This is a genomic window from Martelella endophytica (assembly GCF_000960975.1).
GTDB classification, from domain to species: Bacteria; Pseudomonadota; Alphaproteobacteria; order Rhizobiales; family Rhizobiaceae; genus Martelella; species Martelella endophytica.
Window position 1 is genome coordinate 455541 of sequence record NZ_CP010803.1, and the last position, 57064, is coordinate 512604.

Sequence of the window (57064 nt, forward strand, 5' to 3'; positions counted from 1 at the left end):
TCCTCGACAGGCTCGGCGGCGAACAGGTGCGCAACATGGGCACGATCGGCGGCAATGTCGCCAATGGTTCCCCGATCGGCGATACGCCACCGGCGCTGATCGCGCTTGGTGCAACGCTGACGCTGCAATCGGCGGAAGGCCATCGCTCGATCTCGCTTCAGGATTACTTCCTTGATTACGGCAAGCAGGACCGGCGGCCGGGCGAATTCGTGCTCTCCATCACCGTGCCGAAGCTCTCCGAAGGCAGCCGCTACGAGGTCTACAAGATTTCCAAGCGTCGCGAGGAGGATATTTCCGCCGTCTGTGGCGCCTTCTTCCTGAAGCTTGCCGATGACGGCACGGCCGGGACCATCCGCATTGCCTTTGGCGGCATGGCCGGTATTCCGAAGCGGGCCTCCCGTGTCGAAGCCGCACTTGCCGGAAAGCCATGGACGATGGAGACGATCGAGGCCGCCCGCGCCGCCTTCGAAAGCGATTTCACGCCGATGACCGACATGCGCGCGACGGCAGAATACCGGATGCTTTCGGCGAAGAACCTCTTGACGCGCTTCTTTCTCGAAACCGGCGGCGAGCGGCACCAGCTTTCCCGTTTCGAAACCGAGGAGGCGTGAGCATGGACAAGCAGAACGATACCCTGCTGAAGGCCGAAATATCCGGCGGCATGCATAAGCCTCGCGTTCACGATTCCGCCCACAAGCATGTGGCCGGCACCGCCGAATATATCGATGACATTCCCGAACCCGCCGGCCTGCTGCATGTCGGCCTCGGCCTTTCTGCGCGCCCGCATGCAAAGATCGTGGCAATGGACCTGGAAGCCGTTCGCGCCGCCCCCGGCGTGGTGGCGGTGCTGACCGCGGAGGACGTGCCCGGCGTCAACGACATCTCGTCCGGGGGCCATCACGACGAGCCGCTCTTTGCCCATGACGTGGTCGAATATCACGGCCAGATCATCTTCGCTGTCATCGCCGAAACCCGGCAGCAGGCCCGGTCTGCGGCGCACCTCGCCGAAATCACCTATGAAGACCTGCCGTTCTGGACCAGCGTGCGCGAGGCAATCGCCAATAACGCGCCGAACGTCATCACCCCGATGACGCTCCAACGCGGCGACGCGACAGCCGCACTGACTGCTGCGCCGAAGCGCATTCAGGGCGAAATGGAAATCGGCGGCCAGGAGCACTTCTATCTCGAGGGCCAGATCTCGCTCGCCATTCCCGGCGAAGACGATGAGGTCGCGGTCTGGGCCTCGACCCAGCATCCGAGCGAGATCCAGCACATCGTCGGCCATGTGCTGGCCATCCCCTCGAACGCCGTCACCGTCTACCAGCGCCGCATGGGCGGCGGCTTCGGCGGCAAGGAAACGCAGGGCAATGGCTTTGCCGCGATCGCCGCGCTTGCCGCCAAGAAGCTGAACCGCGCCATCAAGGTCCGTCCCGACCGGGACGAGGACATGATGATCACCGGCAAGCGCCACGATTTCGTGGCCTTCTACGATGTCGGTTTCAGCGATGAGGGCGTCATCGATGCCGTCGACATGACGCTTGCCGCCCGCTGCGGCTTTTCATCCGACCTTTCGGGCCCGGTGACCGACCGGACGCTGTTTCACGCCGACAGCTCCTACTACTATCCGAATGTCCACCTCGTCTCGCGTCCGCTGAAGACCCATACCTGCTCGAACACCGCCTATCGCGGTTTCGGCGGGCCGCAGGGCATGCTTGCCGGCGAACGGATGATCGAGGAAATCGCCTACGCGCTCGGCAAGGACCCGCTCGATATCCGCAAGGCCAATTTCTACGGCGACAATGCTTCCGGCCGCGATGTAACGCCCTACCATCAGACGGTGGAGGACAACATCATCCTGCCGCTGGTCGAGGAACTCGAGACAAGCGCCGACTATCGCGCCCGCCGGCAGGCGATCATCGATTTCAACAAGAAGAGCCCGGTCATCAAAAAGGGCATCGCGCTGACGCCGGTGAAGTTCGGCATCTCGTTCACCATGACCGCCTTCAACCAGGCGGGCGCCCTCGTCCACGTCTATCAGGACGGCTCGGTGCAGCTCAATCATGGCGGCACGGAGATGGGCCAGGGGCTCTACATCAAGGTCGCGCAGGTCGTCGCCGACGTCTTCAAGATCGACCTCGAAAAGATAAAGATCACCGCGACGACGACCGGCAAGGTGCCGAACACCTCGGCCACGGCCGCCTCCTCCGGCTCCGACCTCAACGGCATGGCGGCCTATAACGGCGCGATGCAGATCCGCGACCGGCTGGCAGCCTTTGCCGCCGAGCACTGGCAGGTTTCACCCGAAGACATCGCGTTCCTGCCGAACCGCGTGCGCATCGGCACCGAGGAAATCCCCTTCCCGGATCTCGTCAAGAAGGCCTATTTCGCCCGCGTCCAGCTTTCGGCGGCCGGTTTCTACAAGACCCCGAAGATCCACTGGGACCGCGCCGCCGGCAAGGGCCGGCCGTTCTACTATTTCGCCTATGGCGCGGCCTGCACAGAAGTGTCGATCGACACGCTGACCGGCGAATACATGTTCGACCGCACCGACATCCTCCACGATGCCGGCCGCTCGCTGAACCCGACGATCGACATCGGCCAGATCGAGGGCGGCTTCGTGCAGGGCATGGGCTGGCTGACGACCGAAGAACTCTGGTGGGACGACAAGGGGCGGCTCAGAACCCATGCGCCCTCCACCTACAAGATCCCGCTCGCCTCCGACCGGCCGAAGATCTTCAACGTCAAGCTTGCGGATTTCGGCGAAAACCGCGAGCCGACGATCGGCCGCTCCAAGGCCGTCGGCGAACCGCCCTTCATGCTGGCGATCTCCGCACTGGAGGCGATCTCCATGGCTGTCGCAAGCGTTGCAGACTACCGCATCTGCCCGAAACTCGATGCACCGGCCACACCGGAGCGCGTACTGATGGCGGTGGAGCGGATGAAGAAGGCCTGAGCCATGCAGGAAGCCGCCATTTTTCGGCAGTTCCTGGCCGAAAACCCGGATGCCGTGATCGTCACGGTGGCCAGCGTCAAAGGCTCGACCCCACGCGAGGCAGGCGCCGTGATGGTCGTGTCGGCCACTTCGGCCTGCGGCACGATCGGCGGCGGGCAGCTTGAATATATGGCCATCGATCACGCACGGGCTATGCTTGCCGGACGGCCGATGGAGCGGCAGCTCGATATCGCGCTCGGCCCGGAAATCGGCCAGTGCTGCGGTGGCCGCACCCTGATTTCCTTCGCCTCCGCAGATGAACAGACGACGGAAGCGTTGCTTGCGGCAATGGATGCGAAAGAAGCCCGCCAGCCCGCCGTCTTCATCTTCGGTGGTGGCCATGTCGGCGATGCTCTGGCCACCGCCCTCATGCCGCTTCCCTTCCATGTGACCATGGTCGAGACGCGGGCCGAAATGTTGGAAAACCTGCCCGACGGCATCGCCCGGCGACTTTCGCCGATGCCCGAGGCAGAAGTGGCGAATATTCCTGCCGGTGGCGCGGCCGTCATCCTCACCCACGACCATGCGCTGGATTTCCTGATCGCCAACGAGGCGCTGAGGCGGGACGACCTTGCCTATTGCGGCATGATCGGATCGAAAACCAAGCGGGCGACCTATCTCAGCCATGCCCGCAGCGAAAGCCTGAGCGAACACGAACTTGCCCGCCTCACCATGCCCGTCGGTGGCCGCACCATTGCCGACAAAAGACCGGCCGTGATTGCCGCACTGGTTGCATCTGAACTAATTTACGCCATCGCTGCCGTAAAAGCGGGCAGCCTGCCTGCCTGAAAGGCAACCACACCACAAAGCCCTATCTCTTTGCGTTTCTTTGCAAAACAGAGCTTTTTTTTCGCGCCGGAATTGCGCATCATTCTTCACGTAAAGGTTATTGGGGGCACAATTCATGTTTGAACTCGCCATCGTTTGGGAATGGGCGCAATTTGCCGTGCGCTGGCTCCACGTGGTCACCGCGATCGCCTGGATCGGATCTTCCTTCTATTTCGTCGCGCTCGATCTCGGGCTGGTGAAGCGGCCGGGACTGCCCGAGGGGGTTTCGGGCGAGGAATGGCAGGTCCATGGTGGCGGCTTCTATCACCTGCAGAAATACATGGTGGCCCCCGCCAACATGCCGGAGCACCTCGTCTGGTTCAAATGGGAATCCTACATGACCTGGGTTTCCGGCTTCCTGATGCTGGTCCTGGTCTATTACGGTGGCGCCGACCTGTTCCTGGTCAATCGCAGCGTGCTTGATGTCTCGGCCCCGATCGCCATCCTGATATCGCTGGCATCATTGTCGATCGGCTGGTTGTTCTATCACTACCTCTGCAAATCGCCGCTCGGAAAGCACACCGTGCTGCTGATGCTGCTGCTCTACGTGCTGCTGATCTTCATGGCCTGGGGTTATACCCACCTCTTCACCGGCCGCGCCGCCTTCCTGCACATGGGCGCCTTCACCGCGACGATCATGACGGCGAACGTGTTCTTCGTCATCATCCCCAACCAGAAGATCGTGGTGGCGGATCTGAAGGCCGGACGAACGCCGGACCCGAGGCTCGGCAAGGAGGCCAAGCAGCGCTCGACCCACAACAACTACCTGACCCTGCCGGTCATCTTCTTCATGCTGTCGAACCACTATCCGCTGGCCTTCGCCACCACCTTCAACTGGGTGATAGCGGCGCTGGTGTTCCTGATGGGCGTCACGATCCGCCACTATTTCAACACCGTGCATGCCCGCAAGGGTGAGCCGAACTGGACCTGGCTGCTGACGGCAATCATCTTCATCGTGATCATGTGGCTTTCGACTTCGCCGCGGATGCTGACATCGGAAAATCCCGACACCGCCGTCGCCCCGGCCTTCGAAAAATTCGCCGGCGACCCCCATTTCGACGCGGCAAAGCAGATCGTTTCGACCCGCTGTTCCATGTGCCATGCCGCAGAGCCCGTCTATGAGGGCATTCACCGCCCGCCGCTCGATGTCCGCTTCGAGACCGATTCCGAAATCGCCTCGCGGGCCAACCAGATCTACTTGCAGGCCGGCCGCAGCCATGCCATGCCTCCCGGAAACGTCACCGGCATGACGCCGGACGAACGGGAAACGCTCGTCGCCTGGTATCGCTCGAGCGTCAGCGGAAAGAAGAACGAATGACGCATATCATCAGGGGGCGCCTCCTCTCGTTTCATCGTCGGCCGGAGAGCCTCTCCGATGCGGCGAGCTATCAATACGAGGAGGATGGCGGCCTGCTGATTGTCGATGGCAAGATCGCGGCCTCGGGTCCGTTCGAAACCGTGAAGGCCGAAGCGCCGGAAGGCATCGCCGTCACAGACCACCGACCGCACTTGATCCTGCCCGGCTTGATCGACACGCACCTGCATTTCCCGCAGATGCAGGTGGTCGGCTCCTACGCCGCGAACCTGCTCGAATGGCTGAACACCTACACCTTCGTCGAGGAACAACGCTTCGCCGATCCCGCCCATGGCGCCCGCATCGCCGTCTCCTTCTTCGACGAAATGATCCGTCAGGGCACGACCACGGCGACAGCCTATTGCTCGGTCCACAAGGCCTCCGCCGATGCCTATTTCGCCGAGGCGCAGCGCCGCAACATGCTGATGCTCGGCGGCAAGGTGATGATGGATTGCCATGCGCCGGAAGCGCTGACCGACACCCCGCAATCTTCCTATGACGACACCAAGGCGGTGATTGCCGAATGGCATGGCAAGGGCCGTAACCACGTGGTCATCTCGCCGCGCTTCGCGCTGACATCATCGCACGAGCAGATGGAGATGGCCGGCGCCCTGGCGAGCGAATTCCCCGACCTTCACATCCAGACGCATCTTTCCGAAAACCGCGCCGAGATCGAGCGGGCGCTCGAACTCTACCCCGAGGCAAAGGATTACACCGACATTTATGCCCGCTACGGGCTCGTCGGAAACAAGACGCTGTTCGGCCACGCCATTCACCTCTCCGAACGCGAGCGCGACCTCCTGTCGGAAACCGGCGCCGTCGCCGTCCACTGCCCGACCTCGAACCTCTTCCTCGGCTCCGGCCTCTTTGCGCTCAAGGACTACGAGCGGCGTGAGAAGCCCGTCCGCGTCGCGGTTGCCACCGACATCGGCGGCGGCACCAGCTATTCGATGCTGAAGACCATGGACGAGGCCTACAAGATCCAGCAGCTGTGCGGCGAGCGCCTCAATCCGCTCGACAGCTTCTTCTACATGACCCGCGGCAATGCCGAGGCGCTCGGTCTCGAAGACAGGATCGGCACGCTGGAGACGGGAACCGATGCCGATATCGTGGTGCTCGACGCCCGCGCAACGCCGGCCATGGCCCTGAAGATGGAGGCGGTCTCCACGCTGGCCGAGGAACTGTTTTTGCTGCAGACACTCGGCGACGATCGAGCGATTGCCGAAACCTATGTCGCGGGAAGCCCGGCCAAATCGGCAATATGAAAGCGGAGCGGCTTGGCAGATAATCACTCATATGTGATAAGATCATTTATATTTGATGCGGGAGGAATTCATGTTTTCAGAACCCTTGACCATTGCCGACCTGAAGCGCAGGGCCAAATGGCGCGTTCCTAAGATGTTCTACGATTATGCCGACTCGGGTGCCTGGACGGAGGGCACTTATCGCGCCAACGAGGCCGACTTCGCCAAGGTCAAGCTGCGCCAGCGCGTCCTCGTCGACATGACCGACAGGTCGCTCGCAACGACCATGATCGGCGAGAAGGTCGCGATGCCGGTAGCGCTGGCGCCGACCGGGCTCTGCGGCATGCAACATGCCGATGGCGAAATCCTCGCCGCCCAGGCAGCCGAAGAGTTTGGTGTCCCCTTCACGCTGTCGACCATGAGCGTCTGCTCCATCGAGGACGTCGCCGAGAACACGACGAAGCCGTTCTGGTTCCAGCTCTATGTGATGAAGGATCGCGACTTCGTCAAAAGCCTGATCGGCCGCGCCAAGGCGGCGGGCTGCAGCGCGCTGGTGCTAACGCTTGACCTGCAGATCCTCGGCCAGCGCCACAAGGATCTCGTCAACGGCCTCTCGACCCCGCCGAAATTCACCCCCAAGCATGTCTGGCAGGTCGGCACCCGCCCGTTCTGGGCGCTTGAGATGCTGCAAACCAAACGCCGCACCTTCCGCAACATCGTCGGCCATGCGCCGGCCTCCTCCGATCTCTCCTCGCTCGCCTCGTGGACGGCCGAGCAGTTTGACCCGAAGCTTTCATGGGCCGATGTCGAATGGATCCGTGAGCAATGGGGCGGCAAGCTGATCCTGAAGGGGGTTCTCGACGCCGAGGACGCAAGGATGGCGGCCAAGACCGGCGCCGATGCCATCATCGTCTCCAACCATGGCGGCCGACAGCTCGATGGCGCCCGCTCCTCGATCTCGGTGCTTCCGGAAATCGTCGAGGCGGTCGGCGGCGATATCGAAATCCACATGGATGGCGGCATCCGCTCCGGCCAGGACGTGCTGAAGGCGCGCGCACTCGGCGCCCAGGGCGTCTTCATCGGCCGCCCCTACCTCTACGGCCTCGGCGCCATGGGCAAGAAAGGCGTCACCCGCACCCTCGACATCATCCGCAAGGAACTCGACATCACCATGGCGCTGTGCGGCAAGCGCAACATCGAGGACATCGACCGGGACATCATTGCGAAGGTGGATTTCTAAACCCACCCCGTACTCACCGCCCGCGCCCAATCGTCATAGCCGCGTTCCGTTGCGAGCGCGGCCATGCGGCGCGGATCGTAGCGGAGTTGGCGGAAGGTCGGTTGCCAGCCGGCTTCGGTCTTTTCGATGAGGGCGTAGCTGGCGAAAGGTGCTCCGGTTTCGAGGCGATGGTCGAAGGGTTCGTCGTCGAGGAAGGCGGGGCAGCCGACGGAACCGGGATTGACGATCAGCCGGCCATCCGTGAGCATCACCGAACGGGCGACATGGGAATGGCCGCAGAGGATCAGGGATTGGTCGATGCCCGTCGCAATGGCTTCCATCCGGGCGCGCGAACGCAGCGAGAAGCGGCCGGTGTCGAGAAGCTCTTCCATCCACATGACGTTGTCGTTTTCAGGCGTGGCGTGGCACATGTAGATTTCGCCCTCCAACACCAGGGTCATCGGCAGCGACCGGATCCAGTCCAGATGCGGTTCGGATATTTCAGCGAAGGCCGGGCGCTCCCAGCTTCCCATCTTTTCCGCCGGGCGATCGATCAGGGCGCGATCATGATTGCCGCGCACGGTTGGAAGATCGAGCGCCATCAGCCGGTCGGCCGTCGCGCGGGCGGCGAGCGGGCCGGAGAGACAGTCGCCGAGATTGACGATCAGGTCAGGCTTCTCGCCTGCGATATCGGCGAGCACCGCCTCGAGCGCATCGATATTCCCGTGAATATCGGCGATCGCGGCGACCCTCATCAGTCAGCTGCCGCGATAGGTGGAATAGGCGTGGGCCGAAAGCAGCAGCGGCACGTGGTAATGCGCGGTCACGTCGGCTATGGCGAAGCGCAGGGGGATGTCTTCGAGGAAGGCCGGCTCGCTGACGGTGGCGCCGATGCGCCGCAGATAGTCGCCGGCATGGAAGACGAGTTCATACTGGCCGGCTTCCAGATCGTCCGAAGTGACGATCGCGCCGCCATCGACCCGGCCGTCATCATTGGTGAAGACCGTCTTGATGAAGATCCGGTCGCGGCCCTTCAGCCGGTAGAGATCGATCTTGAGGTCGCTCGCGGGCTGGCCGAGTGCGGTATCGAGTACATGGGTCGTCAGGCCGGTCATGGTGTCGCCTCCTCAATCACAAAAAGGGCCGGATAGCTGTATTCTTCCAGATTGTTGCCCGGTCCGTCCCGGTCGACAACCAGAAAATCGGTTTCCTCACCAAGTGCCATCAAAGGATGGTGCCAGACGTTCGGCCGATAGTTGACGCCCTGACCGCCCTCGGCCCGGAAAACCCGTGGCGTTGCCGGCGTGCCGCCATGGTCCTCGGCGACCACGACCAGAAACGGGTGATGGCCGAGGGGTGAAAAACTCTGGCTGCCGAGCGGATGCCGCTCCATCATGTCGACCTGATAGGGAAAACGGCGCGGCTTGCCGCGAAACAGGCTGATGATCACCTTCGCGTCCGGCCCCAGAGCCTCGGCCTCGGCGAGCGCGTGAAACCGCGTCGTCGACCCGCCATTGATCATGCGCACGGTCGAAGGATCGGGCGCGATCACCGTGCCGAAAGGCCGGAAGGCCTCCGGCGTCAGCGGTTCGACGGCGAGCCTGATGCTCATCCCTTCACTCCATAAAGCCTGAGGCGGCTCACCCCGCCATCCGGGTAGATCGCCAGCCGCACATGCGTCACCGGGCCGATATTGTGAACCGCTCCGCTGCCGAATTCATGGATATGATCGGCCTGGAGCTTGGTCTGATCGAGGATCGGCTCCCAGTTTTCCGAAGCCCCCAGTTCCTCGACGCTGAAGATGTCCTTCTGGTCCGGCAGGTTGGCGCCACGCAGCATGCAGGTGTCGGGATAATTGCCCTTGAAATGGGCGGTATCGACGACGATGCGGCGGATGATGCCGGGATGGCCGAGCTTGAAGATCACCCAGTCATGACCGGGCCCGCGCCGGCGCGCCGTTTCCCAGCCATCGCCCATGTTGACGCCGCGACCGGGTGCGAGCATGCGGTCCGGGTGGCCGTAATGGGCATCCGACCAGTGCAACGCATGGGTCCCGCCGAAGATATAGGCGAGATCGATCTCCTCGCCCTCGCCGACCTTGTCCCAGTTGAAATAGGCAGAGCCATAGACCCGCAACCGGGCGATGCCGCCATCGGGATAGATGTGCAGGCGCAAATGGGTGAACACCTGCTGGCGCGCATCCTGGTCGAGTTCGAAATAGTGGTGGCTGTTGGGGCCGAGGTCGGAGACGGGCAGGATCGGCTGCCAGTCGGCGTTCTCGTCCGCCTCGCCCTTCTCCATGAAGCAGCCCTCGATCGAACACTGCGGCGGATAATTGCCGGTGAAATGCGAGGTATCGACATCGAAGCCGCGAATGCGGCCGGGCATGGCAAGGCGAATGATCGCCCAGTCGTGGCCGGGCGTGCGCTTGCGGCGGCTTTCCCAGCCATCCATCCACTTGCCGTGTTCGTCATATTCGCCGGGCAGGAAGACGGCCGCATCATCCTTCAGCATGCGCGAAAGCGGCGCGAAGAACTGATCGGTGGCAGACAGCGCGCGGGCACCGAGACGGGCGGAGGCGAGATTGATCGCACCAACCGCAAAATCGGGCAGGGCAACGCTCGTTTCTTGTTCTGGCATGTATTACTCCGAAAGAAGGGCCTTGAGCCGGAAGCCCGCGATCTTCTCCACCTCTGCAGAAGCTGTCGAAAGCTCCTCGGCTGCCGCATTTTCAACGCGGCGCCTGAAGGCGGCAAGAATATCGTCCTTATTGAGCCCGGCGACCGCAATAATGAAGGGAAAACCGAACCTGTCTATATAGGCGGAATTGAGCCGCGTAAACTCTGCGTGCTCGTCCGGCGTCAGCCGGTCGAGACCGGCCCCCGCCTGCTCGCGCTTGCTGTCCTCGGTGAGGCCGCCGGCAATCGCAAGCTTTCCGGCAAGATCGGGGTGGGCGCGCAGAACGCCGAGCCGCTCCTCTTCGCTTGCCGCCCGGAAGACGGTGCTGAGCGCCTGATGGACGCCAGAGGCGGTCAAAGGTTCATCAATCTTGCCCTGGTCCCAGGCCCTTTCCGCAATGAAAGGCGAATGCTCATAGACCCCGCCGAAACGGCTGACGAATTCATCCCTGCTGATCATTCCGTGGTCTCCGACGGCAGATGATGCTCATACCAGTGACGGGCGATCTCGATCCGCTTCGGGATCCAGACCCTGTCGTGGTTCTGCACATATTCGAGGAAGCGCTTGAGCGCCGCAACCCGACCCGGCTTGCCGACGAGACGGCAGTGGAGGCCGACCGACATCATCTTCGGGCTGCCATCGAGCCCTTCCTGGTAAAGCGTATCGAAGGCGTCCTTCAGATAGTTGAAGAACTGGTCGCCGGCATTGAAGCCCTGCGGCGTGGCAAAGCGCATATCGTTATTGTCGAGCGTATAGGGAATGCGCAGGAAGGGCTTGCCCTCCGGCGTGCGCACCCAATAGGGAAGGTCATCGCAATAGCTGTCGGATGAATAGAGAAAACCACCCTCTTCCATCACCAGAGCCAGCGTATTGTCCGAAGGCTTGCCCTGGTAAAGGCCATAGGGCCGCTCGCCGGTCACTTCGGTGTGCAGGCGCACGGCCTCGCGGATATGGGCGCGCTCGGTCTCGATGTCGAAATCCTTGTATTCCAGCCATCTGAGGCCGTGGCTGGCGATTTCCCAGCCGGCTTCCTTCATCGCCGCGACGGCTTCCGGATTGCGCGCCATGGCGAGCGTCACGCCATAAACGGTGACCGGGATATCCATACCGGTGAACAGCCGCCACAGCCGCCAGAAGCCCGCGCGAGAACCGTACTCGTAAAGCGATTCCATGTTGAGATTGCGCTGGCCGGGCCAGGCATCGGCACCAACAATTTCCGACAGCAGGCATTCCGATTGCGGGTCTCCGTCGAGAATGCAGGATTCGCCACCTTCCTCGTAGTTGACAACAAACTGCACCGCGATGCGGGCATCGCCCGGCCATTTCGGATCTGGGGCATTGCGCCCGTAGCCCACGAGATCGCGCGGATAATCACTTTTCTCGGCGTACATCATTCCCTCAATTCTGTTTTCAGCGACGTTAGCCGACAGGCGGGGTCGCCGGAAGAGGTAAGGCGAAGAACGCCGCTCGAATCAAGGGGAAAAGCGCGATGATGGAGCCTAGGCAGAGCGCCGTGCCGGAAGGGCACCCATCGGATGCAGGGAGTGGACGAGGAAGGGGGCGCCGGGCTCCTCTTCGATGAAGAGAGCGATGTTGTCGACCTCGACCGGTTCGGCAAGGATCGGCCCGAAGAACTCATCGAGCGCCCGTTCGAACCGCTCCGTGTCCGAGGAGGAAAGCGGCCCGCTGAGCGGCATATGGAACGAAAAGGCCGCCATCACGTCGGGCTCGCCCCAGCGATGCAGGTTGGCGAACTGGATCGGGGTGAGGTCGCCGCTATCGCGCCGCTCGAGTTCATCTTCGCCGAGGCGCGCGCGAAAATGGTCGAACTCATCGACGACGGCAGCCGCAAGCGCATCCATGGCGGGGACGGGCAGCACGGGCGCGAAGGCCAGCGCCTCTCTCCGTCGCACCACCTTCATGCGCGGCAGGGTGAAGGGGTGCACCAGGGTGGCAAAGCGCATCATCTCGTTGAGCAGCATCGCCTCGCTCATACCATCGGCCAGATGGAACGGCCCCTTCAGCGGCGCCTGAAACCCGTAACGGCGTGGCACCGCGGTGTGATAGGCGATTTCGGCGAGATACAGGCCGCCAATCATCGGCGGATCAATGGAAGCACCGGAGAAGGCATTGCGGCCGATCCAGTTCGCGCCGACGATGGCAAGCGCATCACCGGGGGCGGGCGTAAAGGAAATGGCGTAGCGCTTCTGGTCCGGGGACATCACGAGGATCACTGCAAACGGGATTGAATTGGCCCCGCGATACGCGATTCAAGTGACACTGATACGACAGACTTACCGGTTATACTGATTATTTCGGACTTTTATTGGCGCGCTGCAAATAAAACCGCAGGTCATATATATCCGGAAGCCCCTCGCCTGCAGGGGTGACACCGCTGGCAAGGCCGATGGCATGGCCGGCAAGCCGTCGGGCGATGCCGAAGCTCGTCTTGAACCCGCCGCCAAGCGCGATGATGTCGGGAAAGGCCTCGATCGCGCCGACCATCGGCTCGCGGTGGACACCGCGGGGACGCAGGCCCGCCCAGCGCTCGACCACCGTCGCATCGGCGAGCGCCGGCACGGCGCGGCGCGCCGCCGCGATCAGCGCATCGAGCTTACCGTCGGTCTCGTGCGGTTTCTCGAACGTGTCCTCGCTGGTCGAACCGATGGCAACGCGGCCGCCCGGATGGGCGATGACATAGAGACCGTTGTCGAAAAAGATCGGCAGGCCGGGGTCGCATTCTGCCGCCAGCAGCGCCGCCTGCCCCTTGACCGGCCGGCCGAGCGGCAGCCCGGTTGGCGCCCAGAGCGGCTGCAGCAGTGGAAAGGCGCCGACACCGGCCGAGACGATGGCCTTGGCAAAGCCGATCGACGATCCATCGGCGAGCCGGAGCGTGTTTTCCGCCGCTTCGATGCCGGCGACGGTAGCATCGATCCGGCGCACGTGACGGGCATTGGCGAGAAACGTCTGAAGCGCCGCCATGACGGCGCGCGGGAACACATGGGCGGCGAAGGTCTCGTGGACATAGGCGAGCGCTGCGCCGTCGCTGACGGGCCAATCCGGAACCGGCGGCGTCTCGACCACCGCCCAGCGGGCACCCGCCGCGCGCCAGTTGACGTCGGCGGCATCCGCCCGCAGGCGTGCGGTCGCCACCTGCTGGTCGGTGTAAAGCGGCATCACCCGGCCGGAACGGCGATATCCGGTCGAAAGGCCGGTCTCCTCCTCCAGCAGCCGAAGTTCGCCCTCAAGCCCGGTCAACGCCTTGAACTGGAACGCTTTCTTGCCGTCCCACTGGTCGGGCATATAGGCCATCAGCGCGCCGAGTAGACCCTGACTGGTCGTCGGGCCGCCATTGTCGATCAGAAGCGTGTCGACCCCGGCCTTTTCGGCCAGATAGGCCGCCCACAGCCCCATGATGCCGCCGCCAACGATGGCAAGGTCGACATTGAGCATTTGACGAGAGGGGGCGGGCGCGTCATTCATGCCCGGCGATGGACCACAATCGGCGGACGGATGCAAGAAAAACAGGCGCTCAGTTGGCGGGATGACGACCGGCCCTATTCCGAGACCTTCGGCGACCACTTCTTCTCGGAAACAGACGGCCGTGCCGAATGCGGCCACGTCTTCGTCGGCGCCAACCGGCTTGCCGAGCGCTGGCAGGATGGCGGCACGTTCCGCATCGGCGAACTCGGCTTCGGCACCGGGCTGAATTTCTGCGAGACCTTCCGGCAATGGAAAGAGCTACGCACATCCGGTGGCAGGCTTGAATTCTTCTCATTCGAACTGTTCCCGATGACCGCTGCCGAGATCGCCCGCGCGCTCAGGCACTGGCCGGAGATTGCGCGCGAAAGCGATCTCCTTGCCGCGCACTGGCCGGACGCGCCCTCCGGCACGATCAGCCTCGAACTCGATGAGCAGACGCAGCTCACCGTCATCTGCGGCGATGCTCTCGCCAGCCTCGCCGCCCTGCCTCTCGCCTTCAATGCCTGGTATCTCGATGGTTTCGCACCATCGCGCAATCCCGAAATGTGGTCCGCGCCCCTGATGCAGGCGGTGTTCGATCACACCGTGCCCGGCGGCACATTCGGAACCTATGCCGCCGCCGGCTTTGTCCGCCGCAACCTGCAGACGGCGGGTTTTGTCGTCGAAAGGCGACCCGGTTTTGCCGGAAAGCGGGAAATGCTGGCCGGCCAGCGCCCCTGTAACAAACTTGTCGCTTGACTTTTGGCAGTCCTGCCGCCATTTAGCGGTCAGGCTTTCCACCTGTTCGCATGCCGCGTGAGCATGCCTGTCGCGAAAAACCTCTGATGGTTGCGGCAAGTCCAGGTCAAGCGCATCAAAAAAGTCCGGATGTCGCATCCGGCGCGCGGAAGGCATTTTCCACCCACGAGTTCCCACTTCACGCGGGGTTCTTGAAACCGAAGTCACCGGCGTCTGCCATGAGCGGCAAACGCCTGGGTGATGCTTTCGGCATGCCTTGAAAGGCGCATTGAATTTGACAGATTTTTCGACCCTCGGTCTCTCCGGCCCGCTCGTCGCCCGTATCGCAAACGAAGGCTATGAAAAGCCGACCCCGATCCAGGAAAAGGCGATCCCGCTGGTGCTGGAAGGCCGCGACCTGATGGGCCTGGCCCAGACGGGCACCGGCAAGACGGCCGCCTTCGGCCTGCCGATCATCGACATGCTGCTTGCCAATTCCGGCAAGCCGACGCCGAAGAGCGTCAAGACGCTGATTCTCGCCCCCACCCGCGAACTGGTGAACCAGATTGCGGAAAACCTTCGCATCTTCGCACGCAAGACGCCGCTGCGCGTCTCGATCGTCGTTGGCGGCGCCTCCATCAACCGTCAGCAGCAGCAGCTTGCCGGCGGCACCGACATTCTGGTCGCCACTCCCGGCCGCCTGCTCGACCTGCTCGACCGTCGCGCGCTCTACCTCGACAAGGTGCGTTACCTCGTCCTCGACGAGGCCGACCAGATGCTCGACCTCGGCTTCATCCACGACCTGAAGAAGATCGCTTCGCTCGTCCCGGATGATCGCCAGACCATGCTGTTTTCGGCAACCATGCCGAAATCGATCGCCGACCTGTCGCATCGCTTCCTCAGCAATCCGGAACGCGTCGAGGTGACGCCGCCCGGCAAGACGGCCGACAAGGTGGACCAGGCCGTACACTTCGTTGCCGGCAAGGGCGACAAGGTCGAGATCCTGCGTCGCGAGCTTTCCGATAATCCCGATGGCCGCGCTATCGTGTTCCTGCGCACCAAGCACGGCGCCGAGAAGCTGATGAAGCATCTCGAAAGCCGCGGCTTCGCCACCGCCTCGATCCATGGCAACAAGAGCCAGGGTCAACGCGAGCGGGCGCTGAAGGCGTTCAAGACCGGCGAGATCAACGTGCTTGTCGCCACCGACGTTGCCGCTCGCGGCATCGACGTCCCCGGCGTCACCCACGTCTACAACTACGACCTGCCGGAAGTCGCCGACGCCTATGTGCACCGCATCGGCCGTACCGCCCGCGCCGGCAAAGACGGCAAGGCGATCGCCTTCTGCACGCCGGAAGAAGCCGGCCTGCTGCGCGATATCCAGAAGCTCACCGGCATCGAGATCGCGATTGCGTCCGGCGAACCGCATGCGATGGCCGATCGGCCATCGCGCGGTCGTGGCCAGAACCGCGGCGGCCAGAACCGCGGTCGCGGCAATGGCAACGGCAACGGCGGCAAGCCCGCGCGCCGCGCCCGGCCGCAAGGCGGTGGCGACGGCCGCCATGGCGAGGCCCGCAACGACGGCGGCCGCCCGGCCGGCGCCAAGGGCCGTCCGCAGCGCCGCCAGCGCAACCGTCAGGGCGACCGCCGCCAGAGCGCGTGATCGCCTCGACGCACGTCAAGCGAACCGAACCCGCCGCATCGCCGGCGGGTTTTTCATTTTGGGAAGTATGCAGCTTCGCGAAAGCTGACCCCTGAGGCGCGTTCCCCTGCCCCTCCAAGCAACATCCCGCCGCTTTCTTCAGGTTGCATTCATCGCTGCACATTTATTCGGCGTTCGGCCACGGAACTGCCCGTTTTTCAGCGCGTTTTAAAACAAACAACCTGCAAAATTCGATGCAGCGCAACAAGGCATGGTCCTTGCATTACGTTTGATGTTGTATTGATATGCAATGATAAACACCGGGGGAAGAAGGCTTTGGCATTCGACGAGATGATGACCGCGGACGGCGCGCCGCGCGAGCCCTACAAAGACTATTACGACTGGTACAGCCAGCAGGATCCTTCACTTCTCATCGCCAAATCCCGTGATGCGGAAAACATCTTCAGAAAGACCGGCATCACCTTCGCCGTCTACGGCCACGCCGACAGTTCCGAAAAGCTGATCCCCTTCGACATCGTTCCGCGCGTGATTTCGGGCGGGGAGTGGCGCAAGCTTGCGGCCGGCATCGAACAGCGGGTTCTGGCGCTCAACGCATTCCTGAAGGATATCTACCACAAGCAGGAGATCGTGAAGGCCGGGCGTGTTCCGCGTCGGCTGATCGAGGAAAACGACGCCTTCCTGCCGCAGATGATGGGTTTCGAGCCGCCCGGCGGGGTCTACACCCACATCGTCGGCACCGACATCGTGCGCACCGGCGAAGACCAGTTTTACGTGCTGGAAGACAACGCTCGCACACCCTCCGGCGTCAGCTACATGCTGGAAAACCGGGAAACCATGATGCAGATGTTTCCCGAGCTGTTCTACAAGAACCGGGTACGCCGCGTCGAAGACTATCCGCAGCTTCTGCGCCAGAGCCTTGCTACACTGGCCCCGCCCGGATTTTCCGGCACCCGCCCGCGCGTGGCGGTGCTGACCCCCGGTATCTACAATTCCGCCTACTATGAGCACTCCTTCCTCGCCGACATGATGGGCGTCGAACTGGTCGAGGGCTCGGATCTGCGGGTCATCGATGGCAAGGTGAAGATGCGCACGACGCGCGGTTACGAGGCGATCGACGTGCTCTATCGCCGTGTCGACGACGACTTCCTCGACCCCCTCACCTTCCGTCCGGATTCGGCACTTGGCGTTCCCGGCATCATGGATGTCTACCGCGCCGGCGGCATCACCATCGCCAACGCGCCGGGCACCGGCATTTCCGACGACAAGGCGATCTATTCCTACATGCCTGAAATCGTCGAATTCTATACCGGCCAGAAACCGCTTCTGGAAAACGTGCCGACCTGGCGCTGTTCCGAGCCGGAGAGCCTCGCCTACGTGCTCGACAACATCGCCGATCTCGTGGTCAAGGAAGTCCACGGCTCCGGCGGTTACGGCATGCTGGTTGGCCCGACGGCAAGCAAGAAGGAACTTGAGGATTTTACCGCCAAGCTTCGCGCCCGGCCGGCGAACTACATCGCCCAGCCGACGCTGTCGCTCTCGACCGTACCGATCCTGGTCAAGAAGGGCATCGCGCCGCGTCATGTCGATCTTCGTCCCTATGTTCTCGTTTCCGATCGCGTCCGCATCATGCCCGGCGGACTGACGCGCGTGGCGCTGAAGGAAGGCTCGCTGGTGGTCAACTCCAGCCAGGGCGGCGGAACCAAGGATACATGGGTGCTGGAGGACTGATGATGCTCGGAAAAACCGCAAACGGCCTCTACTGGATGTTCCGCTACATCGAACGCGCGGAAAACATCGCCCGCCTGATCGATGCCGGCCAGCGCGTGTCGCTGACCCGCTCCAAGGGCGCCGACGACTGGGACGGCATCCTGCAGAGCGCCGGCGTTCACGAGGCCTTCTACGAAATCTACAGCAAGCTGACGGCTGACAGCGCCATCGACTTTTTGCTGCGCGACCGCCGCAATCCGTCAAGCGTGATGTCCTGCATCGAATCCGGCCGCAACAATGCCCGCCTGGTGCGCACGGCACTGACGCGCGAGACCTGGGAGGCGACGAACGAGTGCTGGATCGAGGCCCGCGCCATGCTGGCCGCGAAGCTGAAGCCAGCGGACCTCCCCAAGGCCATCGACTCGGTCAAGCGCTGCACGGCGCTCATCCGCGGCACTTTCCACGGTTCGATGCTCCGGAACGAGATCTACAATTTCGCCCATATCGGCACCTTCGTGGAACGCGCCGACAATACCAGCCGCATTCTCGACGTGAAATACTACGTGCTGCTGCCTTCGGTGCATCATGTCGGCACGTCGCTCGACAATCTGCAGTGGGAATCGATCCTGCGTTCGGTCTCTGCCCACCGCGCCTATGGCTGGGTGCACAACGGCGAATACAAACCGAGCCAGATCGCCGACTTCCTGATCCTCGACGTGCAGCTACCGCGCTCGCTCGCCTATTCCTACGAGAAGATCGTCCTCAATCTCGACTATCTCGCCGCTGATTATGGCGAACGGCTTGAGGCCCACGAGACGGCGCATGCGATCCGCAACACGCTCCGCAGCCAGAAGATCAAGACCATCATGGACAACGGCCTGCACCAGTTCCTCGAGGACTTCGTCAGCCGCAACAACCAGCTCAGCCAGCAGATCAGCGAGGGTTACCGCTTCTACGCGTGAGAAGCGGTCAGAGGGAAAAGCACGATGCTCCTGAACATCCACCATGTGACTGAATACAGCTATGACGAGCCGGTCTCGTTCTCGCTGCAACGCCTGAGACTGACGCCGCTCGACAGCAATGGCCAGACCGTGCGCGACTGGACGGTAACGATCGAGGGCGCCAAGAGCGAGGTCAGCTACACCGACCACTTCCACAACCTCGTCCGCCTCGTTTCGGTCGAAGGCGAACACAAGACCGTTCGACTGATTGCCGCCGGCACTGTGGAAACCCGCGACACTGACGGCATCTACGGCCCGGCAGCACCGGATATTCCGCTCTGGCTGTTCCTGCGCACGACGCCGCTGACCACGCCGGGCGAAGCAATCACCGCCCTGGTCGCAAAGCTCGAAGGCGACTCGGAGCTGGCGAAACTGCACCACCTGATGGAGGTGCTGCACAAGACGATGACGTTCAAGCCCGGCGCGACCTCGATTGCGACGACTGCCGACGATGCGCTGACGGCCGAATCCGGCGTGTGCCAGGACTATGCCCACATCGTCATCGCCTGCGCGCGCGCCATGAAGGTGCCGGCGCGCTATGTCTCCGGCTATCTCTACATGGAAGAGGCCGAGGCCCAGACGGCGAGCCACGCCTGGGCGGAGTGCTATCTCGAAGGCCTGGGCTGGGTCGGCTTCGACGCCGCCAACAAGGTCTGCCCGGATGAGCGCTATGTCCGCGTCGCTTCCGGCCTCGACTACAAGGACGCCGCCCCCGTCTCCGGCATGACCATCGGCGGCGGCAAGGAAAGCCTCGAGGTCAAGCTCAAGGTGGCCGGCCAGAGCCAGTCGCAGAGCCAGAGCTGAACATCGTGCTTATGCGCGGGAAGCGCTGTCAACAACCGGCAGTCCGAGGGCCGCGCGCCAACGGTCAATCGTCCGGGCGTTGAGAATACTGTCCTCAGGCGTCATCGCGGGAGAGATAGCGCACTTGCGACCTTCGAGCAGGGCACGCGTTGCGACCTCCACCTCGAACGCGAAAAGCTGACGCGGGTCGTACAGCCATTCCTCTCGCTTTCCGTTTGCTGTTTCGATGACGATGCAGGCATCGGACGGACCGGCATTGCGACCGGGCCTCCAGGGATTGGGCAGAACGATCTGACCTTCACTGCCGCTGATGACGAGCGTGTCGTCCATCGCCATGCGCAGAGCACAGCCAATGCTCGCGGTCAGGCCATTGCCGAAATCCATTTCAGCATAAGCGATTTCGTCGACCCCGGTGGGACCGATCTCTCCCGAAGCCGTCAGCGCAACCGGCTCTGCAAAGGCACGCCCCTGTGCCGCGCCAGCAATCAGCTGGACGGTGGAGACGGGATAGCAGCCGATGTCGAAAATGCCACCACCGCCGAGCGCGGGATCGAACAGCCGGGATTGCGGGTCCCGTTCGACCATGCCGCCATTGCGGGCTTCGATGTGCTGGATGGCGCCGATCGCACCTTCGCGGATCAATTCGACAAGCCTCGCCGTCTGCGGATGACAGCGGCATTTGTAGGCTTCCATGAAAAACACGTCGGCCCGCTTGGCCGCTTCGACAAGCTGCTCGACGTCGCGCGCGGCAAGAGCCGCCGGTTTTTCAACCATCAGTCCCTTACCGGCGCTGATGGCAAGAAGGCCATGCTCAAGATGGAATGCGTGTGGGGTCGCGACGTAGATCACGTCAAGGTCAGGATCAGCAACGAGCGCTTCGTATGTATCATAGAGACGCTCGACTCCATGCTTCCGGCCGAAGACCGAAAGCCGCTCCGGCGTGCGGCCACCCGCCGCCAGAAGCATTGCCGAGGGCGTCTGGCGGACACCCTCGGCAAAGTTGTTGGCAATGGTGCCCGGGCCAAGAATGCCCCAGGCAACCTGTCTTTCAGCCGCGGCGCTCACATGCTGCCCGGATAGTTCGGGCTTTCGCGGGTGATGGTCACGTCGTGGGCGTGGCTTTCGCGCAGACCCGCATTGGAGATCTGGACGAAGGTCGCCCTTTCCTGGAAATCGGTGATGTCCTTGCCACCGACATAGCCCATGGCGGCGCGCAGTCCACCGGCAAGCTGGTGAAGGACGGCACCGGCAGCGCCCTTGTAGGGGACCTGACCTTCGATGCCCTCGGGAACCAGCTTCAGCGTATCGCGCACTTCCGCCTGGAAATAGCGGTCGGCAGAACCGCGGGCCATGGCACCGACGGAGCCCATGCCGCGATAGGCCTTGAACGAGCGACCCTGATAGAGGAACACTTCGCCCGGGCTTTCATCGGTGCCGGCGAGCAGCGAACCGATCATGACAGCGGAGGCGCCGGCAGCGATTGCCTTGGCCATGTCGCCGGAGAACTTGATGCCGCCGTCGGCAATCACCGGAATGCCGGCATCACGGGCGGCATCCGCGGCCGCCATGACGGCCGCAAGCTGCGGCACGCCGACGCCTGCGACGATGCGGGTGGTGCAGATCGAACCGGGACCGATGCCGACCTTGACGGCGTCCGCGCCCGCATCGATCAGCGCCTTGGTGCCATCGGCGGTCGCGACATTGCCGGCCATGATGCGGACCGAGTTGGAAAGCTTCTTCACCCGGCCGACGACATCCAGAACCTTCTGCGAATGGCCATGGGCGGTGTCGATGACGATCATGTCGACGCCGGCGTCCATCAGCAGTTCGGCGCGGCGGAAACCGTCATCGCCGACAGAGATCGCGGCAGCAGCGCGAAGCCGGCCCTGCGCATCCTTGGAGGCGTTCGGGTTCAGCTGCGACTTTTCCATGTCCTTGACGGTAATGAGACCGACGCAGTGGCCGCGGTCGTCGACAACCAGAAGCTTTTCGATACGGTGATGATGCAGCAGACGCTTGGCTTCCTGCTGCTCGACCGTCTCGCGCACGGTGACGAGGTTTTCCCGTGTCATCAGTTCATAGATGCGCTGCTCGGGATTGGAGGCGAAGCGGACGTCACGATTGGTGAGGATGCCGACGAGCCGGCCGGCAGAAGTACCGTCGCTGGTACCCTGCTCGACCACCGGAATGCCGGAAATCTTGTGCGTCTTCATCAGCGCCAGCGCTTCGGCAAGGGTGGCATCCGGGCCGATCGTGACCGGGTTTACGACCATGCCGCTTTCGAACTTCTTGACCTGACGGACCTGCTCTGCCTGTTCGTGCGGGGTGAGATTGCGGTGGATGACACCGATGCCGCCGGCCTGCGCCATGGCGATGGCAAGCCGTGCCTCGGTGACGGTGTCCATTGCAGAGGAGAGGATCGGGAGGTTGAGGTGGATGTCCTGGGCGATCGTGGTCGACACATCGACCTCACCCGGCATGACCTCTGAATGTCCCGGCTGCAGCAGCACATCATCGAAGGTGAGTGCCTGCAATCCGGTTGCGGCCTGTATGATTTGAGCCATGGCCAATTTCCTTTTCAAATACGAAATGGCCCGGGCGGTTCATCCCCGTCCGGTCCCTTGCAGATAAGTCTGGAAGTTGGCGAGTGCTCGTAACACGAAGATGACGGGTTGGGAATAGCCAATCCGCGATGAAGCGCGCGGATTGACCTGGTTTCCCCAAACCGTTTGTGCAGTGCAGTAGAGCTAGACCCGGAACTGGTAGGTTTTCGGGGTGAACACGTAGCCTTCATCGGTCTTTTCGACAAAGCCGACAGCCGGAAACGGCATGTGGTAACCAAGGAAAGGGATCTTTTCGGCAGCCACCATGTCAAACACCTTGCGGCGCGATGCGGCGGCCATTTCCTTGTCCATGTCGAAACGGACATGCCAGTCCGGGCGTTGCAGCGACAGCACGTAGTGATTCGCGGTGTCAGCCGTCAGAAGCAGTTTTTCACCGCCCGATTCCAGCATGAACACCAGATGGCCGGGCGTATGGCCGAAGGCCTCCATGACGGTGATGCCGGGCGCGACTTCGCTGCCTTCCTTGACGAAGGTGGCATTGTCGGCGAGCGGCACGATCAGCTTCTTGACGCTCTCATGTCCGCCTTCGGCCGGGGTGCCCATGCGGGCATCATCGCTCCAGAAGGCATATTCTGTCTCGCCGAAGACATAGCGCGCATTCGGAAAGGCGGGCCCGTCTTCTTCCATCAACCCCATGATGTGGTCGCCATGCATGTGGGTGATGACGACGACATCGACATCACCGGGCTGGACGCCATTTGCAATCAACCCGGCACGCAATTGCCCTGCGCCCCAGGAACGGCCGGCCGGCCCCATGCCGGTATCGAACAGGATCTTTTCCGAGCCGGTATCGACCAGCACAGGATTAAACCCGTTGAGCGACTTGTCGGTGGGAAGGAAATTTTCCTCGAGAAGCGCTGCGACCGTCTCCGGATCCTGGCCTGTCCCGAAAGTCTCTCCGGGGTTTTCCATCATGCGGGTGCCATCCTCGATGACGAGGAGTTTGAAATCGCCGAGCGTGAAGCTGTCGCTCGAGGGCTTTTCGGCCATCTGCATCGTGTCTCCTTCCGCCGCCCCGGCTGCGCGTGCGAGAACCAGGGGCGCGGCGAGCGCCGAAATGCCGGCGCCGGCCATCAGGCTGCGGCGGTGAATGCCATGTGTCATCATCGTCCTCCTTGAAACGGAATTCTCATCTGTGAACTTGGCGAGAATGCCTGCGTTTCAAGTCGGTGTTTCGAAATCGCCGGTTCCGGCGCGTCACGATTGCGTGAGGCGTCTCGCCGGAAATGACCATTGGCATTTATCCCGTTCGGGGTTAAAGAAACATGCCTTTGTCATGTTTTTTTGAAGAAGCCGTTCATGAATCCCGTTGTTCCCCTCATAATGGCTGTCGCCTTGTTCATGGAGAACATGGATTCCACGGTGATTTCCACAGCGCTGCCGGCCATCGCCGCCGACCTCAATGTCGGCCCGATCACGCTGAAGCTGGCACTGACCACATACATGGTGGCGCTCGCGATCTTCATTCCTGTCTCCGGCTGGATGGCGGACCGTTTCGGCGCCAAGCGGGTGTTCCGCGCCGCCATTCTGGTTTTTCTGCTCGGCTCGGTATTCTGCGCCTTCTCAGGCAACCTGGTCGAATTCGTGCTGTCGCGCTTCCTGCAGGGCATGGGTGGCGCGATGATGACGCCGGTCGGCCGCCTCGTCATCCTGCGCACCACCGATCGCTCTCAGTTGGTGCGCGCCATGGCGCTGCTGACCATCCCCGCGCTTGTCGGGCCGATGGCTGGCCCACCGCTCGGCGGTTTCATCACCACCTATTTCACCTGGCACTGGATCTTTCTCATCAATGTGCCGATCGGCATCATCGGCTACGTGATGTCCGGAATCTTCTTGCCGGTGATCAAGGACGAGCCGCCCGCAAACCTCGACTGGATGGGCTTCTTCCTGGTGGCGACAGCCGCTTCCGGCATCGTCTTCGGCCTATCCGTCGTTTCGCTTCCCGCCCTGCCGCCAGCCACCGGCATTGTCACCACCGCGATCGGCATCGCCGCCGCGCTCTGGTATCTGCACCATGCGAAACGACGGGAAAATCCGCTCCTGAACCTGAAGCTGTTCAGGACGGAAACCTTCCGCTACGCCATCTCGGCATCGATCTTCTTCCGAATGGCGACCGGCGCCTTTCCCTTCCTCATGCCGCTGATGCTGCAGCTCGGCTTCGGCCTCAATCCGTTCGAGTCCGGCATGATCACCTTTGTCGGGGCGATCGGAGCGCTGGCGACGAAATTCATGGCGCCGCGCGTTTACACCGCATTCGGCTTCCGCCGGGTGCTCATCAGCGCTTCGCTCGGCGCAGCGGCGCTCACCGTGACCTTCGTCTTCTTCGAGGCGACGACGCCACATCTCATCATCATCGCCATCCTATTCGTCACCGGGCTCTGCCGCTCGTTCTTCTTCACCGGTGTCAACGCCCTCGGCTATGCGGACATCGAAACCCGACAGGCGAGCCAGGCGACCGCAACGACCTCGATGTTCCAGCAGGTGAGCCTGGCGCTTGGCGTCGCCTTCGCCGCGACCATTCTCGAGCTGACGGGCTGGATCACCGGCGGCAGCCTGACGGTCCAGCATTTCCACATCGCCTTCCTCGTGGTGGCCGGCATCTCGATCGTCTCGATCATACCGCTGCTGCGGCTGAAGCCCGACGCCGGCGCCGCCGTCTCCGGCCACATGCAACCGACGCCGACCGTCGTGCAGGAAAGGTCGGAACCGGCGGAATGACAAAGGGCGCGCCACATGGCACGCCCTTCGGTTTTCGAGCAGCAGGGAAAGAGCCTATTTCAGCTGCGCGTCCAGCCAGTCAAAGGCGGCCTTCTGCCGGTCTTCGGTGAAGATATGCCCACCCGGCCAGATCTCCGTGACGAGCTTGTCATCGGCATCATAGGCCGACCAGACAGCATGCATCTTCGCATAGGCATCCTCGACCGAAGCCTTCGGGAACAGGCTATCCTCTTCGCCTGCGAAGAAATACATCGCCTTCGGGGCGGCAAGGGCAGCGACGTCCGGATAGTCCATCAACTTCGCCAGGCCAGGATGGCTCATATACCAGGCAGACTGGCCCTTGAGCTGGTTGTTGCCGGGCACCATCAGCCCGTCATAGGTCGCCATCCAGCAATCGACGACAGTGGCCTTGACCACCGGCGACAGGGCAGCGAGCTGCCAGGCGCGGTATGCGCCCATGGAAAAGCCGACGACGCCGACGCTGTCGGGGTCGACCTCATCGAGGCTCGCAACGAATTCCGAGGCACGGAGATCTTCCTGCGCCATGATCCCCGCCAGCGACGAACCTAGATTGACGAGGTTGGACGCCAGCGCCTGCTGCGCCTCATAACCGTTGCCGGCACGATCGCCCCAGCCAAGCGCATCGGTGGCGACGACGACATAGCCGCGTTTGGCGAGCTCCTCACCCGGAAACAGTCCGGTGAAATACTTCTCGGACCATTGCTTGGCCGATTCCAGACGCGCCTCGTCATACCAGGGACGGATCCACTTTTCCTTGCCGATGTCGAAGCGGGCACCGTGATCGTGCAGCATCAGCACGCCCGGAAACGGCCCCTCGCCCTTCGGCACCAGCACGATGGCCGCGATGCGACTTTCATCGGTGACATTGAAGGCGACGCGCTTGGCGATGAAGTCGCCGCGGTCGATCTCGTCGATGACGGTCGGCGCGAAGTCGATGGTATCGACGGACGGCAGCATCAGCGCCTCGGCAGTGGGCAATGCTTTTTCGCGCCATGCCGCCGGATCGCCGCCGTCATAGGCCAGCGGATAGGTCATCTTCGCCTTCAGTTCGGAGAAGAAGGTCGGCATGTTGCCGTCGGTGATCGGATGGGTTTCGAAGAACGTTCCGGTTTTCGGCTCGAGCGGCGTTTCGGCAGACTGGGAATAGCAGGTTGAGACCATGGTTACCCCGATGAGTGCGGTCAGGACAGCGAGTTTCATTCCGTTTCCTCCACGACAAGATGATTGTAATGCAGCCAGTCGGCAAGGAGCGCGGGCCAGCCGGCGACGGGCATGCCCTGATCGGCCGCGCCCTTGATGCCGAAGCCATGACGGCCGTCACTGAAGATGTGCATTTCGGCCGGCACCCCGGCCTCGTGCAGCGCCAGATAGAAGTTCACCGCGTTCTGGGCGGGTACCGATGGGTCGTTATCGGCCAGAACCATGAAGGTCTGTGGCGTTTCTGCCGTGACGTGCTTTTCCGGCGAATAGAGCGCTTCCTGTTCCGGTGTCGGCATCTCGCCGAGAAGCGCCTCGCGCGAGCCCGTGTGCACGAAGGGGTCTTCCATCGTCACGACGGGGTAAACCAGGACGTTGAAATCTGGGCGCGCCGAAAGACTGTCTGCATCATCGATCGGCTCGTAGGCCTCGCGGTCGTAAGCCGTTGCCACGGAAGCCGCGAGATGGCCTGCCGCCGAAAAGCCGAGAATGCCGATCTTGTCGGGATCGAGCCCCCATTCCGCCGCATGCGCACGCACAAGCCGCACAGCGCGCTGGCCATCGGCAAGCGTGACATCCGGGCCGGCCTCGTGACCTTCGCCCGGCAGGCGATAGGCGAGAAGGAACGTCGTCACGCCCTCGGGCGCCAGCGCCTTGGCGATCTCTATGCCCTCCTTGTCGAGAACGACGCGCCGGTAGGAACCGCCGGGCGCCACGATGATCGATGTGCCGTTCGGATTTTCCGGCAGCAGGACGGTGAGCGAGGGATCGGCAATGCCCATCAGCGCGCGATCTGCCCGAAACAGATCCTTGCTGCGCTCGACGACATAGGGTTCGAGGCTTTCCGGCGTACCGGCCGGCCGGCCGTTCCAGAGCGAGATGACCTGCTCGTTGGTCAATCCCGGTCCTGTGGCCGGCTCCTCGGCCTGAGCAAGGCCGGCGCCAAGCGCGATAAGAGATGCCGCAAATACGGGAGCGGCGACCCGCAATGCGCGGGCACGAAAATCGATTGTCATGTGGACCTCCCAGTCAGGACGCCCCAAATGCGCCCTAACTAGCATACTAGAGGATTTGCATAGCAGTTCAATATTAAATTCAAATTTGAATATAGAGATCAGTCATTTAACAGTTGTCAGCTACGCCGCCGGTCGTCTGGCAAGCGAAGTGGCGACGCATCCGTATGGCGATCATCCTCGAAAACGAATAATTCCGAAAATAAATTTGACAAAACGAATATTTTCGCGCACTTCTGGCGACCAACGAGCGTGGAGACAGCAATGACCGGCGAGACCCCGAAAGCGCCTGTGGACCTCTTCGTCATCGGCGGTGGCGTCAATGGCGTCGGAGTGGCACGCGATGCCGTCGGCCGCGGGCTTTCGGTGACGCTGGCCGAAATGCACGATCTGGCTTCCGCCACGTCTTCAGCTTCCACCAAGCTCTATCATGGCGGCCTGCGCTACCTCGAATATTACGAGTTCCGGCTGGTGCGCGAGGCGCTGATCGAGCGCGAGGTGCTGCTAAAGGCGATGCCGCATATTTCTTGGCCGATGCGCTTCGTGCTGCCGCACCACAAGGGGCTGAGGCCATGGTGGCTTCTAAGGCTGGGCCTGTTCCTCTACGACCATCTCGGCGGCCGCAAGATCCTGCCGGCAACGAGGTCGCTGGATCTTGCACGAGACGTTGCCGGCACGCCGCTGAAGAGCGAATACCGCCGCGCCTTCGAATATTCCGATTGCTGGGTGCAGGACGCACGCCTCGTCAGCCTGATGGCGCGCGATGCGAGCGAGCGCGGCGCCACCATCATGACCCGCACCAGGGTGACGGGCGCCGAGCAAGTCAGCGCCGAAGATGGCAACACCCTCTGGAAAATCTCGCTTGAGGACGAGACCGGGCCGCGTGCCCCCGTCTTCGCTCGTGCGCTGGTCAATGCCGGTGGCCCCTGGGTCGCCGATCTGCTGAAGGGCACGCTCGGCATCGAAACGAAGGAAAAGGTCCGCCTCGTTCGCGGCAGCCACATCGTCACAAAGAAACTCTACGACCACGACCGCTGCTATTTCTTCCAGGGCACGGACGGCCGGATCATCTTCGCAATTCCCTATGAACAGGATTTCACCCTGATCGGCACCACCGATCAGGACCATCACAGCTCGAGCGAGCATGTGGAATGCACACCGGAGGAAGCAGACTATCTCTGCCGCTTCGCCTCCGACTATTTCCGCCAGCCCGTCACTCGCGATGACATCGTGTGGACCTATTCAGGGGTGCGCCCGCTTTATGATGACGGCGCCTCGTCGGCGACGGCAGCGACGCGCGATTACGTGCTTTCGCTGAGGGAAGACGGCGCGCCGCTGCTCAGCGTTTTCGGCGGAAAGATCACCACCCACCGCAAACTTGCGGAAGCGGTTTTCCACAAGTTGTCCCATCATTTTCCACAGGCCGGCGCTGACTGGACGGCGGGCTCGACGCTGCCGGGTGGTGACTTTCCGGTGACAGATGCGGCAAGGCTTCCGGAGAAGCTGAAGGCAGATTACCCCTTCCTCGATTTTGCCATGGCCTTGCGTCTCTTCCGCACCTATGGCAGCGAGTGCTGGACGCTTCTTGGCGACGCCCGCGCGCTTGCGGATCTCGGCCGCGACTTCGGCGGCGGCCTTACCGAGCGCGAGGTGTGCTGGCTCGTCGAGAAGGAATTCGCCCGCTCTGCGGAGGATATCGTCTTCCGCCGCACCAAGCTCGGCCTCAGGATGAGCCCGGAGGAAATCGCCGCGCTCGACGACTGGCTTCAAAACGCCGGCTGACCGGCATCTCTGGGAGGAGAAAACATGGCGCATATTCTGGCAATCGACCAGGGCACGACATCGAGCCGCGCGATCGTCTTCGACGACAGGATGCGCCTCGTCGCCACCGCGCAGGAAGAGTTCCGCCAGATCTATCCCGCTTCCGGCCATGTCGAACACGATCCGGCCGACATCTGGTCGACGGTCGCCGCCACCTGCCGCGAGGGGATCGAGCGGGCGGAAATTCCCGCCGCCGACATCGCCGCCATCGGCATCGCCAACCAGCGCGAGACCGTGATCATCTGGGATCGGGACACCGGCCGCCCGATCCACAATGCCATCGTCTGGCAGGACCGGCGCACGGCGGAGCTTTGCGGCAAACTGCGCGAAGACGGCCACGAGGCCTTCATCACCTCGGCCACCGGCCTCCTGCTCGACCCCTACTTTTCCGCCACCAAGATCGCCTGGCTGCTGGACAATGTGGAGGGTGCCCGCCAGAAGGCCCGCGATGGCCGCCTCGCCTTCGGCACGGTGGACACCTATCTGATCTGGCGGCTGACCGGCGGCAAGGCCCATGTGACCGACGCCACCAATGCGGCACGCACCATGCTCTACAACATCCACAAGGGTGACTGGGACGCCGATATCTGCGAGCTGCTGAATATCCCGCTTGCGATCCTGCCCGAGGTGAAGGATTGCGCCGCCGATTTCGGCATGACCCGCGCTGATCTCTTCGGCCGACCGGTTCCGATCTTTGGCGTCGCCGGCGACCAGCAGGCGGCAACTGTCGGTCAGGCCTGCTTCGAGCCGGGCATGATGAAGTCGACCTATGGCACCGGCTGTTTCGCCCTGCTCAACACCGGCGACAAACCGGTTCGCAGCGAAAGCCGGATGCTGACCACGCTCGCCTATCAGCTCGACGGCAAGCGGACCTATGCGCTGGAGGGATCGATCTTCATCGCCGGCGCCGTGGTCCAGTGGCTGCGCGACGGGCTGAAGGTGATCCGTCATGCCCGCGAGACCAATGCGCTGGCGAACGCCGCAGACAAGGAACAGACGCTCTACATGGTGCCGGCCTTTACCGGCCTCGGGGCGCCCTACTGGGATGCCGAAAGTCGCGGCGCGATCTTCGGCCTCACCCGCAATTCCGGCCCCGCCGAATTCGCCCGCGCGGCACTGCAGAGCGTCGGCTACCAGACCCGTGACCTCCTGGAGGCGATGCAGGCCGACTGGGGCAGTTCCGACAGCGCCAATATCCTGCGTGTCGATGGCGGCATGAGCGCCAATGACTGGACCATGCAGTTTCTCGCCGACATTCTCGGCGTGCCGGTCGACCGGCCGAAAGTGGTGGAAACGACGGCGCTGGGGGCGGCCTGGCTTGCCGGCATGTGCGCCGGCCTCTATCCGGGCCAGGCGGAATTTGCCGAGAGCTGGGCGCTCGAGCGCCAGTTCAAGCCGGAAATGCCGGAGGCACGGCGCGAGAAGCTCTACAAGGGCTGGAAGAACGCCGTCAGCCGAACGCTCGGTCCGATCTGATCAAGAGCGCAAGAGGCTCAAGGGCGCAAGCGTCAGTTGTGGAAGACGCTGCGGACGACGCGATAGACGAGGTGCAACACCAGGAGCGTGCCGCCGACGACGAGCACGATATGGGTGAGCGGAACGAGCAGGCTCTCCTGGATGGTGCCCGCGACATCGCCTCTTTCAAGAAGACAGACATGTATGGTCCAGGTGGCAAAACCGATGACCACCAGCACAAGGCCGGCAATTTTCATATTTCCGATCTCCCGCTGGAATGCATGAGTTCGAGAACGGTCCTTCGGCAGACGGGCAAAAGCCCGCAAATTTGGCCGTGGAGAAGACCGTACGACGGCCGATGACACCGGTCGATACCATCGGCATTTCATAATGTTTAGAACTGTTTTGTGGCAATTTGAGGCCGCAAGGTGCACGGCAGAGCGGACAGAAAACTGCGAAATGCGTTGACACCGCCGGGCTTTTCTCGCTTCAACTGCCACAGTGCCGGAATCACGGGCCCTGTCCCGTGTTTTCGTTTATCGTGAATATCTACAAGAACACGCGGGTCAGTCGATAAAAACTGGCAGGGTCCCCGACCCTCATGCGGAGAAACACCATGCTAATCGCTATCGTCATCGTCGCCGCATTGTTCGGCTTGCTCTTCGGTTTTGACCAGGGCGTCATCTCGGGTGCGCTGCCCTTCATCAAGCAGACCTTCACCATCTCGACCTTCATGGAAGGCGTGATCACCTCGGCCGTGCCGCTCGGCGCGGTGGCGGGCACCATCCTCGCCATGGTGACCACCGACCGCTACGGCCGCAAGCCGATGCTCATCCTCGGCGCGATGATCTTCCTGGTCGGCTCGCTGATTTCGGCGCTCGCCTTCAACCAGTACGTCCTGACGCTTGCCCGCCTCATCATCGGTGTCGGCATCGGCGCCTCGGCCATGACCGCGCCGATGTTCCTGGCCGAAGTCGCGCCGGCCCGTATCCGCGGCACGATCGTCTCCGCCTTCCAGCTGATGATCACCATCGGCATCCTCGTATCCTACATGTCGGACGCAGCCTTTGGCGGCTCGGGCGACTGGCGCTGGATGATCGGCGTCGGCGTCTTCCCGTCGCTGATCGCCCTTGTCGGCATCCTGCTTTCGCCGGAAACGCCGCGCTGGCTGACGCTGAATTCCAACGCCGACAAGGCCCGCGACATCATCGCCCACCTGCAGCCGGAATCGAGCCCGGCCGATATCGACAGGATCATCACCGAGATCAAGGAAAGCGCCGGCGATGTCGGCGCCGACCCTGCCTGGAGTACTTTTCTCAAGAAAAGCATCCTGCCGGCAACCAGCTTTGCCATGCTCGCCTTCGTGCTTCAGCAGCTCTCCGGCATCAACGCGATCATCTATTACGCGCCCGAAATCTTCAAGAATGCCGGCTTCTCCGGCACCACGACCGAGCTTCTGGCCACCGTCGGCATCGGCGTCATCAACGTCGCGCTGACGATCGTGGCGATGTATCTGGTGGAATCGATCGGCCGACGCAAGTTGCTGATCACGGGCTTCATCGGCACCTCGGCATCCATGGCTCTTGTAACGATCGCCACAATGCTCGATATCGCGGCGACGCCCTATCTCGCGCTGATCGGCATCTTCACCTTCATCGCCTTCTTTGCCGTCAGCCTCGGTCCGCTCCCCTGGCTCTACATGTCGGAACTGTTCCCGCTCAGGCTGCGTCCGCGCGGCATGGCGCTCGCCTCTGTCGCCAACTGGTTCTTCAACTTCGTTGTGGCGCTGCTCTTCCCTGTGGCCCTCGGCAGCATTGGCATCGTCGGCACCTTTGCCATCTTCACCGGCTTCTGCGTTATCGGTATCGTCTATGCGATCGCGGCCGCGCCGGAAACGAAGGGCGTGACACTCGAGGAAATCGAACACCGCACGATGGGTATCTGAACACTTTCGTCATGCACCAAAAATCAGAGCCGGCCCGCATTGTCGAATGCGGGCCGGCTTTGTCTTGTCCGGGGGCAGTGTTGCCGGCTCAGGCGCCACTGAGGGCCAGGCCGTGCTTCTCGGCAAAACCGCGGACGGTCTCCGGCAGCCCGACGGGCGGCAGGTTTGACACCGGATGCGTGACGCCGAAGGCCGCGGTGGCGAGAAAATGCTCGCCGGGCGGCAATTCGCCGAAGAGACGCGGAAACAGCGTCGCCGGAAAGCGGATATTGGTGTTCGGCGCCGGGCGGATGATCTCGCCGGCACGCTCGCCGAGAAGATCGACGATCGCCGAGGTATGGCTCGGCGTGGTGATCACGGCGCGGCCGGTCTCCTTCAACAGGCCCTTGGCAAAGGCAGGATCACGCTCGCCGGTGCGATCTACCGAAAAGCCGCCTTCGGCAAAGAACAGCCGGTCGGCGGTCGTCACCTTGTGCAGGCGGACATGCCAGCCCTCGGCCGCGAAATCGAGCCAGGTCTCGATCTTCAGCCGGTCGTCGGGCGTCCACACGCCCCAGATCATGTCGCTGTCGACACCTTCCTCGGTGATCGCCGCCCGCGACATGAAGGAGCGCCCGTCGCGCGAGACGGCGATGCCGCAATCAACCGCACTCTGCTCGGGTTTCTCCGGCACGGTGGTGTCGCTCTTGACCGAGAAGCAGAAGGCCGAGGAATAGACGAAGCGGGAATATTTGGCATCGAAATGACGATGCTCGCTGCCGTTCTGGCCGCCGGTCAGCATCACCGCATCGCCCGTAGCGCGACGCATGGCGAAGCCCGCCGCCGGCGCAAACACGCGACCGCCCGGCAGCGCTTCCGGAGCTTCCTCCTCGGCCATCCAGAACGGATGATCGTCGGGAAGCGCCAGCACAAGGAATATCTTCAGCGCCCAATAGGGTGAACCCGGCGCATTGTAGGATTCCGACATCAGCAGGTTCGGATAGCTGTAACCGATCGACAGCACGCCGTCGCGACCGGCGATCGGCATGGTCGACCACCAGCGCAGGTGCCGCAGCAACAGGCCCTTGATGCGTCCCCACGGCAGCACTTCCTCGTCGGCATAGGCGCAGCCGGCCCAGAACGCACCTTCGGCAAACCGGTAGGTCAGCGACCGGCCATAGGGGATTGCAGCGCCGTCATCGGCGAACCAGTGCTGGAAATCCTCGGCAAACAGGCGGGCGCGCTCGCGATAGCGCGTGGCGTGGTCCGGATAGAGGTCGGCTGCGACCTTGGCCACGACAAGCCCGTAGAAATGGAGCGCCATAGGCGAATAGTAGTCGCGATGGCGCCAGACGCCGTCGCGGTAATAGCCGTCGCCGAGATAGAAGGTCTCGATCCGCTCGAGCGCCTTGGTGACCGCCTCTTCCGACCACTGACGTCCGACATTGCGCAGGCCGAGATTGACCAGCACGCGGAAGAACAGCCAGTTATTGTCCGGCACGTCCAGCTCGTTGATGGTCAACAGGAAACGCTCGGCCTTGTCCTTGGCCGGCTCCGACATCGGACGCCAGAAGACGTCGGGCGCGAGCAGCAGCGTGAGGCCGATGCCCGCCATTTCGACCAGCCGCTGATCGAACGGCCGGGGCTTGCCCCAGTATTCCTCGTGGTTCGGGTCCATGCCATGGGAGAAGCCGTCGACATAGCGCCGGGCATCCTCGAAGCTTGCACCGCCGGCGACCAGCGGCACGATGCCCCACAGCGGACGAACGAAGGCCTCCATTTCGGCGGCCCGGTCATCATAATGCGCGCCGCCCGCCGAAAGCCTGAGCGCCGCGCCGCCTTCCGAAAACCAGGGCGCAAGCGGGGCGTAAAAGCTCGTCACCGCGTCCTGAAGGTCGGCTTTCGTTTTCAGCGGATTGCCGGCCATCGGATTGCAGGCCGTCATCTGGCGGATCAACGGCTGCCGATCCCATGCTGAATACGAAGGTCCTGATGTCATCCCGATAAACTCCCCGTGTCGGCGCCGGATATCCGGCCTTGCCTCCATGTATGAGCTTTACCGCGCTGCAATTGATATGAAAAGGGAATCCAAAGCGTAAGTCAGATTTAACGCCCAAAAAACTGGAGGTCGCGTCCGGATCGAGCTCGCCTGCGCCGCCTGCGCGGATATACGGGCGGCAGGGAAGGCCGACTCAGGCGAGTACATCCCAGTGAAGCGGGAATTTGGGGTCGAAGACGGTGACCGGCCCGGCGCCGGTTTCAATCCGTGCCGGATAGGCGATCGGTTCGTCGCGCTTGACGAGGGTGATGGTCTCTTCGTTCGGCTGAAGGCCATACCATGCCGGACCGTTCAGCGAGGCGAAGGTCTCGAGCCGGTCGAGCGCGCCTTCGTTCTCGAAGACATGGGCAAGGCAGCTCATCGTGTTCGGCGCGGTGTAGATGCCGGCGCAGCCGCAGCCGCATTCCTTGGCGGGGTCGACATGCGGGGCCGAGTCCGTTCCGAGGAAGAAGCGGAGATCGCCGGAGATCGCCGCCGCAACCAGCGCCTTGCGGTGCTCCTCGCGCTTGGCGACGGGCAGGCAGTAATAATGCGGGCGGATGCCGCCGACGAGAATGTCGTTGCGGTTGATGATCAGGTGATGGGTGGTCAGCGAGCCGGCGAGGTTCTTGTCCGCGCTTTTGATGTAGTCGACGCCATCCCTGGTCGTCACGTGCTCCATCGTCACCTTGAGTTCGGGCAGGCGGCGGCGCAGCGGATCGAGCACGGTCTCGATGAACACCGCCTCGCGGTCGAAGATGTCGACATCCTTGGCCGTGACCTCGCCGTGGACGCAGAGATTGAGGCCGATCTCGGCCATCTTCTCCAGCGCCGGCATGGCGTTGTCGAAATTGCGCACGCCGCTTGCCGAGTTCGTCGTCGCGCCGGCCGGATAGAGCTTCACCGCCGTGATCAGTTCGCTTTCGTAGGCGCGGGCCATGTCCTGCGGATCGGTCGTCTCGGTGAGGTAAAGCGTCATCAGCGGCGTGAAGCGCGCCCCGGCCGGCAGCGCCGCCATGATACGCGACCGATAGGCCTCAGCATCTGCGGCAGTGACCACCGGCGGCACCAGGTTCGGCATGATGATCGCCCGGGCGAAGTGGCGCGCGGTATCGCCGACGACTCCTTCGAGCATGGCACCATCGCGCAGGTGCAGGTGCCAGTCATCGGGGCGGCGGATCGTCAGGCTGTTCATCGGCGTTCTCCTTCGGCGCTTCCAGCCAATAGAGTTTTTCGCCCGCAATGAAAAGCCGGCGCGGCGGTTTAAGCCCTATCCCCCATGTGGAGGCCACATGGAAGCCATGCGCATATTGCATGGCTTAGCGTCGAAAAGCCATTGTGGGGCCTTTCCACGACCCGCTAAAATGACGGATAACCATGAAACGGGTCTACGGGAGGTGACGTCATGACGCGTCCGCATATCGACATCAACTGCGACATGGGCGAAAGCTTCGGCGCCTGGGAAAAGGGCGAAGACGCAGCGATGCTGAAAGTCGTCTCTTCCGCCAACGTCGCCTGCGGCTTCCACGCCGGCGACCCGAACATCATGGCGCAGACCTTTGCCATGGCCCGCGAACGCAATGTCGCGGTCGGCGCGCATCCGGGTTTTCCGGACCTGATGGGTTTCGGCCGCCGCCACATACCCTATTCCGCTGGCGAGGTGGAGCGGCTGGTCGCCTACCAGATCGGCGCCGCACAGGCGATCTCCCAGACCATCGGTCATCCGATCACCCACGTGAAGGCGCATGGCGCGCTCGGCAACCTCGCCCAGCAGGACGAGACGATGGCGCGCGCCATCTGCAACGCCATCAAGGCCGTGGACGCCTCGCTCATCTGCCTCGCCATCGCGCTTGGCCAACAGCACCGCATCGCCGAGGAAATGGGCCTGACCGTGGTGTCGGAGATCTTCGCCGACCGCGCCTATACCGACGAAGGCTTCCTGGTTCCGCGCGGACAGAAGGGCGCCGTCATCCACGATCCGGATGTCGCGGCCTGGCGCGTGGTCGAGATGGTCAGTGAGGGTGCGATCATCACCATCTCCGGCAAGCGGATCGAAACGCCGATGGGCTCGGTCTGCGTCCATGGCGATGCAGCAGGCGCCGTTGCCATCGCCCAGGCAGTGCGCAGCGGCCTGGAAAAGCAGGGCTACGCGATCGCCAATTTCATCCATTAGGCGGGGCGGCGCCGGTTTCCGCTTGACGTCGGACGCAAAACACATATCTACGAAGGCATGAAGATAAACTCCGAGGATATGCGTGGCTCGGCCGACGAGGCTTGCGAGCTCCTGAAGGCGCTGGGAAACCGGCACCGGCTGATGATACTGTGCCAGCTCGTGGACGGCGAACGCTCGGTCGGCGAGCTTGCCGAATTCCTCGGCATCCGCGATTCGACCGTATCGCAGCATCTGGCGCTGCTCAGGCGCGAAAAGCTGATTGCCGGCCGGCGCGACGGCCAGACCATCTGGTACCACATCGAAAGCGAGCCTGCCCGCGAGATCCTGATGGCGCTCTACGATGCCTATTGCAGGCCACGTGACGAAAAGAGCGCCTGACGTGGCGGCGAAAGACCCTGCGCTTGGCAATATCCGCATCCTGACGATCGCCCAGGCGCTTGGCGGCGCCGGGCCACCGATCGTCATCTCGCTCGGCGGCATCGTCGGCAAGACGCTGGCCTCCGACCCCGCCTTCGCCACCATTCCTGTCAGCCTCTATAATGTCGGCGTCGCCGTCGGCACCCTGCCTGCCGCCTACATCATGCGCCGGTTCGGCCGGCGGCACGGCTATGTCTTCGGCGCGCTGATCGGTATCTTCGGCGGCCTGCTGGCGGCGACCGCGATCACCATCGAGACCTTCGCCCTGTTCGCGCTCGCGACCGTTCTTATCGGCCTTTTCGGCGCCTATATCCAGAGCTTCCGCTTTGCCGCGACCGACTCCGTCGCGGCCGAACATCGTGCCACGGCGATCTCCCGGGTCATGGTCGGCGGACTTGCGGCGGCCATCATCGGGCCGCAGGTGGTGATCTGGACCAGCGACGCGATCCCCGGCGTGCCCTATGCCGCAAGCTTCATCGGTCTCTCCATCCTGGCCTTCCTCACACTGCTGCTCGCCACGAGGCTGAAGCCCGTTGCCGCCGCGGCGCCCACCCCCGCCTCGGGCGGCAGGCCGCTCTCGAAGATCGTCCGCGCGCCGCGCTTCATACTGGCTGCGGCAACCGGCGTCGTCTCCTATGCTCTGATGGCCTTCATCATGACGGCAACGCCGCTCGCCATGGTCGCCTGCGGCCACAGCGTCGGCCAGGCGACCCTCGGCATCCAGTGGCACGTGCTCGCCATGTTCGGGCCGAGCTTCTTCACCGGCCGGCTGATCGCCCGCTTCGGCAAGGAGCGGATCGCCGCCACCGGGCTCGCACTGATCGCCGGCTGCGCCGTCATTGCCCTTTCCGGCCTTGCCGTCGCCAATTTCTGGCTCGCGCTGGTGCTGCTCGGCGTCGGCTGGAATTTCGGTTTCATCGGCGCGACGGCGATGATCGCCGACTGCCACACGCCGGAAGAACGCGGCAAGGTCCAGGGCCTCAACGATTTCCTGATCTTCGGCTCGACCGCCACCGCCTCCTTCCTCGCCGGCGCGCTGGTGCATATCGACAATGGCTGGAGCCTGATGAACTGGCTGGTCTTCCCGGCCACGCTCGCCGTCTTCCTGCCGCTTCTCGCCGTCGGCCGTCGGGCCGCTCGCGCCTGAGCCTTCTTAACCTCTTCCCGGTTCAGACCCCGCCTGGAAACCAACGCAGGTGGGCATGCCGGCCTGCGCCCTGTCTTTCCGGCTTTTTTCGGGCCGCATGACATAAATCAAATTGCCCGCCGCCGCTCTCGGTTAAACCCTTTGCAGCAGAAGGGGTGAGGTTTGCGCATTCCAAGGGTCAAGGCGCGCGGTCTTGCATGATATCATGTTTCGTTATACTGAATTTTCAGAAAAAACTGAAAATTCACTTTTGACTGGAATTTCAATGACCATGTCGCCGCTCGTGCAGGATTTTGTGCTCCATTTCGGAGAGATGGGTAGCCGCTGGGGGATAAACCGCTCGGTTGGGCAGGTTTATGCGCTGCTCTATGCCTCGAGCGAGCCGCTGTGCGCCGACGACATGGTCGCCGAATTGCAGATGTCCCGTTCCAATGTCGCCATGAGCCTGAAGGAGCTTCAGTCCTGGGGCCTGGTGCTGCTGAAGCATCGCCCGGGCCACCGCCGTGACTTCTACACCACGCCGGACGACGTCTGGGCCATCCTCCGCACCCTGGCCGAAGAGCGCAAGAAGCGCGAGGTCGATCCGACGCTGACCGTGCTGCGCGAGATCATGCTGCAGGAACCGAAGAATGAGGAGGAGCGCTTTGCCCAGGAACGCATGGGCGAGATGCACGACCTCATCGAGAAGCTTTCCACCTGGTATGACGACGTCAAGTCGCTTGAGACCGACCGGCTGCTGATGCTGCTCGGCCTGGGTTCGAAGGTAACGCGGCTGATCGGCACCGCCGACCGCATCACCCGCTTCGGTCGGTCGGACGACAAGCCGAACGAGGTGGCCGAATGAGCGAACTCCTGCTCGACACCGCGAAGGAAACGCCGCTTCACCGCGACGCCGCCCCGGAAGGCCGCGCGCCAACCACCAGGACGGCAAAGCCGACCGACCGGCAGGCCAATCGCCCGCCGAAATCGCGTGCCCCCAGGACCCCGGCGCTGAAGCTCGCCGCCTGGCTTTCGACGCTCGCCGAACTGATGTGGCTCCCGCAGGCAGCCCTCCTGGCCCATGGCATTGGCCTGATTGCGAACGGCGAAGGGTTTGACGCGATCCTGCCGCTCGCCGCCGGCGTCTTCGCCCTTGGCATTCTGAAAGCCTTTCTCGAGCGCGCCGGAGGCCGCATCGCCTATCGCGCCGCCCGGGCGATCCTGAGCGAAAAGCGCGAGGCCGCGATTGCCGCCCTTGCCCGTCGCTCGCCGCTCGATATCGGTCGCGCCGCATCCGGCGAGGCGGCGAGCGTTCTTGCCGAGCAGGCCGAACATATCGTGCCCTACCTCGCCCGTTTCCAGACGGCGCGGTTCAAGGCGACCGTCGTACCGCTCGCCATCCTCGCCGTGGTCTTCCCGTTCTCGTGGATTGCCGGTCTGGTGCTCCTGATTGCCGCGCCGCTGATCCCGGTCTTCATGGCGCTGATCGGCTGGAGCGCGCAGTCGGCAAGCGAAAAGCATCTCGCCGACATGGGCACGCTCAATGCCTTCCTGCTCGACCGGCTGCGCGGCCTGAGAACGATCCGGTCGTTCGATGCCGTCGACCAGGTTGCCCGCCGGCTGCGCCTGCGGGCTGAAAACCTGCGCCGGCGCACCATGGCGGTGCTGCGCATCGCCTTCCTGACCTCGGCCGTGCTCGAACTCTTTTCCGCTCTCGGCGTGGCCATGGCCGCGGCCTATATCGGCTTCCACCTGCTTGGCCAGATCGGCTTCGGCGCCTGGGGCGGCAAGCTGACGCTTGGCGAAGGCTTGTTCATCCTGCTGCTCGCTCCGGCCTTCTTCGATCCGCTGCGGATGCTGTCTTCCGTCTGGCATGATCGCGCCGCGGGCGAAGCCGCCCTTTCGGCGCTCGACCGGCTGGCCGAAGGCGGTCTGTCGATGGTCGGCGGCGAGACGCCGGCACCCGTCGCCGCGCCGAAGACGACCCGGCCTGTCGGCGTCGAGTTCCGCGATATCGGCTTCGTCCATCAGGGCTCCAGGGACCCTGTGTTCGACGGCTTCAGCCTGTCGGTTGCGCCCGGCGAACACGTCGCCCTTCTCGGCCCTTCCGGGAGCGGCAAGTCGACGCTGCTGGCACTGCTTGCCGGCCTTGCCGGAACCCGCCACGGCCGCATCGTCGTTGACGACGTGACGCTGTCCGACAAGACGGCGGACGCGCTGCGGACGAAGATGGCCTGGATCGGTCAGGACCCGCATCTGTTCGCCGGCTCGATCGCCGCCAATATCCGCCTCGGGCGCGAGGGCATCTGTCGCGGCGACATTGCCGAGGCGCTTTCGCTTGCAAGGCTTGGCGCGGCTGCTGAAGCCCATGGCAACCAGCTCGTCGGCGAGAACGGCGCCGGGCTTTCGGGCGGCGAGGGCCTGCGGCTGACGCTTGCGCGCGCCGCCGCAACCCATGGCGCCGGCCTTATTGTCGCCGATGAACCGACGGCGCATCTCGATCACCGGACCGCCGCCGAGATCACCGAGGCGCTGCTTGCCCTTGCCGCCGGCCGCACGCTGATCGTTGCCACGCATGATCCAGTTCTCGCCGGCCGCATGGATCGCGTCATCCGCCTCAACGAACGCTTTTGGGAGGCCGCCCCGTGAAACCCCGCAGCTTCTCCGCCCTCTTTCCCGTCATTGCCCTGTTCTGGCGCGAGCGCCGTGGCGGGCTGATGGCGGGAGCCGCGCTCTCGGCCTTCACCGTCCTTGCCGGCATCGCGCTGCTCGGCGTTTCCGGCTGGTTCGTCACGGCGGCCGCGATCGCCGGTCTGACGACGGCGACAGCGCTTGCCTTCGACGTCTTCACGCCTTCTGCCGCCATCCGCTTCCTGGCGCTGTCGCGCACCGCGGGCCGCTATTTCGAGCGGCTGCAGACGCATGACGCGACGCTCAGGGTGCTCGCCGGCCTGCGCGTCAGCCTGTTCCGCGGCTTTGCAGCGCCGGGTGCCGCCCGCGCCCTGGAGCTACGCCCCGCACGGCTGCTGTTCCGGCTGACCGCCGATGTCGATGCGCTCGATTCGCTTTATCTGAGGGTGCTGGTTCCAGGCTTCGTCGCCATCATCGCCGGTCTTGTCGCGATTGTCGCGCTCGGCGTGCTCTCCTGGCCGCTCGCCTTCGCCGTCGGTGCGGCAATCGTGCTGCCCGGGCTAGCGCTCCCCGCACTTGCTGCCCGCGCGGCCGAAAGGCCGGCACGGCGGCGGGCGCATGCGCAGGAAGCGCTCAGGGCCCGCACCGTCGATCTCGTTGCCGGCCAGAGCGAGCTGGCGCTTGCTGGCGAGCTTTTCACCCAGCGCCACCGCGTTAGCGCCGCCGATACACGCGAGCGCGAAGCCGACATTGCGCTGAACCGTATCGAAACCAATACCGGCTTCGGCTTCGACGTCGTTACCGCGCTCATTCTCGCCGGCGTGCTTTTGGCGGGCGCGGGCCTGGCGGAAGCCGGAACGATCACGGCGCCGCTTGCCGCCCTCGCCCTGCTGCTCGCCTTTGCCGCGCTGGAACCCTTCGCCGGCCTCCGCCGCGGCGCGATGGAACTCGGGCGTACGCTGCTCTCGGCCCGCCGTCTGTCGCCGCGGATCAACGCGACGCCCGACACCGCACTTCAGCCGGATCAGCCGCAGCCGGGGTTTGCCCTCGCCCTCGAATCGGTGACAATGCGATATGAGGGCCGGGTGGCCAACGCGGTGACCGATCTTTCGCTTGCCATCCGCACTGGCGAGAAGGTTGCCCTGATTGGGCAGAGCGGCGCCGGAAAGTCTTCGCTGATGGCGCTCTTTGCCGGCGAGGCGGCGCCCGCAAGCGGCCATGTCGCTGCCCTTGCGACCACGCTGCTGACCCAGCGAACCGAACTCTTCCAGGATACGCTGCGCGCCAACCTGAAGCTTGCCGCGCCGCAGGCGGGTGACGATGCGCTGATGGCGGCCCTTGATGCCGCCGGCCTCGGCGATACCGTCCGCGGCCTGCCGGCGGGCCTCGATACCGAACTCGGCGAAGGCGGCCTCGGCCTTTCGGGCGGACAGGCCCGCCGCCTCGCCCTCGCGCGCCTTCTTCTGCGCGACACGCCGATCTGGCTCCTCGACGAGCCGACCGAGGGTCTCGACGGAAAGACAGCACGCGATGTCATGACAAAGATCAATGCGAGCGCCGGCAATGACCGTACCTTGCTGATCGCGACACACATCCGGCGGGAGGCAGAAATTGCCGACCGGCTGGTTGTTATCCATTCGGGGCGGGCGATTTCCGCCGTCGGAAGGGGGGAGCCCGGCTTTGAAGCCGCGCTTGCCGAACTGAGGCCGGACTGACAGCCGGTTTCCAATAATCAAATGCGGCGTGACCGGTGACGCGGCCGCGCTGATGAAACTGAGACCCGGTTTGAACGCGGGAGAGACGCAATGGAACTGGACATCGTGGCGCTATCGCGCCTGCAATTTGCTATGACGGCACTTTATCACTTTCTGTTTGTGCCGTTGACGCTTGGCCTTTCCATGATCGTTGCGATCATGGAAACGACCTACGTCATGACTGGCCGCAAGATCTGGCGGCAGATGACAAAATTCTGGGGGACGCTGTTCGGCATCAATTTCGTGCTCGGCGTGTCCACCGGTCTCGTCATGGAATTCCAGTTCGGCATGAACTGGAGCTACTACAGCCACTATGTCGGCGACATCTTCGGTGCGCCGCTCGCCATCGAAGGGCTGATGGCCTTCTTCCTGGAAGCCACCTTCGTCGGCCTGTTCTTCTTCGGCTGGGATCGCATGTCGCGGGTTGCCCACCTCGTCACCACCTGGTGCGTGGCCATAGGCTCCAACCTCTCGGCACTGTGGATCCTGATCGCCAACGGCTGGATGCAGAACCCGGTCGGCTCGTCGTTCAACCCGGTCACGATGCGCATGGAGGTCTCGAACTTCTTCGAAGTCCTGACCAACCCTGTCGCCCAGGCCAAGTTCGTCCACACGGTTTCCGCAGGCTACGTCACCGCCTCGGTCTTCGTGCTCGGCGTTGCCGCCTGGTATGTGCTGAAGGGTCGGCATGTCGAACTCGCCAAGCGTTCGATGACGGTTGCCTGTGCCTTCGGCCTGGCTTCGGCTTTGTCTGTGGTCGTGCTCGGGGATGAAAGCGGCTATCTGACGACCGAACACCAGAAGATGAAGCTCGCTGCGATCGAATCCATGTGGGACACGGAGCCGGCTCCGGCCTCGTTCACGCTGTTCGGCATTCCAGATGCCAAGGACCGCGAGACCCATTTTGCGGTGAAGATCCCGTGGGTGATGGGCCTGATCGGCACGCGTTCGCTTGATACCCCGATCCAGGGCATCAACGAGCTTGTCGAACACGGCAAGACCCGGATCGAGAGCGGCATCCAGGCCTATGGAGCGCTGACCAATATCCGCCAGAACCTCGGCACCGGCACGCCCGACCCCGTCGATCAGGCAACCTTCGAGGAACATGGCGCCGATCTCGGTTACGCCTACCTGCTGAAGCGCTTCATCGACGATCCGACTCAGGCAACGCCGGCGCAGATCGAAGAGGCCGCCAACAGCCTGGTACCGCCGGTCGGCACGCTGTTCTGGTCTTTCCGCATCATGGTCGGCTGTGGCTTCCTGTTCATCGCCGTCATGGCCGTGTTCTTCTACCTGTCGACACGGCGCCGCCTCGACAGCCATCGCTGGCTGCTTCACGTCGCGGTCTGGATCATTCCGCTGCCGTGGATTGCCGCCGAGTGTGGTTGGATCGTCGCCGAAATCGGCCGTCAGCCGTGGATCATCGAAGGTATCCTGCCGACGGCGCTCGCTGTCTCCAGCCTCGGTGCCGGAACGCTGCTTCTGACGATCGCCGGCTTTGTCGGGATCTACACCGTCCTCTTCATCGTCGAAATGGGCCTGATGCTCGCCGCGATCCGCAAGGGTCCGCAGCCTGACAATGGTCCGGATATGCCCGTGCTCGGTTTCTTCCGGGTCAAGGGCGCCGAAGCGACGCCAGCGGAGTAAAACATCATGATATTGCACGATCTTATCTCCTACGAAGTCCTCCGCGTGATCTGGTGGTTGCTGCTCGGCGTGCTGCTGATCGGCTTCGCCGTCACCGACGGCTTCGATCTCGGAACCGCCACCCTTCTTCCCTTCGTCGGCCGGAACGACGTCGAGCGGCGTGTCGTGGTCAACACGATCGGACCTGTCTGGGAAGGCAATCAGGTCTGGCTCGTTCTCGGCGGCGGCGCGATCTTCGCGGCGTGGCCGGCCATCTATGCCGTCTCCTTCTCGGGCTTCTATCTGGCGATGTTCGCGGTTCTGTTCGCGCTCATCCTGCGCCCGGTCGGCTTCAAGTACCGTTCCAAGCGTGAAAGCGCCACCTGGCGCACCACCTGGGACTGGCTGCTGTTCGTCGGTGGCTTCGTTCCCTCGCTGATCTTCGGCGTGGCGCTCGGCAACGTCCTGCAGGGTGTTCCCTTCCGCCTCGACAGCGATCTGAGGATCTTCTACGACGGCTCGTTCTTCGGCCTCCTGAACCCCTTCGCGATCCTGACCGGCCTTGTATCGGTCGCCATGCTGGTGATGCACGGCGCCTCCTACCTCGCCACCAAGACCGACGGCGTGGTTCAGGCCCGTGCACGCTCCTACGGCTCGGTTGCGGCGCTCGCCCTCATCGTGCTGTTCGCGCTGGCCGGCGTCTGGCTCTATTACGGTATTGACGGCTACGCCTTCACCGGCGCCGTCGACGCCGGCGGCCCGTCGAACCCGCTGATGAACGACGTTGCCCGTCAGCAGGGCGCGTGGTTCGTCAACTACGGACGCTATCCGTGGATGATGCTGGCGCCGGCACTCGGCTTCCTCGGTGCGCTCGGTGCCTTCATCGGCTTCCGCGGCAAGAAACCCGGCCTCGGCATGATCTCTTCGGGGCTCTCGGTCTTCGGCATCGTCGCCACGCCCGGCGTCGCGATGTTCCCGTTCCTGCTGCCCTCTTCGACGCAGCCGGCAGCAAGCTTGACGGCCTGGGACGCATCGTCGAGCCAGCTGACGCTGTTCATCATGCTGGTCTGCGCGCTGATCTTCGTGCCGATCATCCTCGCCTACACGTCGTGGGTCTACCACATCATGTGGGGCAAGGTGACCAACGAAGACGTCACCAATAAGGACCGTCACGCCTATTGAGCAAAGCCGGCGGGCTCGCTTCAGAGCCCGCCCCGATCCACGAAAGGAAAATTCAATGTGGTATTTCGCCTGGATCCTCGGTCTGCCGCTGGCTGCGCTCTTCGCGGTGCTGAACGCCATGTGGTACGAACTGATGGATGACCGCGCCAAAGAGCGCGAAGCCCAGACCCGCAAGGTCTGAGCAAGACCAAGCAGACGAAAACCGGCCCGCCGCAAGACGGGCCGGTTTTTTGTTGTCACGGGAAATGCGGTTGCACGGAAGTTCGCGGCACGCTGATTCCGAGCAGCGTCCACGGCTGCTCAGCGATTTGCCGTCTTCCCTGACGACCGCCCTACTTCCAGAAATTGCTCCGCAGCAGCGACACGACTTCCTTGCCCCGGCCGTCGAGCATGGCCCGCGCACCAAACATCGCCGTCGAGGTCACCTGCGAGAATTCGATCTTCGGCGGCATCACCAGTTCCATGCGGTTGACCTTGACGTCGAGCAGCGCCGGCCCAGGCGTAGCCAGCCAGGCCTCCATCGCGGGGCCCAGCCCGCCGGCCTCATCGACCCGGAAGCCGGTAAGGCCACAGGCCTCGGCGAGCTTGGAGAAGTCCGGATTCTTCAGGTTGGTGTAGTGGTCGACCAGCCCCTCGACCCGCTGCTCCATCTCGACGAAGCCGAGCGAGGAATTGTTGAACACAAGCAGTTTCAGCGGCACGTCTTCCTGGACGAGCGTCAGCAGTTCACCCATCAGCATCGACAGGCCGCCATCGCCGCACATCGCGATCACCTGTCGGTCGGGATAGGCAAGCTTGGCCCCGATCGCCTGCGGCAGGGCGCTCGCCATCGTGCCGTGCAGCAGGCTGTTGAGGAAACGCCGCCGTCCGTTCGCCTTCAGATGCCGCAGCATCCAGACCATCGGCGTGCCGACATCGGAGACGAAGATCGCATCCTGCGCGGCTCGCTCGTTCAGCATGTTGGCGACGAATTGCGGGTGGATCAGCGTCGGATCTGGTTCGTCGCCGGCCGCGTCGTAACTTTCCAGATCGCTCTTCCATTCGTCGAGGTGACGGCGGAGATGCTTGTCGTCGCTCTTCTCCTTGACGAGAGGCAGGAGCGCTTCGAGCGTCGCCTTCGCATCGCCGACGAGCCCCATATGCACGGGCGCGCGCCGGCCGAGATGGGTTGGGTCGATATCGATCTGAACGATCTTCTTGTCGGGATAGAACTGGGTATAGGCGAAATCGCAGCCGATGGAGATGACCAGGTCGGCCCGCTCCAGCGCGTTGAGCCCGGCGCGGTTTCCGAGGATACCGTTCATGCCGACATTGAAGGGATTTCCGGGTTCCAGCCATTCCTTGGCCCGCGTCGTGTGCACCATCGGCGCCTTGAGCTTGCGGCAGAGCGCCACCACGGCCGCCCGGCCTTCCCGCGCGCCGATGCCGGCATAGAGGCTGACCTTGCCGGCCTCGTCGATCAGCCGGGCAAGTTCCGCAAGCTCGCCATCAGAGGGACGGATGACCGGCTGCGGCCGATAGGTCCGCCAGTCCTGCGCGTCGTCATCGGTTTCCTGAAACATGTCGCCGCTGACGATGACGACGGCGACGCCACGCTTGTTCAGCGCGGCCTGCGCCGCCGCGGTCACGATCCTGCGCGCCTGGGCGGGATGGGAGATGTGCTCGCAGAACACCGAGTGCTGCTCGTAGATTTTCTTCTGGTCGACATCCTGGGGGAAATCGAATCCCTTCTCGACGCGATCGACCTCCGAAGCGATCAGCAGCACCGGCGCGCCGTTGCGATGGCTCTCGTAGATGCCATTGACGAAATGCAGCGAGCCCGGTCCGCAGGTGCCGGCGCAGACCGCCAGCTCACCGGTCATGTAGGCCTCGCCTCCCGCCGCAAAGGCACCGGCTTCCTCGTGGCGCACATGCACCCATCTGAGATCGGACTCTGCCACGGCATCGGTGAAATGATTGATCGTATCGCCTGGAATTCCGTATATGCGCTTTGCCCCGGCCCTTTCGAGCGTGTCGACGACGATTTCGGCTACAGTTCTTGCCATTTTCAAGCCACCCCTTGGTTGCTTCTTCTTCGAACGCGTTTTCAGACGTTAGAAGTACAACGCATCAGCTGCGAAAATGAGGCCCGCGCGGCCGGAGAAAATTCAGGCAGCAGCCCATCACCGGCCGTTCGTAACCGCGGAGATCTCCCAAGCGTATATTGCGCTGCAGCAAAATCACGCCAATCCGGAGAAAATGCGCTCCACTCGAAATTGCCGGCCCCGATTTGACTTCAATCATACGAATGACAGTGATCAATCGATTTAACGAAGATCAGAAACGCTTCGAGTTTCATTTAGGAACGCACCTTTTTCGGGAGTGCTGCAATGCACATCAAAAGAACAATAGAACGGATCCCGGGCGGCATGATGCTTGTGCCGCTATTGCTGGGAGCCCTGTGCAAGACCTTCTATCCGGAAGCCGGCGGCTATTTCGGCTCCTTCACCAACGGCCTGATCTCGGGCACCGTCCCGATCCTGGCGGTCTGGTTCTTCTGCATGGGCGCGACGATCAGCCTGAAGGCCACCGGCACGGTGCTGCGCAAGTCAGGCAACCTCGTCATCGTCAAGGCGCTCGTCGCCTGGGGCGCCACCGTCCTCGCTGCGCATTTTCTCCCCATTGGCGGTGTCGAAAAGGGCCTGTTCGCCGGCTTCTCGGCTCTGGCCATCTGCGCGGCCATGGACATGACCAATGGCGGGCTCTATGCCGCCGTCATGCAGCAGTATGGCTCGAAGGAAGAAGCCGGCGCCTTCGTCCTGATGTCGGTCGAATCGGGGCCGCTGGTCTCGATGTTCGTCCTCGGCTCGGCCGGTGTCGCCACGTTTGAACCGCAGATCTTTGTCGGCGCCATCCTGCCCTTCCTGATCGGCTTCGCCCTCGGCAATCTCGATCCTGAACTGAAGGAATTCTTCGGCAAGGCCGTGCAGACGCTGATTCCCTTCTTCGGCTTCGCGCTCGGCAACGGCATCGACCTGCATGTCATCGCCAGCACCGGCCTCAGCGGTCTCCTGCTTGGCCTTCTGGTCATCATCGTCACCGGCATCCCGCTGATGATCGCCGACAAGTTCATCGGTGGCGGCAATGGCACCGCCGGTATTGCGGCCTCGTCGACCGCGGGGGCTGCTGTTGCCAACCCGATGATCATCGCCTCGATGGTCCCGGCCCTCGCCCCGGCAGCCGCTTCGGCAACGGCGCTTGTGGCCACCTCGTGCCTCGTCACCGCCATCCTGGTTCCCATCCTGACCGGTCTCTGGGCCGGCCGGATGAAGAAGAACCAGCCGACCCTGGCCATGCCCGAAATCGTGCCGCCAACGACGGCGGAACGGCCGCCGATCGTCCCCGCCGAATAACGCAGACGAGCCATCGCCCACATAGAAACGGCCGCAATCAACGGATTGCGGCCGTTTTCTCTGCCTCCGGCATGTTGCGGGCTAGAGCCGCTCGCCGGCGATTTCGTTTTCCGTTCGGTCGACATAGGAGCTTACGTCCCGGTCGGCGGGATAAAGCTCGAGATAGCGCCGCCAGACCGCGACGGCGGCCTGCTGACGGCCCGCCTGGTCGAGGATCGTCGCCATCAGGCCGAGCGCACCGATGTCGCGCGGCTCGAGATCGAGCGCCGAACGGATGTCATCCATCGCCCGATTGATGTCGCCATGGGTATAGTGGATCACCGCGCGCTTGCGGTAGGCGGCCGGCTCGTCCGGCCTGAGGGCGATCGCTTCTGAGAGAAAATCGAGCGCGGAGGCGGTGCGGCCGTCATTTTCCGCATCGTCCGACCATTTGATCAGCAGGCTGACAGTGGCGCTCGGCGAAAGATCCAGCGTATCGTCGATCCGCTTTGCGAAGGCGGCGGCTTCATCGGCATCGCGCGCGCGGCGGAGCTGGCGGAACAGACGGGCAAGCGTATCGCCATCCTCATTCGGCTGAAGGATGGCCTCGGCTGGCTGCTGGTCCGGCGCGACCGTCTCTCCGGCCGGCGGCAGCAACTCGGGAGTCGGCGCATCGGGGGCCATCTGCGCCAGGGCAGGCTGGGCGACGAGAGCGGTCGAGATCAGAACGGCGGATATGAAAAAGCGCATGACGGGAATGGTATCCCGTCATGGCAAAACGTCAAACAGTTTTCGCAGCTGCGATCAGCCCTGGCGAGCCTTGAAGCGCGGGTTCTGCTTGTTGATGATGTAGACGCGGCCCTTGCGGCGCACCAGACGGTTCTCGCGGTGGCGGGACTTGAGCGCCTTGAGCGAATTCTTGATCTTCATGTTTTCGATCCGCTGTTTGTGCCGCTCTCGACTGTCAAGTGAAGGCGGTCTGTTTCGGTAATCAAAAGCGCACCCGGAAAGGTGCGCTTGGCTGTGGCCGAGTTACTAGCGAATGACGGGCCCGGAGTCAACCGTTGCGGCGGCTTTCGACCACCGTGACATGCCCCATCTTGCGTCCCGGCCGGCTTTCCGCCTTGCCGTAGAGATGAACCCGGGCGCCGGCCGTCTTCAGCCAGTCGGGCACCTTCTCCATATCGTCGCCGATGATGTTGTGCATCACGCAGTCGGCGATGCGCGCCGGATCGACCAGCGGCAGACCGACGACGGCGCGGATATGCTGTTCGAACTGCGAGACCGCGCAGGCCGCCTCGCTCCAGTGGCCGGAATTATGCACGCGCGGCGCAAACTCGTTGGCAATCAGCCCGCCCTCGCGATCGACGAACAGCTCCAGCCCGAGCACGCCGACATAATCGAGCGCGCTCAACAGCCGCGCCGCATGGCCGCGGGCTTCGCTGGCCACGGCATCGGTAATCCGGGCCGGCACGCGCGAAACCCGGAGAATACCCTCGCGGTGCTCGTTTTCGGCGGGATCGAAGCAGATCAGCGCTCCATCGAGACCGCGCGCCGCGATCACCGAAATCTCGCGCTCGAAATCGATCCATTCCTCGAAGATCGCCGGGGCTCCGGCAAGTGCGGCAAAGGCGGCCGCGGGGTCGTCCTCAGTGCCCGAGAACACCCATTGCCCCTTGCCGTCATAGCCGAAGCGGCGGGTCTTCAGCACCCCGCGTCCGCCGAAGGCTGCGAGGGCGGCCTTCAGGTCGTCGAGGTTGTCGACGGCACGAAACCCGGCAGTGGGAATACCGCAATCATTGAGGAAGGTCTTTTCCGTCAGCCGGTCCTGCGACACCGAAAGTGCCAGCGGCGGCGGATAGACCGGCCGGTCGGCGGCCAGACGGGTGGCGCTCTCCTCCGGCACGTTCTCGAACTCATAGGTAATGACATCTGAGCGCCGGGCGAGCTCGGCAAGCGCTTCTGCATCGTCATAGGCAGCGACGATATGGTGGTTGGCCACCTGTGCTGCCGGGCAATCGGCCTGAGGCTCCAGCACCACGGTGCGGATCGAAAGTCTGGCAGCCGCCATGGCCAGCATGCGGCCGAGCTGACCACCGCCGACGATACCTACGGTCTTCATTTGCTTATTCGTCCTTGTCGATGGGATATTCGGCGATGCTGGCCGACTGGCGGGCGCGATAATCATCGAGCCTGCCGGCAAGATCGGGATCTGCAAGCGCCAGAACCGCGGCCGCAAGCAGCGCCGCGTTGACCGCGCCTGCCTTGCCGATGGCAAGCGTGCCCACGGGAATGCCGGCCGGCATCTGCACGATCGAAAGAAGGCTGTCCTGGCCCGACAGCGCGCGCGACTGCACCGGTACGCCGAAGACGGGAAGCGGGGTCAACGCCGCCAGCATGCCCGGCAGATGCGCAGCACCGCCGGCACCGGCGATGATCACTTGAAACCCCTCACCCCGCGCGCCACGGGCAAAGTCATACATCCGGTCCGGCGTGCGGTGCGCCGAGACGATGCGGGCATCGTAGTCAACTTCGAGGATATCCAGGATATCGGCGGCGTTCTTCATCGTTTCCCAGTCTGACTGGGAGCCCATGACGATGGCGACTGGCGGGTTCATGATCGGGCTCATCTGCCTTCCGTTCCGGCGTGTTTCCAATTCGGGCGAAACCGGGACAGGGCCGGCGTCTTGTCCGGCAAATCACCGGCCTGAATGGCCTTAGCATCATTCGTTTTCGGAGAAAAGCGAGGCTACGAGGCGTGGTAGCGCACACATCGAAAATGCCGCCGGAATTTCACATTTCGGCCTTCGACAAGCGTGCGGAAACATGTCATTCTTTTATTGCAAACATGTGACGAAGCCGCCGGATACGGCGACAACAAGCAAAGGAAGGACGTGTGAAATGACTGTTCAGACTCACCTTGCCGCTCTTGAGGAAAAACATTCCGCGCTTGAGAGGAGATTGCAAAACGTAATGTCCTCACCGTCCAGCCATGACGATGAAATCGTCGATATCAAACGCAGGAAACTGCAGCTGAAAGACGAAATGGAGCGTCTCCAGCAGAACTGATCCCCCACCCGTTTCACGCATTCGCCCCGGCCTCCCCCTGCCGGGGCGTTTGTTTTTTGGACCTCCGCGCAAACAGGGGAACAATGGCCTGACGCGTTCAGGCCACCGGCCAAAGTCGATCCGACATCAATGGAGGCTCAAGGCTCCGGTTTCTCCGGCTTCTTCATCACGCCGACCCGGATCATCACCTCGTTCGGAATATCGTAGGTCGCCTTCAGGTGATGGTCGGTGCGAAGTCCGAGATAATCGCGCTGGATGAACAGCGCGAAGGCGCGGTCGGCGGCCTGCTGCACCAGTTCGTCGCGATCCTGGTTGGAGCCCGGCGTCTCGTCATGGCGCTTGAGCGCGGCAAGCGCCTCCTCGAGCTGCCGCCCGATCCGCCCCAGCGCCTGCGCCGTCTCCTGCATGATCTCGTATTGCAGCGCATCGAGATTGGGATCGAGCGGTTTGCTGTCCGTTCCGGGCAATATCGGTGTCGTCTTCGCCATAACCTTCCCTTCCATATCACCCTCTCAACATCGGAAAGCGTGGGGGGAAGATCAAGAGCTTGTTGCGGAAAGGCCGCGCTCGGTAGCACTCGATAAGAACCGTAGCGGCGGCCAGCAACTCGGCAAGGTCCTCGGGGGCAAGAACGATATCGGCATCCGACTGTTTGATCTCGATCCCGTTGGCTTCCGCGAAGATACGCGCAATACTGCCGCGCACGCCGAAATTGACGTTCTGGGGCAGGTCACCTCGGATGTCGGCCACATAGAGGCTGTTCATCTTGGAAACCACGACGCCAACGATCTGCCCATGGCTGTCAACAATCGGCCCGCCTGAATTACCCGCCTGGACGGGGGCGGTGATCTGCAGGCGGGTCGCGTCATTGTCCATACCCTTCAGAGCGGAAACAGAACCGCGCGTCACATTTAGCGCATCCAGAAGCCCGTTCAGAGGATAGCCAGCTACCGTCACGTCGCTATTTAGCCGCACCGGCTTTACGGCAAAGGCAAGAGGCGCAGCTGAAGCGGGAAGTCCGGCTTCGACCGTGACCACGGCAAGATCAAACTGCTCATCCGTAGCGCCCAGACGCGCTGGCGTACCATCAACAGCCAACCGGCTGCAGCCTGCGACCACATGCTCATTGGTCATGACGCTTCCTGCATCGTTGATATAGAAGCCGCTTCCCGATGCTTTAGGTGAGAGAAGATCGGGCTTGTCCGGCGCTCTGCTGGCTTCCACGACGGGAGGAACGGTCTGGTCAGGATCGCTCTCCCTGACGTCCGACAAGGCGTCGAGCGTAGCCTGCAGATAGCCCATTAGCGCGCCGCCGGGCGGGATGGTGAGATCAGCTTGAGGATCTAGCTGATAGCTGGCGATAAGTAGGTTCGCGATCCGGTGCCCACTCTCTCCTTGCGAGGTAAAAAGCGCCGCGCGGGCAAAGCCCGAACCGCCGCCAAAATCACTCCGCTGATAAACCCAAATATCTGCGCCGGAAAAGGATGTCACCCAGAAGCCGTCGTTGCGAACGACGTAGGGAGGCTCCCGGAAATTTTTGGCGGCAGCTGCCTGCAATTTGTGATGAACATCCATCGCTGACGCGTTACTCATCGACGTCAGCATCACGTCAAAACTGCCGTCGTTCGCCTCAAGTTTCAATGTTATGCCGCTATCTTCTGCGGCGTGAACCAGATCGAACGGCAGTTGCATCGAAACGCGCAAATCCGGATCGTAGTAGAGCCCCCAACCGCCGGCCTCCAGCATTTCGCTTCCCGTCGCCGCCAAAAGGGCCGCGTGCAGATTTGACGGCAGCTCCTTATATTCCCGCACCGACCAACGCTCAAACGCAGACTGCGATATCTGCCCCCACTGCCCGTCAAGCCGGCCGTCATAGTCCCCGGCAAGCGCGAGGGCCGCCTGCAGAAAACGCTTCTCGGCAATGCTCAACCGGCGCGCATCAAATTCCGCAAAAAGGCTATTGGCATCAAGCAGGGGTGGGTCTTTGCGCAGGTCGGTCGGCCAGACCGGCTCGACGAAGCCTTTGCCGCTCGAGCAAAAGGAATCTTTCGGGATCAGTCCTTTCGCCTTACGCCATGTCAGCAAATCCGGCGCACCATCCTTCGGAAGGGTGTCGGCAACAAGCGCATACCAGCCGTTCTGCGTCAGGTAGATAGCCGAGATTCTGTAGCTTGTATTGATGGCGCGGTACTGCTGAGCCTCAGCGAGCGTCGGCCTTGAGGCCACGACGACCGCACACCGATCAGTCGGCACATATTGACCGAAAGCGGTTCCCGCCAGAGAGAACAAGAAACAAAAAAATAAAAGAAAGCGCATGCCGACCCCACTGCATCTTTCCAACTGATCGTGCACGCGTTCATCGCTGAAAATCAAGCAGAGTCGCACATACCCAAACAAAAAACCGCCGGGCGTTGCCGCCCGGCGGTTCGATATTCAAAGGGTAAGCGAGGCTTACTGGTCGTCGCGGTTCTTCAGCGCGGCACCCAGGATGTCGCCGAGCGAAGCGCCGCTGTCGGACGAGCCGAACTGTGCAACAGCTTCCTTCTCCTCGGCGATTTCAAGCGCCTTGATGGAGAGCATGACCTTGCGGTCGCGCTTGGAGAAGTTGGTGACGCGGGCGTCGAAGACCTGGCCGACCGAGAAACGCTCGGGGCGCTGCTCGTCGCGGTCGCGGGCGAGATCCGAACGACGGATGAACGAGGTGATGTCGTCGTGGTTGACGAGCTTCACTTCGACGCCACCATCATTGGTCGCCGTGACCTCGCACGAGACGACCGCACCCTTGCGCAGGTCGCCGGAAGCAGCCGCTTCCGTCAGTGCGTCCTTGCCGAGCTGCTTGATACCGAGCGAGATACGCTCCTTCTCGATATCGACGTCGAGAACGACGGCCTTGACGATGTCGCCCTTGTTGTACTCCTCGATGACCTGTTCGCCCGGACGGTTCCAGTCGAGGTCGGAGAGGTGCACCATGCCGTCAACGTCGCCTTCGAGACCGATGAACAGGCCGAACTCGGTCTTGTTCTTGATCTCGCCTTCAACAACCGTGCCGGACGGATGCGAGAAGGAGAAGGCTTCCCAGGGGTTCTCGAGCGTCTGCTTGAGGCCGAGGGAGATGCGGCGCTTGGCCGGATCGACTTCGAGAACGACAACGTCGACTTCCTGGCTCGTGGACAGGATCTTGCCGGGGTGTACGTTCTTCTTGGTCCAGGACATTTCCGAAATGTGGATCAGGCCTTCGATGCCCGGCTCCAGCTCGACGAACGCACCGTAATCGGTGATGTTCGTGACGGTACCGGTGATCTTCTTGCCTTCCGGATACTTCGCGGAAATGCCATCCCACGGGTCGGCTTCCAGCTGCTTCATGCCCAGGGAAATGCGGTGCGTTTCCTGGTTGATGCGGATGATCTGGACCTTGACCTGCTGGCCGATGGTCAGAAGCTCGGTCGGGTGGTTGACGCGGCGCCATGCCATGTCGGTGACGTGCAGCAGGCCGTCGATGCCGCCGAGATCCACGAATGCGCCGTAATCGGTGATGTTCTTGACGACACCTTCGACAACCTGGCCTTCTTCGAGGTTCTGAACGATTTCCGAACGCTGTTCCGCACGGCTTTCCTCAAGAACGGTCCGGCGCGAAACGACGATGTTGCCGCGGCGCTTGTCCATCTTCAGGATTTCGAACGGCTGCGGCGTGTGCATCAGCGGCGATACGTCACGGATCGGACGGATATCGACCTGCGAACGCGGCAGGAAGGCAATCGCACCGTCGAGGTCGACCGTGAAGCCGCCCTTGACCTGGTTGAAGATCAGGCCTTCGACGCGCTCGCCGGCTTCGAACTTGGCTTCGAGCTTGACCCAGGCTTCCTCGCGGCGAGCCTTTTCGCGCGAAAGAACAGCCTCGCCCAGCGCGTTTTCGATGCGCTCGACATAGACTTCGACTTCGTCGCCGACGTTGAGTTCGCCGTCCTTGCCCTTCGCGCCGAATTCCTTCAGCGGCACGCGGCCTTCGACCTTGAGGCCGACATCGATGATGGCGACGTCCTTTTCAATGGCCGTGACGAGGCCCTTGGCAACATAACCTTCCGCGAGATCGTTATTTGCGCCGAAGGACTCTTCGAGCATCGCGGCAAAATCGTCGCGGGTGGGGGTATCTGCAGTCATGAAAACTCCTGGTATGCGTCGGCTCGAAAGCCTGACGCCATGCGCCGGTGGCTGGTGTTGATCAAAGCTCTCGCTGCATCCCTTCTCCCCCTTGTTTCAGGAAAAGAAGCATTCCGGCGCGTGGATGCTGGCGGGAACTCTTATAGTCTGCGGGCGAACCCGCTCTCATGCATTTCGGTCAAGCCGAGCGTCTATATAAGACAGAGCGGCCTGAAACGCGGCCTCTATACCCATTTTGGACGTATCAAGCAAGTGCGCATCGGCCGCCGGACGCAAAGGACTGTCGGCGCGGCCCATGTCGCGGGCGTCTCGGCGCTCGACATCCTGCAGTATCGTTTCGAAATCGGCGCTACCACCACGGGCAACAATCTCGTCATATCGGCGTCGCGCGCGAACTTCGGCATCGGCCGTGACATAAAGTTTCGCCGGGGCATCCGGACAGACCACCGTACCGATGTCGCGGCCATCGAGAACGGCGCCCTTGCCGGTTTCGGCGAAGCGGCGTTGCGCGGCAACGAGGGCTGTGCGCACCGAAGGCATCGCCGCCACCTTCGAGGCAACCTCGCCGATCTCGTGGGCGGAAAGCACGTTGCGGTCAAGCGCGGAAAGATCGATGGCGCCAGCCATTTCGGCGGCAATTGTCTCGTCATCGAGCGGCTTGCCGGCATCGAGCAGCGCCTTGGCGGTGGCGCGATAGGTGAGGCCGGTATCGAGATGCGGCAGACCGTAATGGGCGGCGAGCTTGCGCGCCAGCGTTCCCTTTCCGGCTGCCGCCGGCCCGTCGATTGCGATCACCAGTGCCATGATACCGTCCCGTTGCGCTTCCCAGCCGTCACCGGCCGATCCGCAAGTGCCATAAAGGCTTTCTGGGAAAAATGAAACCGCATCACCATCCGGAAACGCTTCTGGCGCGCGAAAACGAAACGGGCCCGACCTTTCAGCCGGACCCGCAGATCATTTCGAAGCGAATACGCTTATTCCGAAGCGGCGTCGGCCATGGCCGGCTTTTCGCTGGCGTCATTGTCCTTGGCTTCAGCCTTCGGCGCGCGGCGACGGCG

At 62.9% G+C, this 57064-nt stretch carries 51 protein-coding genes and 1 pseudogene (2 of these 52 only partly in view); 26 read left to right on the forward strand and 26 right to left on the reverse strand.

Going from position 1 to position 57064, the window contains the following annotated elements:
* The 6 genes from xdhA to TM49_RS02125 all read left to right on the forward strand — a co-directional run.
* A protein-coding gene (gene xdhA / locus TM49_RS02100) for a xanthine dehydrogenase small subunit (protein WP_045679330.1) crosses the window boundary here: on the forward strand, nt 1-611 show its end. The gene continues 853 nt to the left of window position 1, outside the view; 611 of the gene's 1464 nt are visible here — the last part of the coding sequence; its start codon lies beyond the left edge, outside the window; its stop codon occupies nt 609-611.
* A 2-nt stretch (nt 612-613) separates the two neighbouring features.
* Entirely contained in the window at nt 614-2953 is a 2340-nt protein-coding gene (gene xdhB / locus TM49_RS02105; RefSeq protein ID WP_045679331.1) for a xanthine dehydrogenase molybdopterin binding subunit, read from the forward strand.
* A gap of 3 nt (nt 2954-2956) precedes the next feature.
* Nucleotides 2957-3781, forward strand: coding sequence for a xanthine dehydrogenase accessory protein XdhC (gene xdhC / locus TM49_RS02110; protein ID WP_045679332.1), 825 nt, complete (start codon nt 2957-2959; stop codon nt 3779-3781).
* 115 nt (nt 3782-3896) lie between these two features.
* Nucleotides 3897-5138 carry a urate hydroxylase PuuD gene (locus TM49_RS02115; protein WP_045679333.1) on the forward strand — a complete coding sequence of 414 codons (1242 nt, stop codon included), beginning with the start codon at nt 3897-3899 and terminating at the stop codon, nt 5136-5138.
* Nucleotides 5135-6439, forward strand: a complete 1305-nt coding sequence (gene guaD / locus TM49_RS02120; protein WP_045679334.1) for a guanine deaminase — start codon at nt 5135-5137, stop codon at nt 6437-6439. Before TM49_RS02115 ends, guaD begins: the two co-directional genes overlap by 4 nt.
* 55 nt (nt 6440-6494) lie before the next feature.
* Complete coding sequence (locus TM49_RS02125) at nt 6495-7658, forward strand: alpha-hydroxy acid oxidase (protein WP_162484888.1); 1164 nt, start codon at nt 6495-6497, stop codon at nt 7656-7658.
* Here TM49_RS02125 and TM49_RS02130 read toward each other — a convergent pair.
* The 8 genes from TM49_RS02130 to TM49_RS02165 form a co-directional block, all read right to left on the reverse strand.
* Nucleotides 7655-8392 carry a metallophosphoesterase family protein gene (locus tag TM49_RS02130; protein ID WP_045679335.1) on the reverse strand — a complete coding sequence of 246 codons (738 nt, stop codon included), beginning with the start codon at nt 8390-8392 and terminating at the stop codon, nt 7655-7657. The genes TM49_RS02125 and TM49_RS02130 overlap by 4 nt on opposite strands.
* A 3-nt stretch (nt 8393-8395) precedes the next feature.
* Nucleotides 8396-8752, reverse strand: a complete 357-nt coding sequence (gene uraH, locus TM49_RS02135) for a hydroxyisourate hydrolase (protein WP_045679336.1) — start codon at nt 8750-8752, stop codon at nt 8396-8398.
* A complete protein-coding gene (locus TM49_RS02140; RefSeq protein WP_045679337.1) occupies nt 8749-9249 on the reverse strand; it encodes an ureidoglycolate lyase in 501 nt (166 codons plus the stop codon). Before TM49_RS02140 ends, uraH begins: the two co-directional genes overlap by 4 nt.
* Nucleotides 9246-10277, reverse strand: a complete 1032-nt coding sequence (alc, locus tag TM49_RS02145; protein WP_045679338.1) for an allantoicase — start codon at nt 10275-10277, stop codon at nt 9246-9248. Before alc ends, TM49_RS02140 begins: the two co-directional genes overlap by 4 nt.
* A gap of 3 nt (nt 10278-10280) precedes the next feature.
* Nucleotides 10281-10775 carry a 2-oxo-4-hydroxy-4-carboxy-5-ureidoimidazoline decarboxylase gene (gene uraD, locus TM49_RS02150; protein WP_045679339.1) on the reverse strand — a complete coding sequence of 165 codons (495 nt, stop codon included), beginning with the start codon at nt 10773-10775 and terminating at the stop codon, nt 10281-10283.
* Nucleotides 10772-11707 carry an allantoinase PuuE gene (gene puuE / locus TM49_RS02155; RefSeq protein WP_045679340.1) on the reverse strand — a complete coding sequence of 312 codons (936 nt, stop codon included), beginning with the start codon at nt 11705-11707 and terminating at the stop codon, nt 10772-10774. Before puuE ends, uraD begins: the two co-directional genes overlap by 4 nt.
* A gap of 108 nt (nt 11708-11815) precedes the next feature.
* Complete coding sequence (locus TM49_RS02160; protein ID WP_045679341.1) at nt 11816-12538, reverse strand: DUF1045 domain-containing protein; 723 nt, start codon at nt 12536-12538, stop codon at nt 11816-11818.
* An 88-nt stretch (nt 12539-12626) separates the two neighbouring features.
* Complete coding sequence (locus TM49_RS02165; protein WP_045679342.1) at nt 12627-13799, reverse strand: NAD(P)/FAD-dependent oxidoreductase; 1173 nt, start codon at nt 13797-13799, stop codon at nt 12627-12629.
* Nucleotides 13800-13829: 30 nt separating this feature from the next.
* On the opposite strand from TM49_RS02165, the gene mnmC2 reads away from it, so the two are divergent.
* The 5 genes and pseudogenes from mnmC2 to TM49_RS02190 all read left to right on the forward strand — a co-directional run bounded on the left by mnmC2 (nt 13830) and on the right by TM49_RS02190 (nt 19688).
* Nucleotides 13830-14537: a tRNA (5-methylaminomethyl-2-thiouridine)(34)-methyltransferase MnmC2 gene (mnmC2, locus tag TM49_RS02170; RefSeq protein WP_045679343.1), complete on the forward strand. Its 708-nt coding sequence runs from the start codon at nt 13830-13832 to the stop codon at nt 14535-14537.
* Nucleotides 14538-14811: 274 nt separating this feature from the next.
* A pseudogene (locus TM49_RS02175) lies at nt 14812-16173 on the forward strand (DEAD/DEAH box helicase); the annotation flags it as partial.
* Nucleotides 16174-16491: 318 nt separating this feature from the next.
* Nucleotides 16492-17904 carry a circularly permuted type 2 ATP-grasp protein gene (locus tag TM49_RS02180; RefSeq protein WP_045679344.1) on the forward strand — a complete coding sequence of 471 codons (1413 nt, stop codon included), beginning with the start codon at nt 16492-16494 and terminating at the stop codon, nt 17902-17904.
* Nucleotides 17905-17906: 2 nt separating this feature from the next.
* Nucleotides 17907-18845 (forward strand): alpha-E domain-containing protein, encoded by a 939-nt coding sequence (locus tag TM49_RS02185; protein WP_045684627.1) that lies wholly within the window; start codon nt 17907-17909, stop codon nt 18843-18845.
* A gap of 24 nt (nt 18846-18869) precedes the next feature.
* Nucleotides 18870-19688 carry a transglutaminase family protein gene (locus TM49_RS02190; RefSeq protein WP_045679345.1) on the forward strand — a complete coding sequence of 273 codons (819 nt, stop codon included), beginning with the start codon at nt 18870-18872 and terminating at the stop codon, nt 19686-19688.
* A gap of 9 nt (nt 19689-19697) precedes the next feature.
* Here TM49_RS02190 and TM49_RS02195 read toward each other — a convergent pair whose 3' ends face one another.
* The 3 genes from TM49_RS02195 to TM49_RS02205 all read right to left on the reverse strand — a co-directional run bounded on the left by TM49_RS02195 (nt 19698) and on the right by TM49_RS02205 (nt 23419).
* A complete protein-coding gene (locus TM49_RS02195; protein WP_052699668.1) occupies nt 19698-20753 on the reverse strand; it encodes a Gfo/Idh/MocA family protein in 1056 nt (351 codons plus the stop codon).
* Nucleotides 20750-22252, reverse strand: coding sequence for an IMP dehydrogenase (gene guaB / locus TM49_RS02200; protein ID WP_045679346.1), 1503 nt, complete (start codon nt 22250-22252; stop codon nt 20750-20752). The genes TM49_RS02195 and guaB overlap by 4 nt, the downstream gene beginning before the upstream one ends.
* A 183-nt stretch (nt 22253-22435) precedes the next feature.
* A complete protein-coding gene (locus TM49_RS02205; RefSeq protein WP_045679347.1) occupies nt 22436-23419 on the reverse strand; it encodes an MBL fold metallo-hydrolase in 984 nt (327 codons plus the stop codon).
* Nucleotides 23420-23611: 192 nt separating this feature from the next.
* Between TM49_RS02205 and TM49_RS02210 the strand changes: the two genes are divergently transcribed.
* Nucleotides 23612-25030 carry a DHA2 family efflux MFS transporter permease subunit gene (locus TM49_RS02210; protein ID WP_045684630.1) on the forward strand — a complete coding sequence of 473 codons (1419 nt, stop codon included), beginning with the start codon at nt 23612-23614 and terminating at the stop codon, nt 25028-25030.
* 54 nt (nt 25031-25084) lie between these two features.
* On the opposite strand, the gene TM49_RS02215 is transcribed toward TM49_RS02210, so the two are convergent.
* Both TM49_RS02215 and TM49_RS02220 read right to left on the reverse strand, forming a co-directional pair.
* Nucleotides 25085-26251 (reverse strand): dienelactone hydrolase family protein, encoded by a 1167-nt coding sequence (locus TM49_RS02215; RefSeq protein WP_045679348.1) that lies wholly within the window; start codon nt 26249-26251, stop codon nt 25085-25087.
* Nucleotides 26248-27264, reverse strand: a complete 1017-nt coding sequence (locus tag TM49_RS02220; RefSeq protein WP_082074585.1) for an alpha/beta hydrolase — start codon at nt 27262-27264, stop codon at nt 26248-26250. Before TM49_RS02220 ends, TM49_RS02215 begins: the two co-directional genes overlap by 4 nt.
* A 261-nt stretch (nt 27265-27525) precedes the next feature.
* On the opposite strand from TM49_RS02220, the gene glpD reads away from it, so the two are divergent.
* Complete coding sequence (gene glpD, locus TM49_RS02225) at nt 27526-29043, forward strand: glycerol-3-phosphate dehydrogenase (protein ID WP_045679349.1); 1518 nt, start codon at nt 27526-27528, stop codon at nt 29041-29043.
* 24 nt (nt 29044-29067) lie between these two features.
* Complete coding sequence (glpK, locus tag TM49_RS02230) at nt 29068-30558, forward strand: glycerol kinase GlpK (protein WP_045679350.1); 1491 nt, start codon at nt 29068-29070, stop codon at nt 30556-30558.
* A 32-nt stretch (nt 30559-30590) separates the two neighbouring features.
* Here the strand turns inward: glpK and TM49_RS02235 are convergent, their stop codons facing one another.
* Entirely contained in the window at nt 30591-30794 is a 204-nt protein-coding gene (locus TM49_RS02235) for a hypothetical protein (protein ID WP_045679351.1), read from the reverse strand.
* 344 nt (nt 30795-31138) lie between these two features.
* Here TM49_RS02235 and TM49_RS02240 point away from each other — a divergent pair, with 344 nt between their 5' ends.
* Nucleotides 31139-32482 carry a sugar porter family MFS transporter gene (locus TM49_RS02240; protein WP_045679352.1) on the forward strand — a complete coding sequence of 448 codons (1344 nt, stop codon included), beginning with the start codon at nt 31139-31141 and terminating at the stop codon, nt 32480-32482.
* A gap of 88 nt (nt 32483-32570) precedes the next feature.
* Here TM49_RS02240 and TM49_RS02245 read toward each other — a convergent pair whose 3' ends face one another.
* Both TM49_RS02245 and pyrC read right to left on the reverse strand, forming a co-directional pair.
* Complete coding sequence (locus TM49_RS02245) at nt 32571-34460, reverse strand: DUF2264 domain-containing protein (protein ID WP_158498598.1); 1890 nt, start codon at nt 34458-34460, stop codon at nt 32571-32573.
* Between the two features lie 193 nt (nt 34461-34653).
* On the reverse strand, nt 34654-35694 hold the full coding sequence (gene pyrC / locus TM49_RS02250) for a dihydroorotase (RefSeq protein ID WP_045679353.1): 1041 nt from the start codon (nt 35692-35694) through the stop codon (nt 34654-34656).
* A gap of 210 nt (nt 35695-35904) precedes the next feature.
* On the opposite strand from pyrC, the gene TM49_RS02255 reads away from it, so the two are divergent.
* The 9 genes from TM49_RS02255 (at nt 35905) to cydX (ending at nt 45589) form a co-directional block, all read left to right on the forward strand.
* Nucleotides 35905-36672 (forward strand): LamB/YcsF family protein, encoded by a 768-nt coding sequence (locus TM49_RS02255; RefSeq protein ID WP_045679354.1) that lies wholly within the window; start codon nt 35905-35907, stop codon nt 36670-36672.
* A 57-nt stretch (nt 36673-36729) separates the two neighbouring features.
* On the forward strand, nt 36730-37050 hold the full coding sequence (locus tag TM49_RS02260; protein ID WP_045684635.1) for an ArsR/SmtB family transcription factor: 321 nt from the start codon (nt 36730-36732) through the stop codon (nt 37048-37050).
* Nucleotides 37013-38236, forward strand: coding sequence for an MFS transporter (locus tag TM49_RS02265; RefSeq protein ID WP_045679355.1), 1224 nt, complete (start codon nt 37013-37015; stop codon nt 38234-38236). The genes TM49_RS02260 and TM49_RS02265 overlap by 38 nt, the downstream gene beginning before the upstream one ends.
* A 265-nt stretch (nt 38237-38501) precedes the next feature.
* The gene (locus TM49_RS02270) at nt 38502-39080 is read left to right on the forward strand and encodes a GbsR/MarR family transcriptional regulator (RefSeq protein ID WP_045679356.1); all 579 of its coding nucleotides are present in this window, start codon (nt 38502-38504) and stop codon (nt 39078-39080) included.
* On the forward strand, nt 39077-40864 hold the full coding sequence (gene cydD, locus TM49_RS02275) for a thiol reductant ABC exporter subunit CydD (protein WP_045679357.1): 1788 nt from the start codon (nt 39077-39079) through the stop codon (nt 40862-40864). The genes TM49_RS02270 and cydD overlap by 4 nt, the downstream gene beginning before the upstream one ends.
* Entirely contained in the window at nt 40861-42561 is a 1701-nt protein-coding gene (gene cydC, locus TM49_RS02280) for a thiol reductant ABC exporter subunit CydC (protein ID WP_045679358.1), read from the forward strand. Before cydD ends, cydC begins: the two co-directional genes overlap by 4 nt.
* Nucleotides 42562-42651: 90 nt before the next feature.
* Nucleotides 42652-44247, forward strand: coding sequence for a cytochrome ubiquinol oxidase subunit I (locus tag TM49_RS02285; protein ID WP_045679359.1), 1596 nt, complete (start codon nt 42652-42654; stop codon nt 44245-44247).
* 6 nt (nt 44248-44253) lie between these two features.
* Nucleotides 44254-45408, forward strand: coding sequence for a cytochrome d ubiquinol oxidase subunit II (cydB, locus tag TM49_RS02290; RefSeq protein ID WP_045679360.1), 1155 nt, complete (start codon nt 44254-44256; stop codon nt 45406-45408).
* A gap of 55 nt (nt 45409-45463) precedes the next feature.
* A complete protein-coding gene (gene cydX, locus TM49_RS22885; RefSeq protein WP_045679361.1) occupies nt 45464-45589 on the forward strand; it encodes a cytochrome bd-I oxidase subunit CydX in 126 nt (41 codons plus the stop codon).
* A gap of 151 nt (nt 45590-45740) precedes the next feature.
* Here the strand turns inward: cydX and TM49_RS02300 are convergent, their stop codons facing one another.
* Nucleotides 45741-47453, reverse strand: a complete 1713-nt coding sequence (locus TM49_RS02300; protein ID WP_045679362.1) for a thiamine pyrophosphate-dependent enzyme — start codon at nt 47451-47453, stop codon at nt 45741-45743.
* 324 nt (nt 47454-47777) lie between these two features.
* Here TM49_RS02300 and kdgT point away from each other — a divergent pair, with 324 nt between their 5' ends.
* Nucleotides 47778-48800, forward strand: a complete 1023-nt coding sequence (kdgT, locus tag TM49_RS02305; protein ID WP_045679363.1) for a 2-keto-3-deoxygluconate transporter — start codon at nt 47778-47780, stop codon at nt 48798-48800.
* Between the two features lie 81 nt (nt 48801-48881).
* On the opposite strand, the gene TM49_RS02310 is transcribed toward kdgT, so the two are convergent.
* The 4 genes from TM49_RS02310 to purE all read right to left on the reverse strand — a co-directional run bounded on the left by TM49_RS02310 (nt 48882) and on the right by purE (nt 51409).
* Nucleotides 48882-49529, reverse strand: a complete 648-nt coding sequence (locus TM49_RS02310) for a tetratricopeptide repeat protein (protein WP_052699671.1) — start codon at nt 49527-49529, stop codon at nt 48882-48884.
* A gap of 54 nt (nt 49530-49583) precedes the next feature.
* A complete protein-coding gene (ykgO, locus tag TM49_RS02315; protein WP_018064355.1) occupies nt 49584-49709 on the reverse strand; it encodes a type B 50S ribosomal protein L36 in 126 nt (41 codons plus the stop codon).
* 127 nt (nt 49710-49836) lie between these two features.
* The gene (locus tag TM49_RS02320; RefSeq protein ID WP_045679365.1) at nt 49837-50901 is read right to left on the reverse strand and encodes a 5-(carboxyamino)imidazole ribonucleotide synthase; all 1065 of its coding nucleotides are present in this window, start codon (nt 50899-50901) and stop codon (nt 49837-49839) included.
* Nucleotides 50902-50905: 4 nt separating this feature from the next.
* Entirely contained in the window at nt 50906-51409 is a 504-nt protein-coding gene (gene purE, locus TM49_RS02325) for a 5-(carboxyamino)imidazole ribonucleotide mutase (protein WP_045679366.1), read from the reverse strand.
* 271 nt (nt 51410-51680) lie between these two features.
* On the opposite strand from purE, the gene TM49_RS02330 reads away from it, so the two are divergent.
* The gene (locus TM49_RS02330) at nt 51681-51848 is read left to right on the forward strand and encodes a YdcH family protein (protein WP_045684637.1); all 168 of its coding nucleotides are present in this window, start codon (nt 51681-51683) and stop codon (nt 51846-51848) included.
* A gap of 137 nt (nt 51849-51985) precedes the next feature.
* Here the strand turns inward: TM49_RS02330 and TM49_RS02335 are convergent, their stop codons facing one another.
* The 5 genes from TM49_RS02335 to TM49_RS02355 form a co-directional block, all read right to left on the reverse strand.
* Nucleotides 51986-52336: a DUF6665 family protein gene (locus tag TM49_RS02335; RefSeq protein ID WP_045684639.1), complete on the reverse strand. Its 351-nt coding sequence runs from the start codon at nt 52334-52336 to the stop codon at nt 51986-51988.
* Nucleotides 52337-52352: 16 nt separating this feature from the next.
* Nucleotides 52353-54221, reverse strand: a complete 1869-nt coding sequence (locus tag TM49_RS02340; protein WP_052699673.1) for a S1 family peptidase — start codon at nt 54219-54221, stop codon at nt 52353-52355.
* 78 nt (nt 54222-54299) lie between these two features.
* A complete protein-coding gene (gene rpsA / locus TM49_RS02345; protein WP_045679367.1) occupies nt 54300-56006 on the reverse strand; it encodes a 30S ribosomal protein S1 in 1707 nt (568 codons plus the stop codon).
* A gap of 165 nt (nt 56007-56171) precedes the next feature.
* Nucleotides 56172-56810, reverse strand: a complete 639-nt coding sequence (gene cmk / locus TM49_RS02350; protein ID WP_045679368.1) for a (d)CMP kinase — start codon at nt 56808-56810, stop codon at nt 56172-56174.
* Between the two features lie 170 nt (nt 56811-56980).
* Nucleotides 56981-57064: the 3' end of a DUF4167 domain-containing protein gene (locus TM49_RS02355; protein ID WP_045679369.1), read on the reverse strand. Its footprint extends 648 nt past the window's final position; only the last 84 of its 732 coding nucleotides appear in the window; its start codon lies beyond the right edge, outside the window; the stop codon is at nt 56981-56983.

What these genes read in the sequence shown, in the direction of transcription:
- puuE (WP_045679340.1), bottom strand. Translation starts at nt 11,707, where the DNA reads ATGTACGCCGAGAAAAGTGATTATCCGCGCGATCTCGTGGGCTACGGG.
- rpsA (WP_045679367.1), bottom strand. Translation starts at nt 56,006, where the DNA reads ATGACTGCAGATACCCCCACCCGCGACGATTTTGCCGCGATGCTCGAA.
- TM49_RS02335 (WP_045684639.1), bottom strand. Translation starts at nt 52,336, where the DNA reads ATGGCGAAGACGACACCGATATTGCCCGGAACGGACAGCAAACCGCTC.
- TM49_RS02270 (WP_045679356.1), top strand. Translation starts at nt 38,502, where the DNA reads ATGACCATGTCGCCGCTCGTGCAGGATTTTGTGCTCCATTTCGGAGAG.
- mnmC2 (WP_045679343.1), top strand. Translation starts at nt 13,830, where the DNA reads ATGCAAGAAAAACAGGCGCTCAGTTGGCGGGATGACGACCGGCCCTAT.
- TM49_RS02245 (WP_158498598.1), bottom strand. Translation starts at nt 34,460, where the DNA reads ATGACATCAGGACCTTCGTATTCAGCATGGGATCGGCAGCCGTTGATC.
- TM49_RS02260 (WP_045684635.1), top strand. Translation starts at nt 36,730, where the DNA reads ATGAAGATAAACTCCGAGGATATGCGTGGCTCGGCCGACGAGGCTTGC.
- cydD (WP_045679357.1), top strand. Translation starts at nt 39,077, where the DNA reads ATGAGCGAACTCCTGCTCGACACCGCGAAGGAAACGCCGCTTCACCGC.
- TM49_RS02285 (WP_045679359.1), top strand. Translation starts at nt 42,652, where the DNA reads ATGGAACTGGACATCGTGGCGCTATCGCGCCTGCAATTTGCTATGACG.
- guaB (WP_045679346.1), bottom strand. Translation starts at nt 22,252, where the DNA reads ATGGCTCAAATCATACAGGCCGCAACCGGATTGCAGGCACTCACCTTC.
- guaD (WP_045679334.1), top strand. Translation starts at nt 5,135, where the DNA reads ATGACGCATATCATCAGGGGGCGCCTCCTCTCGTTTCATCGTCGGCCG.
- uraH (WP_045679336.1), bottom strand. Translation starts at nt 8,752, where the DNA reads ATGACCGGCCTGACGACCCATGTACTCGATACCGCACTCGGCCAGCCC.
- glpD (WP_045679349.1), top strand. Translation starts at nt 27,526, where the DNA reads ATGACCGGCGAGACCCCGAAAGCGCCTGTGGACCTCTTCGTCATCGGC.
- TM49_RS02240 (WP_045679352.1), top strand. Translation starts at nt 31,139, where the DNA reads ATGCGGAGAAACACCATGCTAATCGCTATCGTCATCGTCGCCGCATTG.
- pyrC (WP_045679353.1), bottom strand. Translation starts at nt 35,694, where the DNA reads ATGAACAGCCTGACGATCCGCCGCCCCGATGACTGGCACCTGCACCTG.
- TM49_RS02330 (WP_045684637.1), top strand. Translation starts at nt 51,681, where the DNA reads ATGACTGTTCAGACTCACCTTGCCGCTCTTGAGGAAAAACATTCCGCG.
- TM49_RS02165 (WP_045679342.1), bottom strand. Translation starts at nt 13,799, where the DNA reads ATGAATGACGCGCCCGCCCCCTCTCGTCAAATGCTCAATGTCGACCTT.
- xdhB (WP_045679331.1), top strand. Translation starts at nt 614, where the DNA reads ATGGACAAGCAGAACGATACCCTGCTGAAGGCCGAAATATCCGGCGGC.
- TM49_RS02320 (WP_045679365.1), bottom strand. Translation starts at nt 50,901, where the DNA reads ATGAAGACCGTAGGTATCGTCGGCGGTGGTCAGCTCGGCCGCATGCTG.
- kdgT (WP_045679363.1), top strand. Translation starts at nt 47,778, where the DNA reads ATGCACATCAAAAGAACAATAGAACGGATCCCGGGCGGCATGATGCTT.
- cydB (WP_045679360.1), top strand. Translation starts at nt 44,254, where the DNA reads ATGATATTGCACGATCTTATCTCCTACGAAGTCCTCCGCGTGATCTGG.
- TM49_RS02115 (WP_045679333.1), top strand. Translation starts at nt 3,897, where the DNA reads ATGTTTGAACTCGCCATCGTTTGGGAATGGGCGCAATTTGCCGTGCGC.
- glpK (WP_045679350.1), top strand. Translation starts at nt 29,068, where the DNA reads ATGGCGCATATTCTGGCAATCGACCAGGGCACGACATCGAGCCGCGCG.
- TM49_RS02235 (WP_045679351.1), bottom strand. Translation starts at nt 30,794, where the DNA reads ATGAAAATTGCCGGCCTTGTGCTGGTGGTCATCGGTTTTGCCACCTGG.
- TM49_RS02300 (WP_045679362.1), bottom strand. Translation starts at nt 47,453, where the DNA reads ATGGCAAGAACTGTAGCCGAAATCGTCGTCGACACGCTCGAAAGGGCC.
- ykgO (WP_018064355.1), bottom strand. Translation starts at nt 49,709, where the DNA reads ATGAAGATCAAGAATTCGCTCAAGGCGCTCAAGTCCCGCCACCGCGAG.
- TM49_RS02210 (WP_045684630.1), top strand. Translation starts at nt 23,612, where the DNA reads ATGAATCCCGTTGTTCCCCTCATAATGGCTGTCGCCTTGTTCATGGAG.
- uraD (WP_045679339.1), bottom strand. Translation starts at nt 10,775, where the DNA reads ATGATCAGCAGGGATGAATTCGTCAGCCGTTTCGGCGGGGTCTATGAG.
- TM49_RS02255 (WP_045679354.1), top strand. Translation starts at nt 35,905, where the DNA reads ATGACGCGTCCGCATATCGACATCAACTGCGACATGGGCGAAAGCTTC.
- TM49_RS02160 (WP_045679341.1), bottom strand. Translation starts at nt 12,538, where the DNA reads ATGTCCCCGGACCAGAAGCGCTACGCCATTTCCTTTACGCCCGCCCCC.
- TM49_RS02125 (WP_162484888.1), top strand. Translation starts at nt 6,495, where the DNA reads ATGCGGGAGGAATTCATGTTTTCAGAACCCTTGACCATTGCCGACCTG.
- purE (WP_045679366.1), bottom strand. Translation starts at nt 51,409, where the DNA reads ATGAGCCCGATCATGAACCCGCCAGTCGCCATCGTCATGGGCTCCCAG.
- TM49_RS02310 (WP_052699671.1), bottom strand. Translation starts at nt 49,529, where the DNA reads ATGCGCTTTTTCATATCCGCCGTTCTGATCTCGACCGCTCTCGTCGCC.
- TM49_RS02140 (WP_045679337.1), bottom strand. Translation starts at nt 9,249, where the DNA reads ATGAGCATCAGGCTCGCCGTCGAACCGCTGACGCCGGAGGCCTTCCGG.
- cmk (WP_045679368.1), bottom strand. Translation starts at nt 56,810, where the DNA reads ATGGCACTGGTGATCGCAATCGACGGGCCGGCGGCAGCCGGAAAGGGA.
- TM49_RS02130 (WP_045679335.1), bottom strand. Translation starts at nt 8,392, where the DNA reads ATGAGGGTCGCCGCGATCGCCGATATTCACGGGAATATCGATGCGCTC.
- TM49_RS02220 (WP_082074585.1), bottom strand. Translation starts at nt 27,264, where the DNA reads ATGACAATCGATTTTCGTGCCCGCGCATTGCGGGTCGCCGCTCCCGTA.
- TM49_RS02190 (WP_045679345.1), top strand. Translation starts at nt 18,870, where the DNA reads ATGCTCCTGAACATCCACCATGTGACTGAATACAGCTATGACGAGCCG.
- TM49_RS02215 (WP_045679348.1), bottom strand. Translation starts at nt 26,251, where the DNA reads ATGAAACTCGCTGTCCTGACCGCACTCATCGGGGTAACCATGGTCTCA.
- xdhC (WP_045679332.1), top strand. Translation starts at nt 2,957, where the DNA reads ATGCAGGAAGCCGCCATTTTTCGGCAGTTCCTGGCCGAAAACCCGGAT.
- TM49_RS02205 (WP_045679347.1), bottom strand. Translation starts at nt 23,419, where the DNA reads ATGATGACACATGGCATTCACCGCCGCAGCCTGATGGCCGGCGCCGGC.
- TM49_RS02265 (WP_045679355.1), top strand. Translation starts at nt 37,013, where the DNA reads ATGCCTATTGCAGGCCACGTGACGAAAAGAGCGCCTGACGTGGCGGCG.
- TM49_RS02185 (WP_045684627.1), top strand. Translation starts at nt 17,907, where the DNA reads ATGCTCGGAAAAACCGCAAACGGCCTCTACTGGATGTTCCGCTACATC.
- cydX (WP_045679361.1), top strand. Translation starts at nt 45,464, where the DNA reads ATGTGGTATTTCGCCTGGATCCTCGGTCTGCCGCTGGCTGCGCTCTTC.
- alc (WP_045679338.1), bottom strand. Translation starts at nt 10,277, where the DNA reads ATGCCAGAACAAGAAACGAGCGTTGCCCTGCCCGATTTTGCGGTTGGT.